We start from the raw sequence: 54,860 nt of genomic DNA on the forward strand, positions 1-54,860 counted from the left end.
CGGTGGCGAAAACCGCGGGCAAGGTGCGTTCCCAGGGGGTGGAGGTGGATCTGGCCGGGTCAATTACCGATAACCTCAGCATGATTGCCAGCTACGGCTATACCGACGCCAAAGTGCTGGAAGATCCGGATTACGCCGGGAAACCGCTGCCGAACGTACCGAAGCACACCGGTTCGCTGTTCCTGACCTATGACATTCATAACGTCTACAACAGCAACACCCTGACGGTCGGCGGCGGCGGCCATGCGGTCAGCAAGCGCTCCGGCACCAACGGCGCGGATTATTATCTGCCGGGCTATGCGGTGGCAGACGTGTTCGCCGCCTATAAGATGAAGCTGCAGTATCCGGTGACGCTGCAGGTGAACGTGAAGAACCTGTTTGATAAGACCTATTACACCTCTTCCATCGGCACCAATAACCTCGGTAACCAGATTGGCGATCCGCGTGAGGTGCAGTTCACGGTGAAGATGGATTTTTAACCCTTACCCTGGCAACGGATGTCGATTGCCGGGCGGCGCTGCGCTTGCACCGGCCTACAACAGCATGGCCTGCGGTCCTTCCCCTTCCTGTGGAGTTCGTAGGCCCGGTAAGGCGCAGCCGCCACCGGGCATTGCGTTCAGCTTACCAGTCCTCCTCCTGGCCGAGGATGCGCAATATATCCTGACGATGCTGCAGCAGCTGCGGGTTATCGCGATGGCGGGGAAAGGCCAGCGGCAAGGCGAACTCGGCGATAATCCGCCCCGGACGCGGCGACATCACCAGCACCCGCTCGCACAGCAGCAGCGCCTCTTCGATATCGTGGGTCACCAGCAGGCTGGTATAACCCTGCTGCTGCCAGAGGGCGATCAGCTCCCGCTGCATACTGATGCGGGTCAGCGAGTCCAGCTTGCCCAGCGGTTCGTCGAGCAGCAGCAGGCGCGGCTCGTTCAACAACGCGCGCGCCAGCGCGGCGCGCTGCGCCATCCCCCCTGACAGCTGCCGCGGCCACGCCTCGCTGAAGGCCTGCAGCCCGATGCGGTCAATCAGCGCGTCGGCCTTTGCTTCCAGCCCCCTTTTGCCCTGCGCCTGCGGGCCCAGCAGTACGTTCTGCCGCACCGTCAGCCACGGATAGAGCGTCGGATCCTGAAACACCAGTATGCGCTCCGGCCCCGGAGCGCCGAGCGGCGCGCCGTCGAACTGCATCTGTCCGCTCTGCGGCGCTTCCAGCCCGGCCAGCAGCCGCAGCAGGGTGGATTTACCGCAGCCGGAAGGACCCAGCAGCGCCACGCTTTCCCCCGGCCGCAGCTGCAGGCTGATATTCTCCAGCACCGGCACCGCCTGTTTGCCGAGCGTAAACGCGTGATGAAGATGGCTTATCGATACCGCCGCGCCGCGCGCTATCGTCTGCGAACCTGACGTCGCGGTTACCATTGCATCCCTCCCCGCTGCCAGCTCAGCAGCTTATCGCGCAGCATAAATAATCCGCTAATCAGGCCGGAGCACAGCAAGGCCATCACCAGCAGCGCGGCGTACATATTGGGATAGGCCGCCCAGCCCTGGGCCCACTGGAGGTAAAAGCCGATCCCCGACTTCACCCCGACCATTTCAGCCACAATCAGCACCGAAAACGACGCGCCAAGCCCCATAAACAGGCCGACAAAGACGTTCGGCAGCGCGGCGGGGATCGCCACCCGCAGGATCAGGAAACGCTGGCTGGCGCCGAGGGTCCGCGCCACGTCGTACCATGCCTTGTCAATGCCAATGACCCCGGACCAGGTCAGCACCGTAACCGGGAACCAGGTGCTCAGCGCAATCAAAAACACACTGGCGCCGAAGCTTGACGGAAAAATAAACAGGCACAGCGGCAGCAGCGCGGTAGACGGCACCGGCCCCAGCAGGCGTAACACCGGATGGACCCAGTAGCCAATCCGTTGCGACCAGCCAATGGCCAGACCGGTGATGAACCCGCTGCTGGTGCCGAGCAGCACGCCGAGCCCCAGCAGCCCCAGAGAGTGCAACAGGCTGTCGAGCAGACGCGGCCAGTCATCATGCAGCACCTCGATCAGCGCCTGCGGCGGCGCGAAAAACGGCACCGGCAGCACGCCGCTCTTGGCGGTCAGCCCTTCCCAGGCAGCGAACAGCACCGGCAGCAGCGCCAGCCACTTGCCGGCATGCCGCACGCGCGCGCCGCGCGCTCGCCAGTAGCGATAGCTCAGCGCCAGCAGCAGCAAGCCGCCGCCGAAGGTGAACTGCGCCAGCGCCCAGCCCTCGCTAAACGGCCAGCGCCGCCCGGCATCGGGCCAGGTCAGAGTAAACAGACCGCCCAGCAGCCACAGCGCGGCGGCCAGCAGCCCTTCTCCCCACAGCGGCGCGCGGACGGTGGGGCGCGCCAGAACCTGCTCAGGCGAAGACGTTGGCATAGATACTCTCCGCAAACTGATGGGGATCGGTGCCCGGTTTGATCACCTGCACCCGCTGCAGGTCGACCGCGTACTGCGTCAGCTCTTTCACGAACGCCTCACCCACCGCGTGGTGGCCGTGCCCCTGCCCGTGCAGAATGCCGCTCACCTCCGCTTCATTGGTATTGAGCGCATGGGCAAGGAAGGATTGCGCCACGCTTTCCGGGTGTTCTGCGGCATAGCTGTGCGCTTCAAGGATCGCCTGAGTGAGCGCCGCGGCGGCCGGTTTATGGTCCCGCGCCAGGCTCCCGCTCACCCCCAGCACGCAGCAGCTGAGGTTGGCATAATCTCCGGTCATATTGCTGGCGACAAGCTGATACTTGCCGGTCTCCAGCAGCCGATAGCTGAACGGCTCGCTGCCGCTGATGGCGGCGATTTCGCGTTTGTCCAGCGCCACGCTGAGCAGATCCGCCGGGTAGACTTTCCACTGCACGTCGCTGATCGGGTCGATACCGTGGCGCTTAAGCAGAATGGCGAAGAAGTTTTTATCCGGCCCGGCCATGTCGGTGACGCCGATGGTTTGTCCCTTCAGGCTCTCGAGGCCGCCGAACGGCGAGTCTTTGGCCGTCAGCAGGTTAAGACAGCCGCCGTGGGTCCCGGCGGTGAGCTTGACGTCAAAGCCCTGCTCCAGCGCCTTCAGCCAGCGCAGCGCCATCCCCACCCCGGCGTCGGCCTTGCCGGTGGCGATCGCCTCCAGCAGCACATCGGTGGAGTTACCGAAGTTAACAAACTCAACGTCGAGGTTATATTTACTGAAAATCTTCTGCTGCTCGGCGACGGCGACCGGCGCGAGGCATACCGCACTTTTATTGATCGCCAGCTTGATCTTGTAGGGCTCTGGCAGGCGCAGCGCCGGATGGGCATCGCCGCTGGCCATCTCCGCCATATCGTGAGCCCACAGCGGCAGAGAGACCCCGGCCAGCGCCAGGCCGCCGCTAAGCTGTAAAAAACGGCGGCGGGAAAAAGCGGATCGGGTCATGGCGTCACCTCCGCGTGGACCGGCGCGGCGGGCACGCTAAAGCTGGGGTCAAAGGTCGGCTTCACGTCCAGCCGGGTGCGGATCAGGCCGTTGGCGAGATAAAAGTCCGCCGTCGCCTGCTGTTGGGTCACGGTTTCCTCTGCCAGCGGTTGCCACTGCGACTGGCGGTTGGCAAACTGCGCGCGGGCGATCTCGGCCGGGAAGCGGATGATCTCCCCCAGCGTTTTGCCGTAGCTGTCGAGATTGGCGTAGGCCCAGCGCTCGGCGCCGGCCAGGCGCTGGAGATAATCCTGCAGCGCGGCGCGCTTTTGCGGATCGTTAAGCGCGGAATCCGTTGCCGCAAGGAAGGTATTCCCCGGCAGCAGCCCTTTGCCGCTCACCAGGATCTGCCCCTCGTTGGTCTTCACCATCTGGGTGGTGTAGGGTTCCCAGGTCGCCCAGGCGTCCACCGAACCGTTAAGCAGCGCCACTTTGGCGTCCACCGGGCCGAGGAACACCCACTGCACCTCCTTCGGCGAGATGCCCGCCTGCTCGAGCGCTTTCAGCGCCACGAAATGACCAATCGACCCTTTGCCGGTGGCAATGCGCTTGCCTTTTAACCCGGCGGCGGTTTTTATCGCGCTGCCGGGGGAAACCAGCACCGCGGTCCCCGCCGGATTGCTTTTGTCCACGGCAATCGCTTTCACCGGCGCGCCGTTAGCCAGGGCGAAGAGCAGCGGCGCATCGCCGATGATCCCCGCGTCCACTGCGCCCGCGTTAAGGGCTTCCGCCAGCGGCGCGGCGGCCGGGAATTCAGCCCACTTAATGTCATAGGGGAGGTTTTGCAGGGCGTTGGCCGCCTCCAGCTGCGAACGCATGCCGCCTTTTTGATCGGCGATGCGCAGGGTAAGCCGCTCCTGCGCCGTCGCGTAACCGCCCAGCGCCAGCAGCATCAGCGCTGCCGCCACCCGGCCTGAGAATGATAGACGCATCGTGATTATCCTTGTGATTGAAAGACGAAGTGGCCGGCTGCCAGCCAGGCGCTGTCGCTCTGCGGGGTATGCACCCGGCCGCAGAGCACATTACGGTAGTGGCGTTCCAGCGGGTTCTGTCGGCTGAGGCCATGATTACCGGTCAACTCGAGCGCGATATTCACCGCCTGAATGGCGTTGTCGGTAATGGTGACTTTCGCCAGATTGGCCTCGATGGCGGAAAAGCGCAGCGCGGCGGCCTGCTCCAGCAGGCTGCGGTTCACCAGCAGCAGCCCGGCGATCTGCCCGACCTTCTCCTGCACCCGCGGCAGGCGGGAAAGCGGATGGCCGAGGCCCGCGGGCACTCGCCCCGTCAGCCACCTCACCAGCCAGTCGTGAGCGGCGCGGGCGATGCTGTCATAGATCGCCGCCAGCAGCGCCGTCTGCCGGTTGGCGAACAGGCGCAACGGTTCCGCCTGGGCAGAGGGTGGTGCATCGACAGGCCAGACATCCACCGCGTGCTCTGCCGCCACCCGCACGTGGCGAAAAATCACCTCATGGCTGCCGGTGGCCCGCATCCCGGCGTGATCCCAGCTTTTCACCACGCTAATCCCGGCGCTGTCGCCAGGCACCAGCCAGGTGCCCACCCGCGGCGGGTTATCATCGCTTCTCGCCCATACCGCCAGCCAGCGCAGCCCTTCAATGCCGGTGGTATAGATTTTATGACCGTTGATGTCCCAGCCGTCCGCGCAGCGGCTCGCCACGGTGTCCGGCAGGCCGCCCCGCGCCGGGGAACCCAGCTCCGGCTCAACGCGCAGGCTGTTGATCAGGCCACCGCGTTCGACGGCGTCGTGAAAAACCTGCTGGCGCAGCGGCGCGTGCCAGGCGTCGTTTTCCGCCAGCCGCAAATGGTGCAGATACTGCATGCAGACGATCAGCGCCGTCGCCGGCTCACCCCAGGCGATGGCGGCGATGGCCTGCTGCAGCTGGGCCAGGCTGGCGCCCGCGCCGCCGTAAGCACGCGGCACGGCGAGGCTTAACCAGCCCCCCGCGCGCAGGTGGTCGATATTGCGCCAGGGAAAGTCGCCGCTGGCGTCGAGGCTGGCCGCCTGCTCCGCCATCTGTTGGCGTACCGCCGTCAGCTGCTGCGCCCAGTCGTCGCGCTCAGGATGGATCACGATGCGCGCTCCGCCACCGCACGCCGCGCGGCTTTTTCCCGAGCGATCGGCAACAGCGCCCGGCCGTAGTCTGCCGCATCGTTCAGCGGGTCGAATCCGCGGATCAGGAAGTTGCGCACCCCGAGGTCGTAGTAATCGAGCAGCGCATCGGCCACCTGCTCCGGGGTGCCCACCAGGGCGGTAGAGTTATGCTCGCCGCCCACCAGCTGGGCGATGCCGGTCCACAGGCGTTTGTCCACCACTCTGCCCTGCGCGGCGGTGGCCCGCAGCCGCTGGGCGCCGATGCTGTCCGGTTTGGCCTTGAAACCGCCCCCGCGCTGCGCCGCCTGCTCGGTGGCGACATGCAGGATATGCTCGGCTTTCTCCCAGGCCTCGGCTTCGCCGTCGGCGATAATCGGCCGGAACGAGACGCTGAAACCGATGTCACGCTGGTGTTTCGCCGCTTCGGCGCGCACGCGCTGGATGGTCTCGCCGGTTTGCGCCAGCGACTCGCCCCACAGGGCGAAGACGTCGGCGTGTTTGCCGGCGACGGCGATGGCCGCTGCCGACGAACCGCCGAAGTAGATGGGAAGATGCGGCTTTTGCAGCGGACGAATAGCTGACCAGGCCTGTTCGGCCTGATAAAACTCGTTGTGAATATCGACAGGCTGCTCGCTGGTCCACACCTGGCGCACCACGTCGAGGAAGGCGTCGGTGCGGGCATAGCGCTGGTCGTGGTCGAGGTAATCGCCGTCCCGGCGCTGCTCGGCGTCATTGCCGCCGCTGATGATATGCACCGCCAGCCGGCCCCCCAGCAGATGCTCAAGGGTGGCGAATTTGCGCGCGGCGAGGGTCGGCGATACAAAACCGGGGCGATGGCCCAGCAGGTACTGAATTTTCTGCGTCGACAGTCCGGCCAGGGCGGTTACCAGAAAGCCGTCGGGTTGATCGGACCAGTGACCCACCAGCAGGCGATCGAACCCGGCGGCTTCATGGGTTTGCGCGAAGCGAACAATATAGTCGCGGTCAAAGATCGGCCCCACCGGGGCAATCGTTTCGGAAGAGAGGCGGTGGCCAATCATGCCAAGAAACTGAATGCTCATGAACAACTCCTTGCGTCAGGGTAATGGAGTGGCCGCGACGGCGGCGCTGGTCATTACCCTATACAGAGTGTGTTAATGAACAAAATGCATTTTTATCATATCTTAATATGCAAGGCTTGCATTAATAGAAAATGAGTAGTGTTTTCAGTCGGATACTGTCAGCTGCTGCACCACTTTGCTGGCGAAAAAGATCAGCGGCGACTGCAGGTTGGCCAGATACTGAGCGTGGATCAGCCACAGCGACACCGCAGGCTGAAAATCGCTGAGGTTGACGACCTCGATCTCGTCCCGCCACGGGCTGGCCGCCAGCGCCGCCCGCGGCACCAGACCCAGCCCCAGTCCCTGCGCCACCAGCGCCATCTGCAGCTGGGCGCCCGCGCTCTCGACGTTAAGCTTCAGGCGCAGGCCCTGGCTTTGCAGCTCGCGGATGAGCCCGGCGCGCAGGCCACAGCCATCGGGGTTAAGGATCCAGCCCTGTTCGACGCACTCCCGCAGCGACGACGCCCGCAGATTCAGCCGCCGGGCGGCAATCGGCACCACCTCCAGGGGGCACAGCAGACGCCCGCTGTAGCCCTCGGCGAGGGTCTGCTGGGCGGGGCCCATCGCCAGCATCCCGTCAAGTTCGCCGTTTTCCAGCCGGCGCTGCAGCTCTCCGCTCCAGCCGCAGGTGACCTGCGGGGACAGTGCGGAAAACTGCTGGCTCAGCGCCGCCAGCGCCGCCGGCAGCGCGATCTCGCTGATACTCTGCGGTACGCCGAGACGCAGCGCGCCGCGCGGCTCGCCTTGCGGATCCAACAGGCTGTAGAGCTTTTTCGTCTCGCGCTTAATGCTCAGGCACTGCTCGTACACCCGCTGACCGGCGGCGGTCAGGGTCAGCGGGCGGGTCTGACGCGCTAACAGCGTGACGTTCAGCTCCTGCTCCAGACGCTGCAGGCGCCGGGTGATCGCCGACTGGGTGATCCCCAGATAATCCGCCGCCTGATTGAGGGAAGAAAACTGCACTGTGGCCAGCAGAGCGTCAATATCGTCGATGCGCATAGGATCCTTATGTGAAATTTGCATATTAATATATGCGTAAATTGCATTTAAATAATATTAACGCCTCTGTTAGCGTTTTGACCAGTCCCTCTGACAGGAAGCGCACATGACTGCACCACGACTGGAAAAATTACGCCATTTTATTCATGAGGTTGACCGTCTGCACCGGGAACACCACTCGACCGCGCCGCTGCTTGACGCCGTGGCGCAGCGGCTGGCGGCGCTGGTGCGTCACGACGACTGGCTGCCGGAAGAGTACACCCTGCCGCACCCACACCATTACCAGCAGTATCTGCTGCATGCCGACTCCGGCGAGCGCTTCTCGATCGTCAGCTTCGTCTGGGGGCCGGGACAGGCGACGCCGATCCATGACCACCGGGTGTGGGGGGCCATTGGGATGCTGCGCGGCGCGGAGGAAAATCAACGCTACCAGCTGGATGCCGATGGCATACCGCGCGCGCTGGGCGCCGCCACGCTTCTGCAGGCTGGTCAGGTGGAGAAAGTCTCCGCTGACGATGGCGACATTCATCGCGTCAGCAATGCGCTGGCGGATCGCGTCTCCATCAGCATACATGTTTACGGCGGCAACATCGGCGCGGTGAAGCGCGCAGTGTATACCCCGGAAGGCCAGCAAAAACCGTTTATATCCGGCTACTCCAACCGCCATTTACCCAATATCTGGGATTCCTCCCGCGAACACCAAGGATAACCATTATGTCCACTTACGCTTATCGCCAGGCCGCCGGGATCCGTCAGGCGCTGCTCGACCGTCGTGAACTGGCGCTGATCGACGTCCGTGAAGAGGCCGATTTCGCCACCGCTCATCCACTGTTTGCCGTCAATCTGCCGCTCAGCAAACTGGAGCTGGAGGTCCGCCGGCGGATACCGCGCTTCACCACCCCGATCACCGTCTACGACAACGGCGAAGGGCTGGCGGAGATCGCCGTCGAACGGCTGCGGACCTGGGGCTATCAGGATGTGGCCCTGCTGGCCGAGGGTCTCGCCGGCTGGCGCCGCAGCGGCGGCGAGCTGTTTCAGGACGTCAACTCTGCCAGTAAAGCTTTTGGCGAGCTGGTGGAAAGCGTGCGTCACACGCCGTCGCTCAGCGCCCAGGAGGTTCAGGCGCTCATCGACAGACGACAGGAGGTGGTGATCGTCGACGCCCGGCGCTTCGATGAGTACCAGACCATGAGCATCCCCGGCAGCATCAGCGTGCCCGGCGGCGAGCTGGTCCTGCGGGTGGAGAGCCTGACGCCCTCCCCGCAGACGCCGATCATCGTCAACTGCGCCGGACGCACCCGCAGCATCATCGGCACCCAGTCGCTGATCAACGCCGGGGTGCCGAACCCGGTCCATGCCCTGCGCAATGGCACTATCGGCTGGACGTTGGCTGGCCAGACGCTGGCGCACCAGCAGCAGCGGCAATACGACCCCTCCGCCCGCGCCTCTGGCGTCCGGGCCGCCGAGGCGGCGCATCTCGCCGAACGGGCCGGGGTGGCAGTCATCGATGAAGCGACGCTACAACGCTGGCGGCAGCAGAGCGACCGCACCACCTTCCTGTTTGATGTCCGCAGCCCCGAGGAGTACGCGGCGGGCCACTATCCTGGCAGCCTGAGCGCGCCAGGCGGCCAGCTGGTGCAGGAGACCGATCACTTCGCCAGCGTGCGGGGAGCGCGGATAGTGTTACTGGATGACGATGGCGTCCGGGCGGCGATGACCGGCTCGTGGCTGGCGCAGATGGGCTGGGAGACGGCGCGGCTGAGCGCGCTGTCGGCCAGCCAGCTGAGCGAGCGCGGGGTGCCGGCCGCCGAAGTGCCCCCCGCCCCGCCGGCGGAGGAGATAAGCCCGGCGCAGCTGGCGCAACAGCTGGAGGAGCCCGGGACGGTGGTGCTCGATTTCACTACCAGCGCCAACTTTGTCGCCCGCCATATCCCCGGCGCGTGGTGGCTGACGCGCTCGCAGCTGCGCCAGGCCCTGGAAGCCCTCCCTCCCGCGCAACGTTACGTGGTGACCTGCGGCAGCAGCCTGCTGGCCCGCTACGCGGTGCCCGAGGTGGCGGCCTTAACCGGTAAGCCGGTACAGGTATTGCGCGGCGGGACGCTGGCGTGGATCGCCGCCGGTCTGCCGCTGGCCCATGGCGACGACGGCCTCGCCGTCGAGCGCCGGGACCGCTATCGCCGTCCCTATGAAGGGACCGATAATTCCGCAGAGGCCATGCAGGCCTATCTGGAGTGGGAGTACGGCCTGGTGGATCAGCTGGCCCGCGACGGCACCCACGGTTTTCGGGTGATCTAACGCCAGCGCGCCTCAGGCCTGACGCATGATCCACGAGTACTGAAAGCTCTTCGGCGCCGGAAAATGGGTCCGGCGCCGGTAGGAGCCCAGCGATTGCGGCGTGCAATAGGTGCAGCTCCCCAGCCATTCAACGCTCGCCGGCGCCACCCCCGCCTCTGTGAAGATCGCTTCAGCGAAAGCGCGCAGATCAAACCACAGATTATCGCTGCCGCGTGCGGCGGCTTTAAGCGGATCGCTGACCGGGGCCGAACGGGAATGGAACAGCCGCTGGCGGTGCCGGGCCACCCGGTCACCGCCGGGCTGGTCCAGCAGTTGCTGATAAAATCCGGCGGAGACTTCGTAACAGCAAGGGTGAATATGCGGCCCCACGGCGATGACCAGATCGGTCAGCGCCACCCCCTGTTGGCGAAAAGTCGCCAGACTGTTGTCGACAATGCCGCTGGCCAGCCCCTGCCAGCCGGCATGGACGCTGCAGACGAAGCGACCGTCGCGCGAGGCGATCAGTATCGGCAGGCAGTCGGCGGTCACCACCCCCACCTTTTGCCCGGCCACGGCGGTAAACACCGCGTCGGCGTGCGGCCGCGTCGGCAGCGGCTGCTGATAGTGATGCACCTCATTGCCATGGACCAGCTTCACCGGGGCCAATTCGGCATAGGGAAAAGCGGCGGTTTCGTGGACATCGAGAAACGCGTGGCGGATGCCAGGGATAGCGTCGAGCAAGCGGGAGCGGTAAGCCATAGAGACGATAAACGACAGGGAATGATGTCTTACCTTAGGCCAGGACACGCGGAGAGGCAAGGCGGCGGCCCGGCATTTTTCCGCCAGACCGCCGGACAGCATCAGACCATGGCCGCGCGCTGCTGGCGATGCATCAGCCAGAACACCGCCACGCCGGCCAGCACGATGCCTGGCGCTGAGGCTGCCATCACCCCGACGGTGCCGGTGCCGAGGGCCAGCATCTTGCCGGCCAGCAAAGGGCCGCTCATCGCCCCGAGGCGGCCCACCGCCACGGCGGTGCCGACCCCGGTAGCGCGGATCGCCGCGGGATAGAAGAGCGGCGCCAGCGCGTAGAGCACGCTCTGGCCGCCGGTGGCGAACAGCCCGGCCACAAACCCCGCCAGCAGCATCCCGCTCAGCGTCGACGCACTGCCCAGCGCCAGCAGCGATGCCACAATGCCGCTGTATATCAGAAGCGACATGCGCAGCGGAGTAAGCTTATCCATCAGCGCGCCCAGCAGCAAAGTACCGCAGGCGGCGCCGATCTGCAGAGAGAACATCACCCCCGCCGCCTGGCTGGCGCTGAACCCCTGGCCCACCAGCAGCATCGGCAGCCAGTTGATGAGCATATAGACCACCAGCAGGGTGAAGAAATAGCCCAGCCACAGCAGCAGCGTGGCGGCAGCATGTCCCGGGGCAAACAGGGTGCGCAGCGGCACGCTGGTCTCCACGCGCTGAAACGCCTGCGACTCCGGCAGCCAGCGCATCAACAGCGGGATCAGCAGCAGCGGGACCACGCCGCCAATCCAGAAGATGGTCTGCCAGGCCGCGGCGAGGCCAGAGAACCCCAGCGCCGCCGCCAGCGCGGCGCCAATGGGCACGCCGCAGTACATCAGGCTCACCGCCCGGCCGCGAAAGCGTGGGCCAGCGGCTTCCGAGGTTAAGGCAATCAGGTTCGGCAATGCCGCCCCCAGCCCGACGCCGGTGAGCAGGCGCGCCAGCAGCAGCGTCGGGAAGCTCCAGGCCACCGCGGTGGCCAGCGAGAACAGGCCAAACAACAGCACCGAGCTCAGCAGGATGCGTTTGCGCCCGTGGCGGTCCGCCAGCATGCCGCCCACCAGCGCGCCGGGCAGCAAGCCGAGGATCCCGGCGCTGAAGATCCAGCCCATCTGCATTTTATCCAGCGCAAAGGCCTGCGCCATGCCGACGGCGGCGATCCCCGCCGCCTGCAGATCCAGCCCCTCCATCAGGGCCACCATAAAACAGAGCCCGATGGTGACCATCAGGCGCGAGGAGTTTGCGGTCGTTATCTTGGTCATAGGGTACCTTGGCGATAGCCGGACAAGCGGATCAGGTGATGGGCGGCTGATGCGTGGTCAGCCGCGCGTTGTTATTTTTGGCGGTTAAGCAGATCCAGCGCGACGTCGACGATCATATCCTCCTGGCCGCCGACCATCCGCCGTTTGCCCAGCTCGACGAGAATATCCACCGCGCTGAGGCCATAGCGCGCCGCCGCCGCTTCGCTGTGGCGCAGGAAGCTGGAGTAGACCCCGGCGTAGCCCAGCGCCAGCGTTTCGCGGTCGACGCGCACCGGGCGGTCCTGTAGCGGCCGCACCAGCTCGTCGGCGGCGTTCATCAGCGCATAGAGATCGGTGCCATGTTGCCAGCCGAGCTTGTCGGCGGCGGCAATAAACACCTCCAGCGGCGCATTGCCCGCCCCCGCCCCCATCCCGCCCAGGCTGGCGTCTATGCGATCGCAGCCCTCTTCCACCGCGGCGATAGAGTTGGCCACCCCGAGGCTCAGGTTATGGTGGGCATGCATCCCGGTGGCGGTCTCCGGCTTCAGCACCGCCTTCAGCGCGCGGAAGCGGTCGCGAATGTCGTTCATGTTCATCGCCCCGCCGGAATCCACCACGTAGATGCAGGTCGCCCCATAGGATTCCATCTTCAGCGCCTGCTGCGCCAGCGCCTGCGGGGAGATCATATGGCTCATCATCAGAAAACCGACGGTGTCCATCCCCAGCTCGCGGGCAAAGGCAATATGCTGCGCCGCGACGTCCGCTTCGCTGCAGTGGGTGGCGACCCGCACCACCCGCGCCCCGGCCTGATACGCGGCTTTCAGGTCGTGCAGCGTGCCGATGCCCGGCAGCAGCAAGGTGGCGATTTTCGCCTGGCTGACCACCGCCGCCGCCGCTTCAATCCAGGCGATATCACTGTGGGCGCCAAAGCCGTAGTTGAAGCTGGATCCCTGCAGCCCATCGCCGTGGGCCACTTCGATGGAGTCCACCCCCGCCTTATCCAGCGCGCCGGCGATCTGCTGCACCTGCGCCAGGGAATACTGGTGACGAATAGCGTGCATACCATCGCGCAGCGTCACATCCGAAATGTAGAGTTTTTTACCGTTCATGCTGTCGCTCCCGCCGCGCTGTTCATTGCCCCGGCCATTTGCTCCGCCGTCGCCAGCGCCGCTGAGGTCATAATATCGAGGTTGCCGGCGTACGCCGGCAGATAGTGCGCCGCCCCTTCCACTTCGAGGTAAACCGCGGTTTTCAGGCCGGAAAAACGGCCCACGCCGGGGAGGTTGACCGGATTATCCTCGGGGATAACCTCAAACTGCACCTGCTGCTTCAGCCGGTAGCCTGGCACGTAAGCCTGCACCGCCGCCGCCATCTCGGCGATCGAGGCGGCAATCGCCTCCTGGGACGCCATCTCGCTCAGCACATACACGGTATCGCGCATCATTAGCGGCGGCTCCGCCGGGTTGAGCACGATAATCGCCTTGCCCTTGTCCGCGCCGCCCACTTTTTCAATCGCCTGCGAGGTGGTTTCGGTGAATTCGTCGATATTCGCCCGCGTGCCCGGCCCGGCGGATTGACTGGCGATGGAGGCCACGATCTCTGCATAATGCACTTTCGCCACCCGCGAAACCGCGGCGACCATCGGGATGGTCGCCTGGCCGCCGCAGGTCACCATATTGACGTTGCCCTGGTGGAGGTTGGCCGCGAGGTTGACCACCGGCACGCAGTATGGGCCAATCGCCGCCGGCGTCAGGTCGATGACGCGGATCCCCGGCTTCGCTTCGCGCAGCGCGGCATCGTTTTTAACGTGCGCCCCGGCGCTGGTGGCGTCGAAGACGAAGTCGATATCGGCAAACTCCGCCATCTGCATCAGGCCGCCCACCCCTTCGTGGGTGGTCGCTACCCCCATGCGCCGGGCGCGGGCCAGACCATCCGACTGCGGGTCGATGCCGACCATCACCGCCATTTCAAGATGCTGGCCGTGGCGCAGAATTTTAATCATTAAATCGGTGCCGATATTTCCGGAGCCGATAATGGCGACTTTACGTTTACGCATCACGATGTCCTTCTCCGGCGGCGACGAAGCGTGCCGCGACTGAGCCAATACCTTCAATATGGGCGACAAAGCTGTCCCCCTCGTTAATCGCCACCATCGGGCCTAGCGCCCCGGTGAGCACGATATCCCCCGCCCGCAGCGGTTCGCCGAGGCTGGCCATCTTGCGCGCCAGCCAGACCGCGGCGTTCAGCGGATGCCCCAGGCACTCGCTGCCCCGGCCGCTGGAGACCAGCTCCTGGTTGCGGGTCATCCGCATGGCGCACTGCTTCAGATCCAGCCCCGCCGGGCGCTGCGCCGGGCCGCCGATGACGTACAGGCCGCAGGAGGCGTTATCGGCGACGGTGTCGACAAAGCCGATTGACCAGTCGCGAATCCGGCTGCCCACCACCTCCAGCGCCGGCAGCACCCATTCGATGGCGTTATACAGTTCATCAAAAGTGGTATCGGCATGGGGCAGATCATGTTTCAGCACCAGGGCGATCTCGGCCTCCACCTTCGGCTGCAGCACGCGGCCAAACGGCACGTCGGCGTTGTCGCCGTAGCACATGTCGGCAAACAGGGTGCCGAAATCCGGCTGGTTGACCCCCAGCTGCTGCTGCACTTTGGGATGGGTCAGGCCCACCTTGCGGCCCACTACCCGCCGGCCATGGGCCACGTGGTGCTGAACGTTCAGGCGCTGGATGGCGTAGGCGGCGTCGGCGTTGTCGACGCCGAGGATATCGCGCAGCGGGGCGATCGCCTGGCCGGTCCGTTCGGCGTCGCGCAGCTGCTGCGCCAGCGCGTCAAGAGAAAAAGTCATCATCACTCCTTAGGCCCGTGCGAGGAAATTGAGCACCAGCTGATTAAAACTGTCGGCATGTTCCCACTGCGCCCAGTGGCCGCAGTCGCGGTAAATATGCAGCTCAGAGCCGGCGATCCCGGCGAGCAGGCGCAGCCCGGCGTCCATCGGCACGAAGCGGTCGTTGCGTCCCCAGACGATCAGAGTTGGCGCAGCGATCTCGCCCAGCCGCGGACCAAAGTCAGGGAACTGCTTCGGGTTGGCTTCGAGGCTCTTGACGAAGTTGTCCAGATGGTCGCGGCGCGACAGCATATTGTTCAGCCGCGCCTCGAACAGCGCGTCAGTGAGGTCGCGGGTGTCAAAGACGAAAATGCTCATCATCTTCTTCAGGTTTTCAATGGTCGGCTCGCGGTACAGGGCGTTCAGCAGCTTGATGCCCTCCGTCGGCATCGGCGTGAACAGGCTCATGCCGCCGGTCCCCCCGCCCATCAGCACCAGCTTAGCCACCCGCTCCGGCCAGCTCAGGGTGAAGGCCACTGCGCTGTGGCCGCCCATCGAGTTGCCCAGCAGATGGACTTTATCGATCCCCAGCTGATCGACCACGCTTTTCAAAATGCGGGCGTTGAGATCCGAACGCGAGCCGCTGTTGACGATCGAATCGCTCTTCCCCCACCCCGGACAGTCGAGGAGCAGCACGCGATAGCCCGCCTCGACCAGCGGGTCAATATTGCGGCTGAAGTTGGCCCAGCCGGTAGCCCCCGGCCCGGAGCCGTGGAGCATCACCACGGTCTCTTTCCCGTCGCCGCAGTCATTGATATGGATACGCAGCGTGCGGCCCCCTTCGTCGACGTTGAGGAATCGGCTGGTGGCGGCTTCGGTTTGCGGTTGATAGCTCATGTTAGTCTCCCGGTTAATCAAATCTCGGTGGTGGCGCTCAGCGAGCCGAATCCGGCGATCCACTCGGGGATCGGCCGGTAATAGCGGCCTTCGCTACGCCAGCGGCCAAAAGCGGATAGCGCGGCAAAGGCGGCCACCCAGGTCTTAATTTCGTGCGTCGATTTGCCGGCCATCGCCGACAGCTCGTCGTTGCCGATCGCGTCCAGTTCGCTCAGCCGCCCCTGCTCCAGCAGGCTCATAAAGCGGTTGTCCCACACCGGATTAAGGGGATGGAGCGAGCGCGGGTCCTCGGTAAACCGGCGGGCGGCGCTGATCACCCGCTGCTGGCGCAGCTCGCGTTCGTCCGGCGGCAGCTGTTTGCCGCTGCCGAGCAGGCGGTGGCGCAGATGGGCGTCGGCCTTCGCCAGCTCCGGCACAGGCGGCTGGTGCGACAGCCCGCCAGAGCCGAGGATCAGCACCCGCTTATTGAGGGTGTTGAGGAAGCGGCCCATCGCCTCGCCAAGCTGCCGGGTGCGTTGAAAGCCCGGTAGCGGCGCGGCGACGCCGTTAATAAACACCGGCAGCACCGGCAGGCGATCCAGCCCACCCAGCAAAAACTCCAGCGGCTGGGCGAAGCCATGGTCCACCTGCATGTTGTACGACACTGCCAGGTCGATACCGCTGTTGAGCACGGCGTGAGCGCAGGCTTCCGCCAGCTCGGTGGGCACCGGCAGAACGCCGGCGGCGCTGGCGAAGTCGCCGATGGCGGTGGCGCCGACGCCGAGGCAGAACGGCGGCATCACGTCATAGAAAAAACCGTTGTAGTGATCGGGGGCGAAGAGCACCACCAGTTCGGGATCGAATTCAGCGATCCGCCGCCGGGCGTCGGCAATCACCCCGTTGACCTCATCAAGGACCGCCTGCTCCGGGTCAACGAATCCCACCAGCGGGGTGTGCGACAGACAGTGCAGATAGGCATGCATATCAGGCCACCTTCTCTTCAGCGTGGGCGGTATCCCCGGCTGCGAGGGTCATTTTTTCCGCCAGGGCGGTCAGCTGCGCGCCGAGGGTTTGCGGGATAGCGAGGGCGGCGACAAAGCGGTCCGGCCTGACCACGGCGATGGCGGTGTGATGTTGCGCAAACCAGCTCTTCAGTCGGTTTTGTTTATCCCCTACCCGCAGCGTGCCCGGAGCGTTATCCTGCTCGCGGTGGATCTGCACCTCCGGCACCACCTGAATAAAGCGCACCCCTATCGCGCGCCAGCGGGCGATCTGCCCGGCGTCGAGCCCCCACTGCGGGTTGCAGCCCCAGCCGATAATGGCGAAATTCGCCCCGATAACCTCGTCGAGCAGGAGGCTCTCGCCATTCTCCAGCGTCACCTGCGGTTGAATAAACATTTTGCCCACCGGCGAGGATTTACCTGCGCCGTCGGTCAGCAGCGCCCCCTCGCGATACTGCGGCATCGGCTTAAAGCGCATTTCGAGGAAGTAACGTTTCACCGGCGGCAGGTAGTTCAGCAGCCACGAGAGGCCATCGCGCACGGCCCCCTGCCAGCGCTTCGGCGGCGCCAGCACGTGGCCGGCGGTCACCGACAGGTCAATCATCGCCTTCGCGTGGTCGCGACGCTCCTGCTGGTAGCTGTCAAGCAACGCCTCTCCCGCTTTGCCGTTGACCACCAGCGCCAGCTTCCACGCCAGGTTGAAGGCGTCGCGCATGCCGCTGTTGTATCCCTGGCCCTGCCAGACCGGCATGATGTGCGCGGCGTCGCCGGCCAGCAGCACCCGGTCAATGCGAAAGCGCTCGGCAAGGCGCGCGTTATGGGTGTAGACCCGCTGGCGGATCAGTTCGACGCGATCCGGGTCCGGTAGCACTTTGCTCAGCAGGCGGCGCATATTGTGCGGCTCGCTGAGCTGGGCTTCGGTTTCCCCGGGCATCACCATAAATTCAAAGCGGCGCACGCCGTGTGGCAGCGCAGCGGAAACAAAGGGCCGCACCGGGTCGCAGCACAGATAGATGTGCGGGGTGGCCAGCGGGTCGTTGGCAATATCGATGACAATCCACTGATTCGGCGCGGTCTTGCCTTCAAAGGGGACGTTCAGCGTACGGCGAATAAAGCTGGCGCCGCCGTCGCAGGCCACCAGCCAGTCCGCGCGCACCGTCTCCCGCTCGCCGTCCGGCCCTTTGATATTTAACGTGACACTGTCACTGTTCTGACTAAAGGCTTCCACCTCGCGGGAGAAGAGGCAACGGACCTGTGGGAAACGCTGCAGGCCGTGATACATCACCGCATCCACCTGCGGCTGGATAAAGGCGTTGCGCCGCGACCAGCCAAACTCATCGGTCATCGGCTGGATGTCGGCAAAGCAGCGGCCCTTCGGGGTCAGAAAGCGCATGGCGTGCCACGGCGTGGTGTGCGGCAGCACGTCATCCACCAGCCCCACCGCCTGCATCGCCCGCAGCGATTCATCGTCAATACCGATGGCCCGCGGGTAATCGATCAGTTTGTCGAGTTTTTCCACCAGCAGCACGCTGATGCCCATCTGGCCAAGGTAGTTGGCCATCATCAGGCCTACCGGACCGGCGCCGGCGATGGCGACCTGGGCGGTATGCTGCACGGCGGGTTGAATATCGGGTGTAGATGTTGTCATTCTCAGCGACCTCACGACTCGGAAACGGCCAGACCGGCAGGCCATTTGTTAATCATGTGTAAACGTATTTTTATAATGGGCTGAGTATAGGGCGGGGGTTTTCGGCTACAATCAAAACATCATCGAATGTGCACCAGGTGCACGCCACTGTTTATAAAGCATTTTCAGGAAGGTTTTATGCATAACGATGGGTCCACAGCGTACAAAACGGTGCGCGGATTAAGCCGGGGTTTATTGTTATTAAAATTGTTAAATAAATTCGACGGCGGCGCGACGCCGGGCCTGCTGGCGGAGTTTAGCGGCCTGCATCGCACCACCGTGCGCCGGCTGCTGGAGACGCTACAGGAGGAGGGTTTTGTCCGCCGCAGCCGCTCCGATGACAGCTTTCGTCTGACCATTAACGTCCGCCAGCTGAGCGACGGATTTCGTGACGAACATTGGATTTCTGCCCTCGCCACGCCGCTGCTCGGCGAGCTGCTGCGCGAAGTACAGTGGCCGACGGACATCACCACCCTCGACGTCGACGCCATGGTGGTGCGCGAAACCACCCACCGTTTCAGTCGGCTGTCGTTTCACCGGGCGATGGTCGGACGGCGACTGCCGCTGCTGCTCACCGCCTCCGGTCTGACGTGGCTGGCCTTTGCTCCCGACGCGGAGCGCGACGCCATTCTCAGCATGCTGGCCGCCCGTCCGGAGGCGGAGTATCAGCTGGCCCGCGAACCGGAACGGCTGGCGGCAATCCTCGCCCGCACCCGCCAGAACGGCTATGGAGAAAACTACCGCGGCTGGCGGCAGGAGGAGAAAATCGCCTCTATCGCCGTGCCGGTCTGCAGCCAGCAGCGGGTCATCGGCTGCCTCAACCTGGTCTATATCGCCAGCGCCATGACCATTGAGCAGGCGGCGCAAAAGCATCTCTCTACGCTGCAGAGGGTGGCGGGCCAGATAGAGGCGCGCATGGAGGATCAAGAAGTGTGGTACGAAATGCCTTGATCGTAGTGAGGGTAAACGCGATCAATCATTGCGCCCGGCGTCGTTATATAATTTAATACACAACGAATTTTTCACGCCATTCGGGCCAGATCATGCCAAAACACCCCTTACTGCTGGGCCTGACGCTGCTCAGCGCCAGCCTGTTCACCGGTCAGGCCTTCGCCGACCGCACTGTCACCGACCAGCTGGGTCGCCAGGTCACCCTCCCCAACCACGTCACCCGCGTCGTGGTTCTGCAGCATCAGACGCTCAACCTGCTTGTGCAACTGCATGCCGCTGAGGATATCGTCGGCGTCTTAAGCAGCTGGAAGAAACAGCTCGGGCCGCAGTTCGCCCGCTTTATGCCCGAGATCGGGCAACTGGCGACCCCGGGCGATCTCACTCAGGTCAATATTGAAAGCCTGCTGGCGCTGCGTCCGCAGGTGGTTTTCGTCGCCAACTATGCGCCGCCGGCGATGATCGCGCGGATCCAACAGGCCGGGATCCCGGTGGTGGCCATTTCGCTGCGCCAGGATGCCGCCGGGGAAAAAAGTAAAATGAACCCCACCATGGCTGACGAGGAGCAGTCCTATAACGCCGGACTGGTAGAGGGGATCCGCCTTATCGGCGAGGTCGTCGAACGCCAGCCCGAGGCCGAGGCGCTGATTCACTACACCTTTGAGGCGCGTAAGCAAGCCAATGCGCCGGTGGCCGATATTCCCCAGAACCAGCGGGTGCGGGTGTATATGGCCAACCCCGATCTGAATACCTACGGCGCCGGCAAATACACCGGTCTGATGATGGCGCACGCCGGGGCGCTGAACGTGGCGGCCGCCAGCGTAACAGGCGCCCGTCAGGTGTCGCTGGAGCAGGTGCTGGCGTGGAACCCGCAGGTGATCTTCGTCCAGGACCGTTATCCGCAGGTGGTCAAACAGATAGAGAACGACCCGCAGTGGCAGGCGATCGATGCGGTGAAACATCACCGCGTGTGGCTGATGCCGGAGTACGCCAAAGCCTGGGGTTACCCGATGCCGGAGGCCCTGGCGCTGGGCGAGCTGTGGATGGCGAAAAAACTCTACCCTTCGCGTTACCAGAACATCGATGTGGACAGTAAAGCCAGGGATTACTATCAACGCTTTTACCGCGTAGCGTGGACGCCAGATGCCCGCTAACCACCGTCCCTGGCTGTTGCAGGGCAGCCTGGCGCTGGCGACGCTGGCGATCGCAGTCGCCTCTCTCTGTTTCGGCCAGTTCCCGTTAAGCCTGAGCGCCGTTGGCCACACCCTGATCCATCTCCCACCAGGCGAAGGGGTGATCGGACAGATCGTCTGGTCGGTTCGCCTGCCGCGCGTGGTCATAGCTTTGCTGGCCGGGGGCGCGCTGGGGCTGTGCGGCGCTACCTTACAGGGCGTGTTCCAGAACCCGCTGGTCGACCCGCACATCATCGGAGTGACCTCTGGCTCCGCCTTCGGCGGCACGCTGGCGATCCTGTTGGGCGTCGGCGGCCTGCTGATGATGGCCTCGACCTTTTTCTTTGGCCTCGTCGCGCTGGGGCTGATTTACGCCCTCGCCGCCCTGCAGGGGCGGGACAGCACGCTGGGGCTGATTCTGTCCGGGATCATCCTCAGCGGCTTCTTCGCCGCGCTGGTCAGCCTGATGCAGTACCTCGCCGACAGCGAAGAGACGTTACCGAACATTGTCTTCTGGCTGCTCGGCAGCTTCGCAACCGCCAGCTGGCATAAGGTACTGCTCATGATCCTGCCCATGGCGGTGGCCGCCGGGGTGTTGTGGAAGCTGCGCTGGCGAATCAATCTGTTGGCGCTGGAGGAGCGCGATGCCCGCAGTCTTGGCGTTCCGGTGGCCGCGCTGCGTCGCGCCGTGCTGGTCTGCTGCGCGGTGCTGGTGGCAGCGCAAGTGGCGGTCAGCGGCAGCATCGCCTGGATGGGACTGGTGGTCCCGCACCTCGCCCGTCTGCTGGTGGGCGCCGACCATCGTCGCCTGCTGCCCGCCGCCTTCTGGCTCGGCGCCGCCCTGATGCTGGTGGTGGACGATATGGCGCGCACGCTGACGCAGGCGGAGATCCCGATCGGGATCATCACAGCCCTGCTCGGCGCGCCGCTGTTTACCTTGTTGCTGGTGCAATCCCGACGCCGGAATACGCTCCAATGAACCGCTCATTGTCGCTGGAAGCGCTACGTTACGGCCACCGTCAGCCGCTCTTCACCCCGCTCACGCTGGCCTGCCGTCCCGGCGAGATCTGGGCGGTGCTGGGCGCCAATGGCCGGGGAAAAAGTACTCTGCTGGATACCCTGACCGGCGTGCTGCCGCCGCTGAGCGGCCGGGCGCAGTGCGAGGGCGGCGTCGCCCTGGTTCCGCAGTCGTTTCGTCCCGCTTTCCGCTGGCGAGTGAGCGATGTGGTGCTGATGGGCCGCGCCCGGCACGTGGATCTCTTTGCCCAGCCGGACGAGGAGGATGCCCGGAGGGTTGAGCAGGCGCTGGCGCAGCTGGGGATTGCCGCCCTGGCCGGGGATGACTTCGACGCGCTCTCCGGCGGCCAGCAGCAGCTGGTGCTGATTGCCCGCGCGCTGGTCAGCGCCAGTCAGAATATCCTGCTGGATGAGCCCTGCTCGGCGCTGGATCTCGGTAACCAGCAGGTGGTGCTCCAGCTGATCGACGACCTCGCTCACCGCCAGACGCGCACCGTCCTGTTCACCACTCATGATCCGAATCATGCGCTACAGGTGGCCAGCCATACGCTGCTGCTTCTGCCGGAGGGCCAGTGGCTGGCGGGCGAGACTGCCGAAGTGCTGAGCGAAACGCACCTCCGGCAAGCATACGGCCTGCCAGTACGTCTGATCTACCATCCCGCGTCCGCGTCCCCTCTGCTGGCGCCGGGGTTTACTCTGCGTCGCTGAACGGCATAAAACCCGCCTGCCGGAGATACCCCTGGCCAACGTCGCCGAGGATAAAGCGATACAGGGCCAGCGCGGCGGGATCGGCACTGAGGCGCGCCAACTGGTAATCGCAGCGAATATTCCACGCTGCCGGGATGGTCAGGGTACGCAGATCGTCGCAGGAGGCCAGCGCGGGGGCATAGTGCGCGTAGCCGATAAACAGATCCGCCAGATTCTGGCGAATGAGCCACGCGCCGGCTATCTCTCCCGGCGGCACGCTCAGTGAGTCTCTGCCGCCGACCAGCGGCTGCGCCCGCCCGGCCATCGCGTTGCCCAACCCAGGACAGCGCGCCTCGATTCGGGCAAACAGTTGCCAGGTGTAATCTCCTGACGGATCGCATCCCGGCGTGGAGGTCGCCAGCCGCAGGCGGGGCGTGCTGAGCAGCGCCAGCCAGTCCAGGCCATCGTTGTCTCGCGACCGCATGGCGGTCAGCATCAGCTGATTGCCGGCAAATCCCTGGCATTCCTGCGCCAGACCCGCCTGGAGCAGCGCCTGCGGGTGCGCCGCGTTGGCGGAAGCAAAAACCGCGCACGGGGTCCCGGCCTCGATCCGCTCGCGCAGCAGGCCGGCAGGGCCAAACTGCGCATCGACCGCCAGGCCAGTCTGCTGCTGAAAGTACGCCACCAGCGGCAGAAAAGCGCTTTTCAGGCTTCCCGCCGCCAGCAGCGTGAGAGGAGTGGACATTATAGATCGTCGCTATAAACCGGATAATATAGCGCTATATTACCCGGTTTGCCGCCACGTCAGTAGCGAATTTCCGCCAGCGCCCGGAGCTGTTCAGGGGTGGCTACCGGCAGGTCGAAAAAGCGCAGATAGGCGGGGATCATTTCAAACAGCATGTCGGTCCCGCGCTGGATGGGGCACTGTCGCGCCTGGGCGGCCCTCAGCAGCGGGGTATACTCCTGGGTCATCACCACCTCCCCCACCCAGGTGCCAGGCGCCAGACGGTCCACGTCCAGCGGCAGCGGATCGCTGACCTTCATCCCCAGCGGCGTGGCGTTAACCACCAGCTCGTGTCCGGCCGGATCGCGCTGCATCAGGGTGATATCGAGCTGCGGATAGTGCTGATGCAGCCGTCCGGCGAGAGCGTGCGCCACCTCCGGTCGGGTATCGTACAGGGTCAGAGCGCTAACCCCTGCCGCCGCGAGAGAGGCGGCGATAGCCGACCCCACTCCGCCGTTGCCGACCACCAGCGCCCGCGTCCCCTCAGGATGAAATCCTTTGCGGCGCAGGCCCAGCACAAAGCCGTCGCCATCGAACATGTCCCCGGAGAGGCTGCCGTCCGCCTCGCGACGGATGGCGTTACAGGCGCCGGCGATAGCCGCCGTCGGGCTCAGGCGCTGCACCAGCTCGCAGGTGGCGATTTTATGCGGCATCGTCACCAGCGCGCCGATGATATTGGTCATCGTAAACAGCGGCGGAATAAACGCGGCATAGTCCTCCGGTTTGACCCCCATCGGCACCACCTTCACGTCCACCTGCTGGTCGACAAACCACGGGTTGTAGATCATCGGCGCCTTAAAACTGGCGGTCGGATAGCCAAGATGCGCTATCAGCCGCGTATTCCCACTAATCACCATGCCTTGCTCCTTTGTTTACTGCGATAACTCGATACGTTTGACGTCGCCGAGGATAAACAGATAGGCCACCACACCCAGCAGCGCGGCGCCGCCGATGTAGATCAACGCGTAGAAGAAATTGCCGAACCCGGCGACGATAAAGCCGATCACCAGCGGGGTGAGGATCCCCGCGAGGTTGGCGCAAAAGTTGAACAGGCCACCGGTAAGTCCGCCCAGCCCCTTCGGGGCGATGTCGGAGATCAGCGTCCAGCCGAGGCCCACCATCCCCTGGCCAAAAAAGGCAAACGACATCACCAGGATCACCGCCAGGTCACTCTGCAGCCAGTTGGCGGAGATGATACAGCTGGCCATCAGCAGGCCAGCGACGATCGGCAGCTTACGCCCCAGGTTGGCCGACCCGGTGGCTTTGAGCAGCTTGTCGGAGATCCAGCCGCCAAACATCACCCCACCGGCGGCGGCGACAAACGGCAGGATGGAAAAGAAACCAACCTTCAGCCACGGCATATGGCGTTCGGTGGCCAGCCAGGTCGGGAACCAGGTGAGAAAGAACACCAGCACGGTATTGCCGGCAAACTGACCGATGCTGGCGCCGATGATCTGGCGTTTGCTCAGCAGCTGGCGGACCAGCGGCCAGCTGAACGCCACCTGCTGGTCCGTCGGGGCGCTCAGGCCGCCGCCGTTTTCGATATGCTCACGCTCCTTCTGGCTGAGACGAGGATCTTCATGCGGTTCGCGGTAGCAGCGCCACCACACCAGGGCAAACAGAATGCCAACCGCGCCGACGCTGACGAACAGCACCCGCCAGCCGAAGCCATCCATGATCCAGAACAGCAGCGGGGCAAAGCAGGCCAGCCCAAGATACTCCCCCACGGTGTACACCGCCGTGGCCTTCGCGCGCTCCTGCTGCGGGAACCAGGCGCTGACCACCCGGCTATTGACCGGAAAGCACGGCGCTTCGCTGACGCCAAGCCCGAAACGGCACAGCAGCAGCGTTTTCAGCCCCACCGCCATGCCGTGGAACAGGGTAAAGAGCGACCACAGGGTCAGCGACAGAAAATAGGTGACTTTGTTGCCAAAGCGGTCAAGAAACAGCCCGCCGGGGATTTGCGCCAGGGCGTAGGTCCAGGCGAAAGCGGAGAAAAGTATCCCCATGATCGCTGGATCGATCCCCAGCTCAGCGGTGAGCTTTGGGGCGGCGATCCCCAGCACGGTGCGGTCGAGGTAGTTGATCATGGTGCCGATGGCCAGCAGCGCAAGAATGCCGATGCGCCGCCGGGAGCGGCGCGCGGTGACGGCCGGCTGGGCGGCAGCCGTCGGGTTAGGGCTATATGAGCTCATAGTCAGTTCCTGTCTCGGGTACAGAGGGTGTTGTTATTGTGTTTCAGGCATAATGAACCATTTGATTCAGGCTAACAATACTGCATCGCCGCCAGGCGGACGGCCGCATTCGCCGCGCCATAGAGCGCGTAGCCTGCCCGTCGTTCGGTTAATTCAAAGAAGAAGCGCCCGGCGGTGAAGGGCCGGGTATACAGGTGCAGGAACGCCCCGCCCTGCGGATCGCGGTCGTAGAGAAGCTGCCGCCGCTGGAGCTGCCCGACGTCCAACTCGCCGCCAAAACGCGCCAGCAGATCGTCATAGTAATTGGCCGGGATCGGCAGCGCATGGCCGGCAACCGCGGCGAGCTGGTCGCAGGTGGCCGGCAGATCGCGGCAGGCAAAGGCGGCATGCTGCAGCCCCGCCCCCTGGTAGCAGGCGACCGATCGGGCGATCTGCGTCGCCCGGCTCTGGGAGATATTCAGCGCCAGGCGGATATCGCCCTGCGGGCTGCGCACCGCCAGACTGCGCACCAGTCCATAGGGGTCCGGCAGCGTCTGCTCATGTTCAAGGGTAAAGCCAAACACCGTGCGGAAGAACATCACCCAGTTGTCGCGGCTGTCTGCCTCCATGCCCAGCGCCAGATGGTCGATACCGAGGTAATCTTCGCGCACCGTCAAACCGTCGCGCAGGAGAAAATCGCGCTCGTAGATCGCCTCTCCGGCGTCGATCAGATAGACCAGGCTGCCGTCAGGGGCGCAGATCGCCGGGATAGGCGTCTCGTTCGGCCCGGCGTCGCCCTGCCAGGTGGCATACCCCAGCGCGCGGGCGCGAGCGACAATCGGCGCACTGCTGTCGACCCGCAGCGCCATCGCACAGAGCGATACCCCATGGCGTTGATAAAAGTGATCGGCCCAGCTGTGGGGCTGATGGTTAATCACGATCCGCGCCCCGCCGTTGCGCCACAGCGTGACCTGTTTGGAGCGGTGGCTTCCCTCGTGCTGAAAACCCAAAGCCTGCAGATGCTGCCCCAGGCGCTGCGCCTCGGCGACGCTGGCGGCGAATTCAATAAACTCCAGCCCGTGATAGTTCGGCAACGGCGGCGGTGAAAACAGATCGGCATCGCACGCCGGGAGCCGGCGTCGAGTCTGCTCCTCCAGCCACAGCAGCGAACGATAACCATCTTTGGCCGTCGCGCCGTTTGGCGAGGCGCGAAAACCGTCATTAAAGATCTCCAGCGACCAGGGACCGCGATAGCCGCAGCGGGTGATCTGCTCGGCAAACGCCTCCAGCGGCAGCTCCCCCTGCCCGGGGAAGCAGCGGAAATGGCGACTCCACTCCAGGAGATCCATTTTCATATACGGCGCATCGGCGAGCTGAACGAAGGTGATTTTCTCCACCGGCACCGATGGCAGCGCGTCGAGGGTGTCGCCCCGGGCCAGGATATGGAAGCTGTCGAGCACCAGGCCCAGCGCCGGGCTGTCCACCTGCTGCACCCGCTCCCAGGCCTGATGCCAGCGGTTCACATGGGTTCCCCAGGCCAGCGCCTCATAGCCGATTACGATCCCCTCCTCTTCCGCCAACGTGGCCAGCGCCCGCAGGTCCGCCACCTGCAGTTCGCTATCCGCCGAGCAGTCCGGCTGCACATTGCTGCACAACAGCAGCGTGTCGCAGCCCAGCTCGCGCATCAGCGCAAATTTGCGTCTGGCGCGGGTCATATTGGCCGCAAACTGCGCCCGGCTGGCGCCTTCAAAATCGCGAAAGGGTTGAAAAAGCGTGATTTTTAACCCTAAATCGGCGGCCAGCTGGCGGATTTCCGCCGGCGTCCCCGTATAATAGAGCAGATCGTTCTCGAAAATTTCCACACCCTGATAGCCCGCCGCCGCAATAGCGTGCAGCTTCTCTGGCAGGGTGCCGGAAATCGAAACGGTGGCGATAGAGCGCAGCATAAGGTCCTCGGGTCAATAGCTGACGTGAGTCTTGAATATGTATCATTTGGTTCATTTGCGCCATACCAGGTTGCTAAATTGTGATCATTATGTGTATTTTTTGTCACCCAAGAAAAAGGAGTTGCCATGACCGTCGTTGCTCATGATGAAGCACAATCTCTGAAGGAGCGGATCTTCAGCGCCGCTATCGCCGTCTTTGCCGAACACGGGCTGTCAGGCGCCCGCATGGAGCAGATCGCCACCGAGGCGCAGACCACCAAGCGCATGGTGGTCTACTACTTCAAAAGCAAAGAGCAGCTCTATCAGGAGGTGCTGCAGCATGTGTATGCGCGGATCCGCGAAACCGAGCAGCAGTTGGGGCTGGAGAATGTGCCGCCGGTAGAGGCGCTGGTGCGGCTGGTGCGCTGGAGCGTGCGCTATCACGCCACCCATGCGGACTATATGCGGGTGATTTGCATGGAGAACATGCAGCGCGGCAAGTGGCTGAAGGCCTCAGGGGATCTGAAGCCGCTGAATCGAACCGCCCTGTCGATTCTGGAAGACATTTTGCAACGCGGCCAACAGCAGGGCGTCTTTCAGGCGGGGCTGGAAGCGCGCGATGTCCACCGGTTGATCAGCAGCTTCAGCTTTTATCAGGTGTCGAATTTCTACACCTTCAGCAGTCTGTACCTTGACGATCCGCTGCCCGCCATTGACGATGAAGCGATGGTGGCCCACCACTGCGACATTGCCGTCCGGGCGGTGGTCCGCTTTGTGATTTCCTGACCCGCCGGCGAAAGGCGTCAGTGTCCGGAGAGGGCGTGAATGACCTTCGCCATCGCCTCCTCGGTGAGCGGTGAACGCTGGATTTTGCTGTTCGCCAGCGAGGTGCGCAACACGCCGGCGATGACAATGTGTTTCGGCTCCTGACCAAGGTCACGCATCTCCAGCACCACTTTGCCCACCACGCGGCACATTTCCTGGTACAGCTCGTCGTCTTTCGCTTTATTTCCCATTGAGTCTGGCTCGCATTTTCTCATTATCAATCAAATCATTATTGATAGATTTTTCCGGCAACGCAAATCATCCCACCGTTAACGGCTCAATGGGGTATTTTAGCGCCTCATGATGTCAGTAAAATCCCTTTCTTACGCCCCTTTTCATGCCGCCTGATGAAATATTGTGTTGCGTAGTTATATGCATAACGTGCCGGTTTTGTTACGCGTTTTGTCCATAATTTGAAACGAGGTTTTTATTTTCCTTTTTGATTTCGGCAGCGTATAATGCGCTTCGATTCTTTCTTGAATGGTTTCAGCGCATTGGACTGCATGATAAAACGCATAACACCTTGCCACATTTCATGGGCTGAACCGCCAGCACACATTCTTCTGCACGCTTCAGGGTTGTCACCTATCCTTAGGGCGTGGCTTAGCAACTTTCGTAATACAGGTTTGGCTCCCCGGCAGTGCGCCCGCGGAGCGAGAATTCCATATCCTTCACAACTTAAAGACTAAAACTGTCATGAAAAAGACCAAAATTGTTTGCACCATCGGTCCGAAAACCGAATCTGAAGAGATGCTGACCAAAATGCTGGAAGCCGGCATGAACGTGATGCGTCTGAACTTCTCTCACGGTGACTATGCGGAACACGGTCAGCGCATCCAGAACCTGCGCAATGTGATGAGCAAAACCGGTAAGAAAGCCGCTATTCTGCTGGACACCAAAGGACCGGAAATTCGTACCATCAAGCTGGAAGGCGGCAACGACGTCTCCCTGAAAGCGGGCCAGACTTTCACCTTCACCACCGATAAATCCGTTATCGGCAACAGCGAAATCGTAGCGGTAACCTATGAAGGCTTCACCTCTGACCTGAGCGTCGGCAACACCGTTCTGGTGGACGATGGCCTGATCGGCATGGAAGTGACCGCTATCGAAGGCAACAAAGTTATCTGTAAAGTGCTGAACAACGGCGACCTTGGCGAGAACAAAGGCGTGAACCTGCCGGGCGTCTCCATCGCCCTGCCGGCGCTGGCGGAAAAAGACAAACAGGATCTGATCTTCGGTTGCGAACAGGGCGTGGACTTCGTCGCGGCCTCCTTCATCCGTAAGCGTTCCGACGTCGTCGAGATCCGTGAGCACCTGAAAGCCCACGGAGGCGAAAACATCCAGATCATCTCCAAAATCGAAAACCAGGAAGGCCTGAACAACTTCGACGAAATCCTCGAAGCCTCTGACGGCATCATGGTTGCTCGTGGCGACATGGGCGTTGAGATCCCGGTTGAAGAAGTTATCTTCGCGCAGAAAATGATCATCGAAAAATGTATCCGCGCGCGCAAAGTGGTTATCACCGCCACCCAGATGCTGGACTCCATGATCAAGAACCCGCGTCCGACCCGCGCTGAAGCCGGCGATGTGGCCAACGCCATCCTCGACGGCACCGATGCGGTGATGCTGTCCGGCGAATCCGCGAAAGGTAAATACCCGCTGGAAGCGGTCACCATCATGGCGACTATCTGCGAACGTACCGACCGCGTCATGACCAGCCGTCTGGATTTCAACAACGACAACCGTAAACTTCGCATCACCGAAGCGGTGTGCCGCGGCGCGGTAGAAACCGCTGAGAAACTGGAAGCGCCGCTGATCGTCGTCGCCACCCAGGGCGGTAAATCCGCACGCGCTGTGCGCAAATATTTCCCGGATGCCACCATCCTGGCGCTGACCACCAACGAAACCACCGCTCGCCAGCTGGTGCTGAGCAAAGGCGTTGTGCCGCAGCTGGTGACAGAGATTGCCTCTACTGATGACTTCTATCACCTGGGCAAAGATCTGGCGCTGAAGAGCGGCCTCGCGCGCAAAGGCGACGTGGTGGTGATGGTCTCTGGCGCATTAGTCCCGAGCGGCACCACTAATACCGCTTCCGTGCACGTGCTGTAATAATTTACAGGTTAATTGGTTTTTTTTAATAAAGCGCCTCTCGGGGCGCTTTTTTTTTATTCATCGGCTAGCTCTTCCTATTAAAAATGCAAATCGGAATTTACTATTTAATAAGAGATTATCTAAGATGAATCCGATGGAAGCGCGCTGTTTTCACTCGCCTTTTTCAGCGATTTTGACCAATTCGATGCTTCTTTGAGCGAACGATCAAAAATAAGTGCGTTCAGGTAAAAAAAATATTCTCATCCCAAAAAAGTTTGTGTAATACTTGTAACGCTACATGGAGATTAACTCAATCTAGAGGGTATTAATAATGAATCGTACTAAACTGGTACTGGGCGCGGTAATCCTGGGTTCTACTCTGCTGGCTGGTTGCTCCAGCAATGCTAAAATCGATCAGCTGTCTTCTGACGTTCAGACTCTGAACGCTAAAGTTGACCAGCTGAGCAACGACGTGAACGCAATGCGTTCCGACGTTCAGGCTGCTAAAGACGACGCAGCTCGCGCTAACCAGCGTCTGGACAACCAGGCTCACTCTTACCGTAAGTAAGAGTTCTGGTAATAAAAATGGCGCACTCAGTGCGCCATTTTTTTTGCCCTCGCGCTGAGGGCTACTGGGTGAGCAGGCCGTTATCAGACGAACTGTTCTGCGCCGACAGCGACGTCGCCGCGCTCCCCGCCCCCGTCGATACCACCACCGGATAGCCCGCCCTTCTCGACATCGCTTTTTTCAACTGCTGGTCATCCACCGCTTTATCCTCTGCGAAGGCGTGAAACGCCGCTGGCAGCGTGTAAGCGATGGTCCGGGTGTTTTCCCCTTCCGTCTGCGACAGCGGCCTGTGGACCTCTACGTAGCGTTTACCATCCGGTTCGACGGCAAACTTCACCGGCTGATTGATGATCCGCACTGGCGTCCCGGTTTTCACCTGACTGAACAGCGCCTTGATGTCATCAGCGTTCATCCGCATACAGCCCGAGCTGACGCGCAGCCCAACGCTGTCCGGGGCGTTAGTCCCGTGGATGAGATATTCGCCGTTACCGTAGGCCAGACGCAGCGCATAGCGACCCAGCGGGTTATTCGGCCCGGCCGGCACCACCGCCGGCAGCGTCACCCCTTTCTCCAGCGAGCGCGCACGGATGCCGGCGGTGGGTGTCCAGGTCGGGTTAGGGATCTTCTGCCCGACGCGGGTGGTCATCTCCGGGGTTTCCAGTCCTAACTGGCCGATGCCCAGGGGATAAACCTGGACCTGATTCTCTCCCGGCGGGAAGTAGTACAGCCGCAGCTCCGCGAGGTTGACGACAATCCCCTCCCGCGGCGCGTCAGGCAGCAGCATCTGCGAAGGGATCAGCACCTGGGTCCCGGGCTTCGGCTGCACCGGCGCAATGGTATCGTTGGCTTCGAGGATCAGCATCGCCGCGGTATCGAAATGGCGGGCAATCGCCTGCAGGTTGCGATCGCTCTCCTGAACCGTCCAGTACTGGTTCTGGCCAATCAGCCGGCTGTTAGCCGGAGGCAGCGGGTAGTCGACGGCCCAGGCGGCCGGGGAAGCGCCAAGGGCGCTGAGAAGGGCTAAGGTGATCATCGTTTTGCGTTTCATACTGAGATTCCTTCTTTCGCTGATAAAACGCCAGGAGACTGAACGGCGGCAGGGTCAGCGCCCTGCCGGACGTAACAGAATGAAATCTACCTGTTTATTCTAGCTAATATTTGCGGCTTTCGCGCGTATCGCGCGGATCATGGCTTCGAGGCCCTGCGAGCGGGAGGGGGTAAGATGCTGGGTGAGAGCCATTTTTTCAAACCACGGGCGGACGTCGAACTCGACGATGTCCTGGGCGGTCATCCGGTCATAAAGAATAAACACCACCGCAATCAGCCCTTTGACAATCGCCGCATCGCTGTCGCCGCGCAGGGTGACAACGCCGGAAGGATCCTGCGCCATCACGATCCATACCTGGCTTTGACAGCCCTGAATAATATTCTGCGGGCTGTGCTCCGCGTCGCTCAGCGGCGCCAGCCGCTGGCCCAGCTCAATGATATAGAGATACTTCTCTTCCCAGTTGGCGCAACGGCTAAAATTGCGCAACAGTTTATCTTTGTCCGGTAATGCCGTCATCGTCACGTCCTTTACCCTAATAGTTTGTGGATCCGCTGGAGGCCGGCCACCAGGCGGTCCACCTCTTCCGTGGTATTGTACATGGCCAGCGACGCCCGACACATGGCCGGTACCTGATAGCGGGCCATCAACGGCATGGCGCAGTGGTGCCCGGTCCGCACGGCGATCCCGTAGTTATCGAGGAAGCTGCCGACGTCATAGGCGTGATGCTGGCCGAGGTTAAAGGCAATCACCCCTTTGCGCTGCGCCGGACCGTAGAGGATCAGGTCCGGCACCGCGCGCAGGGCCTCCAGCGCGTAGCGCATCAGCGTCTGTTCGTATTCGGCGATCTGCGTCAGTCCCAGTTGGCTGACGTAGCTCAGCGCGGCGCCGAGGCCAATGATCCCGCCGGTATTCGGCGTGCCGGCCTCAAAGCGCCACGGCGCCTGGTTCCAGGTGGTGCCCTCCGTCAGGCTGACGGTGGCGATCATCGACCCGCCCCCTTCCCAAGGCGCCATGGTCTGCAGCAGCTCGGCCCGGGCGTAGAGCACGCCGATCCCGGTCGGACCATACAATTTGTGGGCGGAGAAGACATAAAAATCACAACCCAGCGCCTGAACGTCCACCGGGTGGTGCATCACCGCCTGAGCGCCGTCCACCAGTACTTTCGCGCCATGCTGATGCGCAAGGGCAATCAGCGCCGACAGCGGGTTTTCGGTGCCCAGCACGTTGGAGACTTCGGTGATCGCCAGCAAGCGGGTACGCTGGTCAAACAGCCCGGGAACCACGTCCAGCTGCAGGGTGCCGTCCGGGTTGAGGGGAATCACCCGCAGCTCAGCCCCCACCCTGGCGCAGAGCATCTGCCACGGTACGATGTTGGCGTGGTGCTCCATCTCGCTGATGATGATGTTATCCCCAGCGCCGACGTTGGCATTTCCCCAGCTGTTGGCCACCAGGTTGATGCCCTCGGTGGTGCCGCGCACGAATACCAGCTCCTCCGCCGATCCGGCGTTAAGGAAAGTGGCCGCCTGCTGGCGCACCGCTTCCATCCGCGCGGTGGCTTCCGCGCTGAGGGTATGGATCCCACGATGCACCGCCGCGTAGCCGTGACGATAGAATTCCGCTTCGGCGCCGATCACCGCCTCCGGTTTTTGGGCGCTGGCGGCGCTGTCAAGATAGACCAGCGGCTGGCCGTTGACCTCCCGGCTCAGTACCGGAAAATCGGCGCGAACCCGTTCTACTGAAAATGTCATGCTGTGCCTCCCGGCAAACGCTCTCCAATTCGCGCCAGCACCTGCTCTCTGAGCGCGTCGCTGCGGATAGCTTCGGTAAGCTCGGCGGCGAAGGCGTAGAGGATCATCTGCTGCGCCGCCTGCTGTTCAATCCCGCGCGAGCGCAGATAGAACAGCTGTTCTTCGTCTATGCGCCCGACCGTCGCCCCGTGGCTGCATTTCACGTCATCGGCGTAAATCTCCAGCTGCGGTTTGGTGTCGACTTCCGCCAGCCGCCCGAGCAGCAGATTGTTGTTGGTCATCTGGCCGTCGGTTTTCAGCGCGTGCGGCGCGACGTTGATCAGCCCGTTAAACACCGCCCGGCCCTTATCGCTGACGATGGTTTTGTGCAGCTGGCGGCTGGTGCAGTACCCCACCTGGTGATCCAGCCAGGTGCGGCTGTCGCAGACCTCATTTTTTACCGGCATCGCCAGCGAATTAAGGCGCAGGTCGCTATTTTCGCCGCCCAGACGCGTGCTGGTGTGGTGACGCAGCACCTGGTCGCCGAGCAGGAAACTGCTGCTGAAGGCCGAGGCGTCGCGGCCCAGCTGCAGGTCGTTATGGGCGAAGTGGTAGCTATGCGCGTTCTCGAACGCCAGCTTGATGTGCTGCAGGCGTGCGTTGTCCGCCACCGTCATGGTCAGCCGCCCGCCGGTGAAGTGCGGTTGCTCATCGAAACTGAGGTAATGCTCGACAATCGTCGCCTCCGCCCCGCTCTCCAGCGTCAGATGGTGACGATAGTGGGCGGTATTCAGCGCATCGCCGGCCAGGCCGCGGGTGATATGCATCAGCAGCAGCGGCTTATCCAGGCGACGGTTGCGCGGCACGCGAAGGCGGGTCACCGACTGCGCCAGGCTTTCGGTCAGATGGAGAAACACTTCCGGCTGCAGGGCATCCGGCAGATGCTGGCGCTGGTTATCAACGCTAACCTCCACGCCGCTGGCGGCGAGATCGTCGCTCAGCTCAGGATGATAGCGGCCGTCGATAAACACCAGACGCCAGGCGTCCAGCGGCAGCGCCAGCGCGTCACGCTGTTCAGCGCTGAGCGACGCCCCCTCCTCGGCGACGAAGCGGCCGTTAAGTAGCGCGTCCAGCGGGGTGTATTTCCAGTCCTCCTGCTTGCGCGTCGGCAGCCCCAGGCGCAACAGCTGCTGCAGATGCTGGCTGGCCTCCGGCGTACGCTGGTCGGCCTGCGCTTCAAACAGATGGTGCCACTGCTGCAGCGCGTTACTGCTGTTCGGTAAGCCAGCCATAGCCCTGCTCCTCCAGCTGTTTGACGAGGGTGAAATCCCCCGACTTCACAATCCGCCCCTGATAGAGCACATGGACATAGTCCGGCTTGATATAGTCAAGGATGCGCTGATAGTGGGTGACGATGATGAAGGCGCGTTTGCCGTCGCGCAGCGCGTTCACGCCCTGGGAGACGATTTTCAGAGCATCGATGTCCAGCCCGGAATCCGATTCATCGAGAATGCACAGCTCCGGCTCAAGCACCGCCATCTGCAGAATGTCGTTGCGCTTTTTCTCGCCACCGGAGAAACCCACGTTCACCGAACGGGTCAGCAGATCTTCCGGCATCTGCAGCAGCTTAATTTTCTCTTCCATCAGGTCCTGGAAATCGAAGCGATCCAGCGGCTCCTGGCCGCGATAGCTCCGTACGGCATTCAGCGCAGTCTGCAGGAAGAACTGGTTGCTGACGCCGGGGATCTCCACCGGATACTGGAAGGCCATAAAGATGCCTTCCCCGGCGCGATCTTCCGGGGCGAGCTCCAGCAGGTTTTTGCCCTTAAATTCGACGCTGCCGCCGGTGACCTCGTAATCTTCGCGCCCGGCCAGAGTGGCCGAAAGCGTACTTTTCCCCGAGCCGTTTGGCCCCATAATGGCGTGGACCTCCCCCGGACGCACCTCAAGGTTCAGCCCGCGCAGGATCGCTTTATCTTCGACGGCGACATGTAAATCTTGAATACTTAACATCTTTTTTCCTTAATTATCAGCCGACGCTATGCTCAAGGCTAATGGCCAGCAATTTTTGCGCCTCTACGGCGAACTCCAGCGGCAGTTCGGAGAAGACGTCTTTACAGAAGCCGTTGACGATCATCGAGATGGCATCGTCTTCGCTGATCCCGCGCTGCAGGCAGTAGAACAGCTGGTCCTCACCGATCCGCGAGGTGGTCGCTTCGTGTTCCAGCTGAGCGCTGTTGTTGCGACATTCGACATAGGGGAAGGTATGCGCCCCACAGTCCGGGCCGATCAGCATTGAATCGCACTGGGTATAGTTGCGGGCATTCGTGGCGGTCGGCATGATTTTGACCAGCCCGCGATAGCTATTCTGGCTGTGTCCGGCGGAGATCCCTTTCGAGATGATGGTCGAGCGGGTGTTCTTGCCGATATGGATCATTTTCGTGCCGGTGTCCGCCTGCTGATGGCCGCTGGTCAGCGCCACCGAAAAGAATTCGCCGATCGAGTTATCGCCGCGCAGGATGCAGCTGGGGTATTTCCAGGTGATGGCCGAGCCGGTTTCCGACTGGGTCCATGACATTTTGCTGTTCTCCCCTTCGCACAGGGCGCGCTTGGTGACAAAGTTGAGGATCCCTCCGGTGTTGTTGTCCCCCGGGAACCAGTTCTGCACCGTGGAGTATTTCACTTCCGCGTCTTTATGGATGATGACCTCCACCACCGCGGCGTGCAGTTGATAGCTGTCGCGCACTGGCGCCGAGCAGCCCTCGATGTAGCTGACGTAGCTGCCTTCATCGGCCACCAGAATGGTACGTTCAAACTGGCCGGTCTTTTCGGCGTTGATGCGGAAATAGGTCGATAGCTCCATCGGACAGCGGACGCCCTTCGGCACATAGATAAAGGTGCCATCCGAAGCCACCGCGGCGTTCAGCGCGGCAAAGAAGTTGTCATTGCCCGGCACCACGGTACCCAGATACTTTTTCACCAGTTCCGGATGATCGTGGATCGCCTCGCCGAAAGAGCAGAAGATGATCCCCTGCTCCGCCAGCTTTTCACGGTAGGTGGTCGCCACCGACACCGAGTCGAATATCGCGTCCACCGCCACCTCGCGCCCTTCGCGCACCGGTACGCCCAGCTGGTTAAAGGCTTCTTCCACCTCGCTGGTCAGAAAGGTGTTGGCCCCGGTCTGCTGCACCGCGCCGGGCTCGGAGGCGCAGGTCTCATCGCAGTTGCCGCAGGAGGGGGCGGAATAGTAGCTGTAATCCTGATAATTCAGCTTATCGTAATGCGCCTTCAGCCAGTGCGGCTCTTCCATCTCCAGCCACGCCCGGTAGGCATTGAGCCGGAACTCCAGCATCCACTGCGGCTCATTGCGGCGGGCGGAGATGGCGCGAACCACTTCTTCATTAATGCCTTTGGCCAGCTCATCGGTCTGCAGGCGAGTGAAAAAGCCCTCTTTATAATTGAGCGGGCCGCCGGTCCAGGTTTTGACATCGTCTGTTGCTTCAGTATTACGCGACATAGTTACTCCGCCTGCACCCCAAAACTTTCGCCGCAGCCGCATTCGTGCTGCGCTTTCGGGTTATGAAATTTAAAGATTTCATTTAATCCTTCCCGGACGTAATCCAGCTCCGTACCGTCAATGAACGGCATCGCCTGCAGCGGCGCGTACAGCTTCGCCCCTTCAGATTCAAAGAGCAGATCGTCGGGCGCCGGCTCGGCAATCATTTCGAGCACATAGCCAAAACCGGCGCAGCCGCTGGTTTTAATACCCAGCCGCAGCCCCTTTTTATCCGGTTGCTTGCGCATCAGATCGCGAATATGCGCGGCAGCGGCCGGCGTCATGGTCAGTCCCTGCCAGCTGAAATCGGCGGGATTAAAGGTTCCTGCTTGTACTTCCATCGATAGACCTCCAGGTTGGCGCCATCAAGGCATACCGCCATGTTAGTGATAATGATTATCACTTCAACCCTTCTCCAGCAGGGGTATTGCCCCAATTAGCGCTTTTTATAAGCATAGACCCTTGCCCGGGGATTATCAGGGTGCGCAAGTTGAACCTAATCATATGATTTATAATATTTTATTCTGATATCGTTCTATCACCGCACGCAATGGCAAAGATGTATCGAAAATACCGATTTATGCGATAGCAGCAGACCACCTTCCTGATTAACCTTGTCGTAGAAACCAAAAAAGTGACGGCGTCACTGAGCAGCCATGCGCGCTGAACAGGCGCTGGCCTGCGGAATGAGAAAGCGTAAGCAGAAAGCGTCAAGGCGCAACGCTTTCGGCAGGGGCGGTCGCGGCCTGGCGGGGGACGTGGCCGCGATCGGGGGGAGATAAACCGCGATAAAGCGGGTAGCCAGGAAGGCTAACGGTTGGCTAAGTTCCTTTTCTCACCAGGCGGGCGGCCTGGACAAAAACTTCATCCTCCACCCCATCCCCCTTCTGTCTGCCCAGCCGCACCAGCTCATCCACGATACTCCCCTGATTAATCTGCTTTTGGGTCGCCACTAAGCTAATGACCGCCGCGCCGATAGCCATGCCAATCAATGCCGTTTGTTCATCTTTATCTTTCATGGTGTCGCTCCGTCTGTCCTCCTCAGAAAGGCTAGCAAAAGATAGCATCTGCTCAATTTCAAAATCATCTTCTTTACACCTCCCGGAAAACGCAGGCGCCGAGCTGACCACGCTTCCTTGCTATGGCGATAGCGCAAAACGCTGTCGCACCACATCGGGTCTTTTATTTGGCCCGAATTCACGCTTCGCGGAAATAAATAAAAATAACGCGCGTGCCCAAGGCAAAAAAAAGAAATAACCATTTAAGCGACAAATCCAGTTTATTCCGTTAGGGAATGGCTTGGATGCTAATATTTCATTTCCCCACCGCCTTTTAGAAGCCTATAGTTTTTTTGCCTGCAGAACATCCACTTAGGTTAAAAGACATAAGGATATAATCATGATTGTTTCAGCCCCCAGCGATTATCGCGAAGCCGCTCGTCGCCGTCTGCCACGTTTCCTTTTTGACTATATTGACGGTGGCGCGGTGGCGGAAAATACCATGAACGCTAATGCCGCCGAGCTCGCCTCGGTAGCCCTTCGCCAGCGCGTGCTGTGCGGAGCGGGTGAGCCGACGCTGGCCACCACCATCCTTGATGCCCCATGGGCGATGCCCGTGGCGCTGGGGCCGGTCGGGGCCACCGGAATGTACGCCCGCCGCGGCGAAGTCCAGGCGGCCCGCGCCGCCTCCCGCGCCGGGATCCCTTACACTCTGTCCACCGTGTCGGTCTGCTCCATTGAGGAGGTGGCGAGCCACGCCAGCGGCGCGCTCTGGTCCCAGCTGTACGTACTGAAAGATCGCGGCTATATGCGTAATGCCCTGGAACGCGCCTGGGCTGCCGGCATGAAAACCCTGGTATTCACTGTCGATATGCCGATCCCCGGCTCACGGTATCGCGATAACCGTTCAGGGATGTCCGGGCCGCACGCCACCTTGCGACAGTATCTTCAGGCCTGCACCCACCCGCGCTGGGCAATGAACGTCGGCCTGGCGGGCAGACCCCTGTCGTTCGGTAACATCGAAGCCTATACCGGCCACAAAATGACCATGGATGACTATATGGGGTTCATCAGCAACAACTTCGACCCGTCCATCGCCTGGCACGATCTGGAGTGGATCCGCGACAGCTGGCCAGGAAAGCTGATCATCAAAGGGATCCTCGATGCCGACGATGCGCGCAATGCCGTGCGGCTGGGCGCCGATGGCATTGTGGTCTCCAATCACGGCGGCAGACAGCTCGATGGCGCCATCCCCACCGCCCGGGCGCTGCCGCGGGTGGCGGATGCGGTCGGCGACGATCTGACGGTCCTTGCCGACTCCGGAGTGCGCTCCGGCGTGGACGTTATTCGCCTGCTGGCCCTCGGCGCGAAGGGAGTCCTGCTTGGTCGGGCCTATATTTATGCCCTCGCCGCCGCAGGCGAAGCGGGGGTGGCACACCTGCTGCGCTTATTTGCCGAGGATATGAAGGTCACCATGACCCTCACCGGCGCCACCTCGCCCTCCGCCATCAGCCTCGATTGCCTCGACCGGCTGGAAAAAGATCAACAGCGCAGCCGTGCGGTCCCGGTATCCTTATCTGCCTGACGCAGCCCGGGGCCGGGCCTGACCGCGTGCCCTGGCCCGGTCCGGCAAGGGGGAATTACCCCTGAGGGTCCAGCGCCGGACGTTGCGCTGCGTCAGCCGGTCGCTCGGGGCGGATGCGGAACCAGATCGCATACATGGCCGGCAGGAAGATAAGGGTCATGATGGTTCCCCCCAGCGTCCCGCCAATCAGCGTATAGGCGAGCGTCCCCCAGAAAACCGAATGCGTCAGCGGAATGAACGCCAGGATCGCCGCCAGCGCGGTCAGCAGAACCGGACGGGCTCGCTGCACCGTCGCCTCCACCACCGCGTGGAACGGATCGAGCCCCGCCTGCTGGTTATGGTGGATTTGACCAATCAGGATCAGCGTATTTCGCATCAGGATCCCTGACAGGGCGATCAGGCCCACAAGGGCATTGATGCCAAACGGCTGATTGAACAGCAGCAGCGTCGGCACCACGCCAATCAGCCCCAGCGGCGCGGTCAGGAAAACCATGACCATCGCCGACAGGGAACGTACCTGCAGGATAATGATCAGCAGCGTGAGGGCGATCATGATCGGAAATAACGGCACCATTGCCCGGGTGGCTTTGCCTGACTCCTCGATCGACCCCGCCGTCTCGATGCGATACCCAGGCGGCAGGGAGTCGATAATTGGCTGCAGCGGCTTCATCAGCGCGCTGGAGACATCCGGCGGCTGCAGGTTATCCGCGACATCTCCCCGGACGGTAATGGTCGGCGTGCGGTCGCGACGACGGAGCAGGGGTTCTTCCATCCTGACGTCGACTTCACCGATCTGCGACAAAGGAACCCGCTGCCCGCCGCTGCCTACGAGAGTGAAGTCGGCGATTTTCGCCGGGTCCAGACGGATATCGCCCGCCGCGCGGCCGATGACCTGCACCGCGCGAATATCCTCCCGGACGGTGGTAATGGGGATCCCTGACAGCAGGAACTGCAGCTGCTGGGCGACGGCCTGGGAGCTGAGCCCACTCGCCTGCAGCCGGTCCTGATTGAGGCTGAAATGCATCACCGGTACCCGCGATCCCCAGTCGCTATTGACGGTGCGCATCAGCGGACTGGCCTGCAGCACCGCTTTCACCCGATCGGCGATGTCGCGCAGGGTGTGCGGATCGGGCCCCATCACCCGCCAGGCGACTGGATAAGGCGAATAAGGGCCAAAGACCAACTGCGTGACGCGCACCCGCGCCTGCGGCGCAAGGCCATTGGCCACCGCCTCCCGCAGCCGCAGCTTAAGCGCCTCGCGCGAGGCCGGACCGTCGGTCAATACCACCAGCTTGGCAAATGAGGGATCGGGCAATTCCGGAGCCATCGCCAGGTAAAAGCGCGGCGCGCCCTGGCCGATATAGCTGGTGACAATCTTCGCCTCCGGCTGCTGCTGCAGCCAGCGCTCAATTTTCGCCGTCGCGGCGCTGGTCTGGATAATCGACGACCCGTAAGGCATCTGCACCTCAACCAGCACTTCCGGGCGGTCGGAGGTGGGGAAAAACTGCTTTTTCACCACGCTCATTCCCAGTAACGCCACCATAAACAGCACCACCACCCCGGCGGCCACGCGCCATTTGCCGGCGATAACCCGGGTCAGCAGCCGGCGGAAGCGCTGATAGCGCGGGGTGTCATACAGCGCGGCGTGGCCTGCCGCCGCGGACTTCCTCTCCGGTAACAGGTGTACGCCCAGCCAGGGGGTAAAAATCACCGCCACGATCCAGGAGGCAATCAGCGCGATACCGACGATCCAGAACACGTTGCTGGCATACTCCCCGGCGGTGGATTGCGCAAACCCGTTAGGCATAAAACCCACGGCCGTCACCAGGGTGCCGGCCAGCATGGGCGCCGCGGTGTGGCTCCAGGCATAGGCGGAGGCTTTGAGGCGGTCATACCCCTCCTCCATTTTGACCACCATCATTTCAATGGCGATAATGGCATCATCCACCAGCAGCCCCAGGGCGAGGATCAGCGAGCCGAGGGTGATGCGGTCAAAGTTTTTACCGGTGGCGGCCATCACCACGAACACCACGGCCAGGGTGAGCGGCACCGCCGCCGCGACCACCACCCCCACGCGCCAGCCCATGCTGACAAAGCACACCGCCATCACCACCAACAGAGCGACAAAAAATTTGATCATGAACTCATCGACCGCCGCGCTGATATTCACCGACTGATCGGTCACTTTGGCCAACGACATGCCGAGCGGCAGGCTCTGATTGATGCTGTCCGTTTCGGCGTCCAGCGCTTTCCCCAGCGCCAGACCATTCCAGCCCTCGCGCATCACCACCCCCAGCAGCAGCGCCGGTTCGCCCTGATTGCGGATCAGGAAGGTAGCAGGATCTTCATACCCCCGCTCAACCGTGGCGACATCGGCGAGTTTCAGCGTTCTGCCCCCGGCAATAATCGGCGTGTCGCGGATCTGCTGCAGGCGGTCGAACGCCCCGTCGAGGCGGATAAAGATCTGCCCGCCACGGGTCTCAATGGCCCCGGCGGCGGTCAGCACATTCTGATTGTTCAGCGCGGCAAAAATCGCCTCCGGCGAGAGCCCCAGGGTGGCGAGACGGTCATGAGAAAAGGAGAGATAAATGCGCTCCGCCTGTTCGCCGAGAATATTCACTTTTTTCACCCCAGGTACATGCAGCAGCTGCTGGCGCAGGGCTTCGGCGTCACGCACCAGCTGCCGCGGCGGCTCTCCCCGCGCTTTCAGGGCAAAGAGGGCAAAGGTGACATCGGCGAATTCGTCATTCATCATCGGGCCGGAGACGCCGGCAGGCAGGTTATTCGCCTCATCCCCGAGCTTTTTGCGCGCCTGATAAAACTGCTCCGGCACCTCGGAAGGCGGCGTCTGATCCTGCAGCGATAAGGTGATTAACGCCATCCCGGGACGGGTATAGGTCTCGGTGCGATCGTACCACTTCAGCTCCTGGAGCCGTTTTTCCAGCGGCTCGGCGACCTGATCCTGCATCTCCTGCGCGGTGGCACCCGGCCAGACGGTGATGACCGTCATTTGCTTGACCGTAAAGGGCGGGTCTTCCGCCCGCCCGAGCCCGAAGAAGGCCACCAGCCCGGCGACCGAGATAAGGATAATTAAAAACAGGGTTACCGACCTCTCGCGGACGGCCAGCGCGGAGAGATTAAAACGCCTGCCGCTCATGGCTGACTCCCGTCGGCATTATGCTCGCGTCGTTCCGCCAGCCGCACCATCTCGCCCTGGTGCAGCAGATGGGCCCCCAGGGCGACGATGGGCTCCCCGGGCTTCAGCGGGCCGGTCACCCGCGCCGTTTCATCATTCAGGCCGATCACCGTCACCGGTTGCCAGGAGACGGTGGCCGGGCGCGATGCAATGCGCCAGACGCCAGGGCCGTTGCCCGGATCGTAGACCGACGCCAGGGGCACCTCCAGCACCTCGCCTGGCCCCTGGTCGCTGCTGATACGCAGGGTCACGGTTGACCCCAGCGGCGCATTCGCCAGCGCGCCGTTCAGCACATAGCGCGCTTCAAAGGTGCGGGTGGCGGCGTCAGCCGCGTCCGAAAGCAGCCGCAGGGTCGCGGTGACCGGCTGAGATTCGCTGCCATAGCGTGTCGCCAGCGCCTCGCTGCCGACCGCTGGGCGCAGCGTCTCCGGAAGCTGCACCCGCGCTTCGCGCTGCCCTGCCCGCGCCAGGCGGATCACCACCTGCCCGGCGCTGACCACCTGTCCCGGCTCGGCGAGCGTTTCCACCACCACGCCGTCGGCATCCGCCAGCAGTCCGGCATAGTTGGTGGCGTTTTGCGCCACGTTTGCCTGCGCCTGGGCCGCGCTGAGGTCGGCTCTCGCCGCCTCTGCCGTCGCGTTGATCTGGTCGAACTCCGCCGCCGAGACGGCGCCGCTGGCCACCAGGCCGCGATAGCGGGCCAGATCGTTGGCCGCCTTTTTGGCTCGCGCCCGCGCGGCGTCGACCGCCCGCTGTTGGGACTTCGCCTGCAAGGTTAGATCAGCCGGATCCAGGCGCAGCAGCAGTTGACCGCGCCGGACGCTCTGCCCGGTCTCCACCAGCCGGGCAAGGATTTTTCCCGATACCCGGAAGCCGAGATCGCTTTGGGTACGAGCGACCACCACGCCGGTAAAGGCCCGCGAGCTGGCCTCCGCGCGCTCGACGGTCGCCACCCGCACCAGCGGCGGCCGGGTGCGGGGATCGTCATGATCGGCAGGTTCGCCGCAGCCCGCGAGGGCCAGCGGCAGGAGGCAGACGGCAAGATGGACGGCGTTGGGCCTGAGCATGGGTCACCTTAATGAAAAGACCGGTTGGTGACTGCATTCTCAGACTAGTGACCAATAAAGTCAATGGTCACAAATCAGGGGGAGAGACTTCTCAGGATCAGGGAGGCAAGCAGCACCGCCGCGGTGGGCGCGGTGTCGAGATTGTATTGCAGCTGCACCGGGTTGATGAAAGGACACATCACCATATAGACCGCCAGGGTCGCCTCATCCAGCGGGGTTTTGCGCTCGAACTCACCCGCCTGGCGGCCTTCGACCAGGATTTGACCAATCAGCTGCTGCAGATGACCGGCATACTGCTCCGTTGAGGGCCATTTATCGCGCGCCGCGACGGCGGCGATATCGTACAGTTTGCGATCCTCGAAAAACAGTTCACTGCCGGCCTCGGTCAGCGCCCGGAACAGGCGGCGCAGCTTCTCGCTGGCGGAGGGTGCATCGGCGATGGCCTCGCTGACGGCCACCATGATCTTCTCCAGCCGGCTGGCGCAGATTGCCTCGCCAATCGCCTGCTTGGAGTCAAAAAACTTGTAGATATAGGCTTTGGAAAAGCCTATTGCTTTGGCGAGATCGGTGACCGTGGTCTTTTCATAGCCATAGCGACTGAAGTGCGCCATGGCCGCGTCAAGAATCTGGTCCCGAACGCTGTGGTCAACGGGGCCACGGCTTGCTGGGGTGGGGGTAATTTTCGTCATCCGTTTAGCTTAATGCGATCGCTATCGTTTGACAACGAGTGACGTTATCATGATTTGGTCACAATAACACCCCACCCTGCTCACCTCTCTCGCCGCGTTATGCCTCACGCGCCTCATGGTTAATCGCGCCGGCGGGCAGACAGCCCAGGCCTTGCAGCGTCAGATGTACGGCACGATCGAGCGGGGTATGCGGCTCCGCGCCTAAAAAAGCCACCAGCTTATCGTTGCGCAGGCGTACCGGTAGACGCCAGAGATAGTGCATCTCGACCATTTCGCGCAGGGTGGCGTTGAAGGGCGCCGCCAGCTTCACCAGCCACCAGGGAAAGGACTTCACTACCGCCCTGCCGCCATAGCGGGCGACCACCCGCTGGATCGCCTGGCTCATTTCGCTGCCGTCCGGGTCCCAGTGGCCCTGCATATGAAAGCGGGCAAACGGCTCAAGCTCATGCCTGCGGGCCAGCAGCGCGGCGATGGTGGCGGCAACGTCGGGCAGCCAGGCCCACTGATGCCCCACGCCGATCGCCCCTGGTAGGCTGATAGTCCGGGGAAGCTGACCTGGCTTGACCAGCCCCTGGGAAAACCAGTTATTTCCGGCGCGCGGACCAAAATAATCGCCCGCCCGGACAATCAACGCCCTGCCGCCGCGCTGTACGTAATCCTCCAGCGCCTGCTCCATTTCCACCCGAATGGCGCCTTTGCGGGTCACCGGCCGTTGCGCGGCCGCTTCAGCAATCAGCGGAAAGGCATCCGATCCATAGTTGTAAACCGTGCCGGGCAGGACAACTAACGCCCGCTGCTGGGCGGCGGCCTGCAGGGTGTTGCGCAGCATAGGTAGTACCTGCTGCCGCCAGTGCCGGTAGCCCGGCGGATTGACCGCATGGACGATCACGTCGCAACCGGCAGCCGCCGCCGCCACCTGCCCGGCATCCAGCGCGTCCCCGGCAATCCACTGCATGCCCTCTTCGGGCGCACGAAGCTGGGCGCCGCGCTTCAGCGCCCGAACCTGCCAGTTGTCCGCCGCCAGCCGACGCGCCACTTCCCCGCCTATGCCCCCGCTTGCTCCCAAAATCAGGACTTTGCCGCTGCTGTTCATCGTCTTTCCCCGTTCGCTAATGGATGCTTGACAGCCTACCTGCGGCTCATATCAAATGAAATTGCATACCATCATCGAGCGGCTATACATTTTTGTATGAATACCTCTATTCCCTGGGAGTGGTACCGAACCTTTCTCGCCGTCCTGCAGGAAGGCTCTTTATCGGGCGCATCGCGCACCCTGAACATCACTCAGCCGACGGCGGGTCGCCATATCGCCGGCCTGGAGGCCGCCCTCGGCCAGGCCTTATTTACCCGCTCGCAAACCGGCCTGCTGGCGACCGACGCGGCGCTGGCGCTGCAGGCGCACGCCGAGACAATGGCCAACACCGCCCGGGCGCTGGAACGCACGGCGGCTAACTTTAGTCGCGACAGCACCGATCTGCGTGGCGTGGTGCGGGTGGCCGCCAGCGAGGTGGTCGGCGCCGAGGTGCTGCCGCCGCTGATTGCCCGGCTCAGGCAAGCGTGCCCGAGTATCGTCATCGAACTGATGCTCTCCAATCGATTTCAGGATCTGCTTCACCGGGAGGCGGATATCGCGGTGCGGATGGTCGCTCCGCAGCAGGAGCAGCTTATCGCGCGGCGTCTCGGCAGGATCGAGCTTGGGCTGCATGCTACCGATGCCTATCTGACCCGCCAGGGTCGGCCCGCTACGCCTGAGGAGCTTGACGGCCACGCGCTGATTGGTTTCGACAGCGCCACGCCCCTCGTTCGCCGGGCTCTTGCGCGCTATCCCCGTTTTCAGCGCGAGGCCTTCGCGATGCGCACCGATAGCGACCTCGCCCAGCTGAACCTGATCCGCGCCGGGGCAGGGATCGGCATCTGCCAGGCGCCCCTCGCCGACGGCATTATTCCCCTGCAGCGAGTGCTGGCGGCAGACTTTTCTCTGTATCTCGATACCTGGCTGGTGATGCATGAGGACCTGCGCCATAGCCCCGCCTGTAAGCGGGTATTTAATTTCCTCGCCGAGGGGTTGCAGACGTATATTCGCGGCCCTCTGGCGCGCTGACCCACCCGCCTTGCGGGTAATCCCTTCCCTGCTGAAATAGTCACTCATTGACACTGTAAATACGGCATTGTATAAAACCCCGCCCCAATAATGAGTTTCATTTGCATTCCTCCCATTTGCTGGTCATTTACTCGCCTGTTTACAAGGATAGCGTTTAATGAAGAAGGTCCTCTGCGCGTTAGGCTTGATGTTCACCGCCGTCAGTTCCGGGCTGGCAACAACCTACCCCCTGACGATTGAAAACTGTGGCTATCAGGAGACCTTTACCCGGCCGCCGGAGCGCGTGGTCGCGCTGGGGCAAAATACGGTCGAAATCCTGCTGCTGCTTGGGCTGCAAAAGCAGGTGGTGGCCAGCGCCTTCTGGCCGACTACGGTATTACCCCAGCTGGCTGAGCAAAACGCGAAGATTAAAACCCTGACGGTGGAAATCCCGAGCCTGGAATCCGTGCTGGCGCAAAATCCCGATTTCGTTCCCGCCCAGTTGCCGCTGCTGCTGGGGCCGGAAAGCAAAGTCGCCAGGCGTGAAGATCTTGCCACCGTTGGCGTGAACAGCTACGTGTCGCCGGGGATGTGCGCCACCAAAAAGGCTACCGGCGATATGTACGGCAGCCGGCAGAAGCTGTGGGACATGACCTGGCTGTATCAGGAAATTAGCGATTTCGCCCGCATTTTCAACGTCGAAGATCGTGGCCAGGCGCTGATCGCCGATTTCAAAAAACGTGAAGCCGACCTGCGTCAGGAGTTCGGTAAAAGCAAAAAAGATCTCTCCTTCGTCTTCTGGTTCTCCAGCGCCTCGCCATCGGCCGATGCCTATGTCGGCGGTAAAAACAGCGCCTCCGGCTTTATCGCCAACGTGCTGGGCGGTCATAATGCGATAACCTCCGAGACCGAGTGGCCCACGGTGAGCTGGGAGAGCATCATTGCCGCCAACCCGGATGTGATCGTGGTCTCGAGCCTGGATCGTAACCGCTGGGCGCTGGATAAGGCCGAGGAGAAGATTAAATTCCTCAAAAGCGATCCCGCCGTCAGCCAGCTGGAGGCGGTGAAAAAAGGCCATATCGTGGTGATGGACGGCCAGGCGATGAATCCGACCATCCGCACCCTTTACGGCGCGGAGCAGGTGGGCGAACAGCTGAGAAAAATGGGGCTTAACTGATGAGCGCCGCCGTGCTTCAGACGCGCCGCAGCATGCTGCTCACCGGTTGGTGTGTCGTCGCCGTGTTCGTGCTGGCGCTGGTGATTGCGGTGGGCGTCAGCGTCGGCGAACTGCCCATCCCGCTGCAGAACGTCTTTTACGCTATCAGCAATAAAACCGGCTTAACCGCGGTGCCTCTCAATCGTATCTCCGAGAGCGTTATCTGGGATTTCCGCCTCAGCCGGGCACTGGTCGCCGCCTGCTGCGGCGCCGGCCTCGCTATCTGCGGCGCCGTGCTGCAAAGCCTGCTGAAGAACGCCCTCGCGGAACCTTACGTCCTCGGCGTCTCCGCCGGGGCCTCCACCGGCGCGGTATCGATTGTGGTGCTGGGCCTTGGCGCCGGGGCGATCTCCCTCTCCGCCGGGGCGTTTGCCGGAGCCTTCGCCGCCTTCGCCTTTGTTGCCTTTCTGACCAACGGCGCGCGCGGCGGCAATGAGCGCACCATCCTGGCGGGCGTCGCCGCCTCGCAGTTATTTAACGCCCTCACGGCCTACACCATCAGCACCTCCGCCAGCGCGCAGCAGGCGCGCGATGTGATGTTCTGGCTGCTGGGCAGCTTCAGCGGCGTCCGCTGGCCCGAATTCCAGCTGGTTCTGGTGGTGGTCCTCGCGGGCCTGGCGGTCTGCCTGTGGTATGCCCGGGCGCTGGACGCGTTCACCTTCGGCGACGATGCCGCCGCTTCGCTGGGCATTGCCGTGCCGCGCGTGCGCCTGATCCTCTTCACCACCGCGGCGGTGATTACTGCCACCATCGTCAGCATGGCCGGCTCGATCGGCTTTGTCGGCCTGGTGGTGCCGCACGTGATGCGCTTCTTCTTTGGCCCGCTGCACCGGACGTTGCTGATCGCCAGCGCGCTGGCGGGGGCGATCCTGATGGTGCTGGCGGACATTGCCTCGCGCCTGCTGATTGCCCCGCAGAGTCTGCCGGTCGGAGTGGTGACCGCCCTGGTTGGGGTGCCTTTCTTTGCCGTGATTATCTACCGCTCAAGGAATAAGTGATGAGTATTTGCGCTGAAAATATCACCTGGAAGGCAGGCAAAAAGGTCATCGTCAATAATGTCTCGCTGCGGGTGTCGCGCGGCGAAACGGTGGGTCTGCTGGGCCCCAACGGCTGCGGCAAATCCTCGCTGCTGCGGGTTCTGGCGGGCCTGCGCCGCCCGGATGCGGGTCGCGTCACCCTCGACGGCCACGACATCGCCCGGATGGCGAAAAAGCAGCTCGCCCGCCGGGTGGCGTTCGTCGAGCAACACGGCATGACCGAGGCCAATATGCGGGTGCGCGACGTCGTGCGGCTGGGACGTATTCCGCACCACTCGCCGTTCTCCAACTGGAGCGCTCAGGATGACGAGGCGGTCACCGCCGCGCTGCAGCGGGTGGCGATGCTGGAGAAAAGCGACCAGGGGTGGCTGAGCCTCTCCGGCGGCGAGCGGCAGCGGGTGCATATCGCCCGCGCGCTGGCGCAGAACCCGAGTGAGATCCTGCTGGATGAACCTACCAACCATCTGGATATTCACCATCAGATGCAGCTGATGCAGTTGATCAGCGAACTGCCGGTGACCAGCATTGTGGCCATTCACGATCTTAACCATGCCGCGATGTTCTGCGATTCGCTGATCGTGATGCAGCAGGGGCAGATCCTCGCCAACGGGACGCCGGAGGAGATTTTGTCCGAAGCGCTGCTGTGGGACGTTTTCCGGGTGAAAACCAAAATCGAGATCTCCCCGTACCACGGTAAAAAGCACATTCATTTCATCGTTTAGGTTGGGCGAGTATGCCTCTCTTCCCCCTGCGCCCTGCCGCGACCCTCTGGCCTCCCGTTTTACTGGGAAGCCAGTTCGTTTTTAATATTGGCTTTTATGCGGTCGTCCCTTTCCTTGCCCTCTTCCTGCGCGACGAGATGCTGCTTTCCGGCGGGCTTATCGGCCTGATCCTCGGGCTGCGCACCTTCTCTCAGCAGGGCATGTTTATCATCGGCGGGACGCTGGCCGACCGCTACGGCGCTAAGGCGATCATCCTCGCCGGCTGCGTGGTCCGCGTTGCCGGCTATCTGCTGCTGGCGTGCGGCACAACGCTGGAGCCGATTATCCTCGGCGCCTGCCTGACCGGCGTCGGCGGGGCGCTGTTTTCCCCGTCGATCGAGGCCCTGCTGGCGCGAACCGGGACCCACAGCCAGGCCAACGGAAAACGCAGCCGCGCCGAGTGGTTTGCGCTGTTTGCGGTGTGCGGTGAGCTGGGGGCGGTTATCGGCCCGGTGGCCGGAGGGTTACTGAGCGGGATCGGCTTTCGGCATATCGCCCTCGCCGGTGCGGGGATATTTCTTCTGGCGCTGCTGGTGCTCTTTTTCTGTCTGCCCGCCGACGGGCAGAGGCCCCAAACGCGCAGCCGGGTTCCGTGGTGGACCCCTTTGCGCCAGCCGCGCTTTGTCGCGTTTATTATTGCTTACAGTTCATGGCTGTTGAGCTACAACCAGCTGTATCTCGCCCTGCCGGTGGAGATCCAACGCGCAGGCGGCCGTGAGCAGGATCTGGCGCCGCTTTTTATGCTGGCCTCGCTGTTGATTATTACCCTACAGCTTCCTCTCGCCCGCTTCGCCCGTCGTATTGGCGCCGTGCGCATTCTGCCGGTGGGCTTTCTGCTGCTGTCGGCTTCCTTCGTCAGCGTGGCGTTATTCGCCGCCTCGCCGCCCGCCGCCGGCTGGCTGCGATTATTGCCGTCGGCCTGCTTTGTCACACTGCTCACCCTCGGCCAGATGCTGCTGGTGCCCTCAGCCAAGGATCTGATCCCGCTGTTTGCCGAGGAGTCGACGCTGGGCGCCCACTACGGGGCGCTCGCCACTGCGGGTGGGTGCGCGGTGTTAGCCGGGAATTTGCTGCTCGGCCATTTGCTTGACCAGGCGCTCACCCCCTCGCCGCAGGCGGTCTATCCCTGGCTTCTGCTGGCGCTGTTTCCGTTGTGCAGTGCCGTGGCCCTGCGGGCGATCTGCCGCCCGCTGGCGGCAACCTGACGCTGAGCGGGTAACGGCCCGCTCAGGAGGTTAACCGGGAGAAGCGCACGAAAGCCAGTCCGCCTTATTTTACCGCCAGCTCGCGGCGAACGATCTCGGCACCGGCGCTTAAGGCGTGCAGTTTGCCGGTCGCGACCTGGCGCGGCAGCGGCGCCATACCGCAGTTGGTGGAGGGGTAGAGCTTGTCGGCATCGACGAACGCCAGCGCCTTGCGCAGGGTAGCAGCCACCTCTTCCGGAGTTTCAATCGCATGGCTGGCGACATCGATCGCCCCGACCATCACCTTTTTACCGCGGATCAACTCCAGCAGATCCATCGGTACCCGCGAGTTGTGGCACTCGAGAGAGATAATATCGAGGGACGATTTCTGCAGCTGCGGGAAGGCCTCCTCATACTGACGCCACTCTGAGCCCAGCGTTTTTTTCCAGTCGGTATTGGCCTTGATGCCGTAGCCGTAGCAGATATGCACCGCCGTCTCGCACTTCAGCCCTTCGGTGGCTCGTTCCAGCGCGGCGATCCCCCAGTCGTTCACCTCATCGAAGAAGACGTTGAAGGCCGGCTCATCGAACTGAATAATATCGACCCCGGCAGCCTCTAACTCTTTCGCTTCTTGATTGAGGATTTTGGCGAACTCCCAGGCCAGCTTTTCCCGACTTTTATAGTGGTTGTCATACAGTGTGTCGATCATGGTCATTGGGCCCGGCAGCGCCCATTTAATCGGCTGACTGGTGAGCTGACGCAGATAGCGCGCGTCCTCAACGAAGACCGGTTTCTGGCGCTCTACGGCGCCCACCACGGTTGGAACACTGGCCTCATAGCGGTTACGAATTTTCACGATCTCGCGTTTGGCAAAATCAACGCCGCTGAGGTGTTCAATAAAGGTGGTGACAAAGTGCTGCCGCGTTTGCTCGCCGTCGCTGACAATATCGATCCCGGCCCGCAGCTGGTCATCGAGGGACAAACGCAGGGCGTCGCGCTTGCCGGCCAGTAATTCTTCGCTGGACAGTTTCCAGGGCGACCACAGGGTCTCTGGCTGCGCCAGCCAGGAAGGTTTCGGTAAACTGCCAGCGGTGGAGGTCGGAAGCCATGTTTTCATAATAAGTAGCCTTTTATATTGGTTTAGCAACGCGCGAAGTTAGCAGACCATTGCTCAAGCAACGTCTTGTGCGGGTCGATAAAATGTTGTTGTGTAAATTTACCCTGCTCTATCGCCAACAGGCTGCGCTCTTCCCGGTCATACACAATTTTGGTGACGGAATGATCCAGGTGATTGAGATTGGGCTGATAGTATTGCCCCGCCGCGGAATTCGCGTTGTAAATCTCCGGACGATATATTTTTTGAAACGTCTCCATCGTGCTGATGGTCGCGATCAGCTCCAGGCTGGTGTAATCGCTGAGCAGATCGCCGGAAAAATAGAAGGCCAACGGCGCGACGCTGTGTTTCGGCATAAAATAGCGCACCTGCAGCCCCATTTTGCTGAAATAGCGCTCGGTCAGCGAGACGCCTTCCTGGGCATATTCAATACCGAGAACCGGATGTTCGTTACCGGTGCGACGATAAACATCTTTGCTGGATACGCTCAGACAAATCACCGGCGCCTTGCTGAAACTGGTCTTATAGGCGCTGGATTGCACGAAATCCTTAAAGATATTGCCGTGCAGCTCGCCAAAGTTTTCGGGCACGCTGAAGCGGCTCTGGTCTTTATTATGCTCCAGCAGCAGCACGCTAAAATCATAATCCCGTACCCAGGAAGAGAAGTTATTGCCGACGATACCGGCATGGCGCTCACCGGTTTTTTTATCGACAATATGCGTTTGCAGGATCTCTATCACCGGAAAACTGGCGGCATCAGCAATATTCATCTCGACAGAAATAATATCCAGTTCCACCGCATAGCGATCGTTGTAGGGATTATCCCAGTGCGCCAGGGTATTAAACCGGTTATTCATCATGATTAACGTATTGCGCAGATTGTCCTGACGGCTCTCCCCTCTCGCCAAATTGGCAAAATTGGTGGTAATACGCGTATTTTCCGCAGGGTTATAATTTTCATCAAACCGGCTGCGCTTAATCGTATAGGTAAATTCGTTATTCATGGCGATTGTCCATCCTGGTGTCGGGCATAAAGCGGAATAAGCGGAGTACTCTCCACTGGCGACGCAGAGTCAGACCTGGCGCGCTTCAACCGGTAAATGTTGTTGATTCGTTAATGGGTCTATTTTTGCCAGAGTCGGTGATGGAGGGAAAGCGACTTAAATTCATTGCAACATGAGCTATCCTCATGTTGCTCCGCTAAGGGCAAGGTGCGGTTCGCGGTATCATCATGAAGCCATGGTCAGGCGCGGCAGTTCAGGCAACGCCAGGCTAATAATCGTTTGTCCAGGGAATGCATGCAGGGTACAATCTTTAACCACTATAATACGTGCTGTGACCTGGCCGCCGTACCCGTTTGCTGGAGCTTTTGTCGTAAAGAATGATTGTTGATATCAGTATTATGTCGATGTGCATGGCCGTGCTGCTGATTATGAGCGTACTGCTGAATTAAGAGGCTCCCGAACACAATGACACCCGCTCTCATCTGACCTTCACATTCGCGAGGAATAAAGGAGATTCAGAGGATTCGCGCCGCACGGCATTGTCCCGCCTGCCGCCGCCCTCTACTCTTTATGCACTTGCTTATCGAGGATAACCAGATGAAAAAAGCTCTCTTTGCGCTGTTCGCTATTGCTGCCGTGGCCGCCGCCAGCGCTTTTGCGGCTGATAAAACCGACGCTCCGACGCCCGCTGTCGACAACGGCGGCCGTCCTCCGCTGGAGATGGGTCATGGTCCCCTGCCGCCGTTCCCGCCACCGTTTCCGCCGCGCAAGCCGGTGCTGTTTTCAGCAACGGTCGCGACCGATACGCCGGCGGAAACCATTAACAAACTAACCGCCCTGATCCCGACCGGTCAGGCGAAGCACTACGAAGTTCACGTGGAGGTGGTGCCGGTTGCGGAGGATGCCGACGGGCAGTAGCCCTGGCGTGGGTACGCTGCCTGAGTCCTGCGATAATAAAAAAGCTGCCGCGATAAGCGGCAGCTTTTGTTAACTTGAATAAAACAGAATGCAGAGAATTAGCTGCGCACTTTACGGTAGATAAACAGCACAACCAGCGCACCGATTACCGCCACCACGAAGCTGCCGAAATTAAACCCGTCGACTTTGCCAAAACCAAAGAAGGTACTGATCCAGCCGCCGACCACGGCGCCGATGATCCCCAGAATAATGGTTACAATAAACCCGCCGCCGTCTTTCCCCGGCATAATCCACTTGGCTAAAATACCGGCAATAAGTCCAAAAATGATCCAGGAAAGAATACCCATGGTTAACCGTCCTCTTGTTACCTTTATGCATTTCGTATTGAAAAGAGTAGCATATATAACGAGATTGGATCGGTAATAATCTATTTATTAGATAATTTCTTGCCGCTGCGCGGTAGTGTTCTCACGCCATCTCTCGCGCTGCCAGGCCCTTTGCCGCTTATTACCTTGAAAAAAGGGAGGCTATTCGCCTCCCCCTTACGGTTTATATTACCGCGGTGGTTAGCCGCGATGAACAGCACAATCGCGACTGTTCGTCGAAGATTTCAATTTGCCAGACCTGATGGCGAGTCCCGACGTGCAGCGCTTTGCACACGCCCCGCACCCGGCCCCCACGCGCTGAACGGATGTGGTTGGCGTTAACCTCCAGCCCCACCACCTTCTGTTCGCCTTCGCTGCACAGATAACCCGCCACCGACCCCAGCGTCTCCGCCAGCACCACCGACGCCCCGCCGTGCAGCAGACCAAACGGCTGCTGGGTGCGGCCATCCACCGGCATGGTGGCCTCCAGCGTATCGTCGGTAAACGTCTCAAAGCGAATATCCAACAGCCCTACCATGTTTCCCTCACCGAGCCGGTTGAGCTGCTCCAGCGTGGTCTGACGTTTCCAAATCATCCGATTATCTCCAGTAACGCCTGCAGCGGGTGGCGAACGCCGCTGCCTTCAATGCGCTTCACCTGGCTGCGGCAGGAGTAGCCCGTCACCAGACAGCGGTTACGCGGCAGCCGCTGCATCGCCTGCTGCCAGGAGAGCGCGTAAATGGCCAGCGAG

The 54,860-nt window shown here is 62.0% G+C and carries 55 protein-coding genes and 2 pseudogenes (2 of these 57 only partly in view); 19 read left to right on the plus strand and 38 right to left on the minus strand.

Annotation, left to right across the window (positions count from 1 at the left end; genetic code table 11):
* A protein-coding gene (locus ACLEXF_RS06035; protein ID WP_407259993.1) for a TonB-dependent siderophore receptor crosses the window boundary here: on the plus strand, positions 1-479 show its end. 1,594 nt of this gene lie to the left of the window's left edge; the window shows 479 of its 2,073 coding nt (coding positions 1,595-2,073); its start codon lies off the left edge, out of view; its stop codon occupies positions 477-479.
* A gap of 142 nt (positions 480-621) precedes the next feature.
* On the opposite strand, the gene ACLEXF_RS06040 is transcribed toward ACLEXF_RS06035, so the two are convergent.
* From ACLEXF_RS06040 to ACLEXF_RS06070, 7 genes and pseudogenes are all read right to left on the minus strand, one after another.
* Positions 622-1,410, minus strand: coding sequence for an ABC transporter ATP-binding protein (locus ACLEXF_RS06040; protein WP_017901271.1), 789 nt, complete (start codon positions 1,408-1,410; stop codon positions 622-624).
* The gene (locus tag ACLEXF_RS06045) at positions 1,404-2,399 is read right to left on the minus strand and encodes an ABC transporter permease (RefSeq protein WP_053810247.1); all 996 of its coding nucleotides are present in this window, start codon (positions 2,397-2,399) and stop codon (positions 1,404-1,406) included. The genes ACLEXF_RS06040 and ACLEXF_RS06045 overlap by 7 nt, the downstream gene beginning before the upstream one ends.
* Positions 2,380-3,417, minus strand: coding sequence for an ABC transporter substrate-binding protein (locus tag ACLEXF_RS06050; RefSeq protein WP_049003477.1), 1,038 nt, complete (start codon positions 3,415-3,417; stop codon positions 2,380-2,382). The genes ACLEXF_RS06045 and ACLEXF_RS06050 overlap by 20 nt, the downstream gene beginning before the upstream one ends.
* Positions 3,414-4,388, minus strand: coding sequence for an ABC transporter substrate-binding protein (locus tag ACLEXF_RS06055; RefSeq protein ID WP_048324568.1), 975 nt, complete (start codon positions 4,386-4,388; stop codon positions 3,414-3,416). The genes ACLEXF_RS06050 and ACLEXF_RS06055 overlap by 4 nt, the downstream gene beginning before the upstream one ends.
* Positions 4,389-4,393: 5 nt before the next feature.
* Positions 4,394-5,545, minus strand: a complete 1,152-nt coding sequence (locus ACLEXF_RS06060) for an acyl-CoA dehydrogenase family protein (protein WP_062914317.1) — start codon at positions 5,543-5,545, stop codon at positions 4,394-4,396.
* Positions 5,532-6,627: pseudogene (locus ACLEXF_RS06065) on the minus strand (LLM class flavin-dependent oxidoreductase). The gene ACLEXF_RS06060 and the pseudogene ACLEXF_RS06065 overlap by 14 nt, the downstream one beginning before the upstream one ends.
* A gap of 144 nt (positions 6,628-6,771) precedes the next feature.
* Positions 6,772-7,665, minus strand: coding sequence for a LysR family transcriptional regulator (locus ACLEXF_RS06070; protein WP_017901276.1), 894 nt, complete (start codon positions 7,663-7,665; stop codon positions 6,772-6,774).
* 106 nt (positions 7,666-7,771) lie between these two features.
* On the opposite strand from ACLEXF_RS06070, the gene ACLEXF_RS06075 reads away from it, so the two are divergent.
* Together ACLEXF_RS06075 and ACLEXF_RS06080 are read left to right on the plus strand one after the other, a co-directional pair.
* Entirely contained in the window at positions 7,772-8,374 is a 603-nt protein-coding gene (locus ACLEXF_RS06075; protein ID WP_004203047.1) for a cysteine dioxygenase, read from the plus strand.
* Positions 8,375-8,379: 5 nt separating this feature from the next.
* Positions 8,380-9,960 (plus strand): rhodanese homology domain-containing protein, encoded by a 1,581-nt coding sequence (locus ACLEXF_RS06080; RefSeq protein ID WP_064149798.1) that lies wholly within the window; start codon positions 8,380-8,382, stop codon positions 9,958-9,960.
* Between the two features lie 12 nt (positions 9,961-9,972).
* Here ACLEXF_RS06080 and ACLEXF_RS06085 read toward each other — a convergent pair whose 3' ends face one another.
* The 8 genes from ACLEXF_RS06085 to ACLEXF_RS06120 form a co-directional block, all read right to left on the minus strand.
* Positions 9,973-10,698, minus strand: coding sequence for a polyphenol oxidase family protein (locus ACLEXF_RS06085; RefSeq protein WP_048326368.1), 726 nt, complete (start codon positions 10,696-10,698; stop codon positions 9,973-9,975).
* Positions 10,699-10,799: 101 nt separating this feature from the next.
* The gene (gene mhpT, locus ACLEXF_RS06090) at positions 10,800-11,996 is read right to left on the minus strand and encodes a 3-(3-hydroxy-phenyl)propionate transporter MhpT (protein ID WP_064149796.1); all 1,197 of its coding nucleotides are present in this window, start codon (positions 11,994-11,996) and stop codon (positions 10,800-10,802) included.
* Between the two features lie 71 nt (positions 11,997-12,067).
* Positions 12,068-13,084 carry a 4-hydroxy-2-oxovalerate aldolase gene (mhpE, locus tag ACLEXF_RS06095; RefSeq protein WP_274891420.1) on the minus strand — a complete coding sequence of 339 codons (1,017 nt, stop codon included), beginning with the start codon at positions 13,082-13,084 and terminating at the stop codon, positions 12,068-12,070.
* On the minus strand, positions 13,081-14,031 hold the full coding sequence (mhpF, locus tag ACLEXF_RS06100; RefSeq protein ID WP_017901281.1) for an acetaldehyde dehydrogenase: 951 nt from the start codon (positions 14,029-14,031) through the stop codon (positions 13,081-13,083). Before mhpF ends, mhpE begins: the two co-directional genes overlap by 4 nt.
* Complete coding sequence (gene mhpD, locus ACLEXF_RS06105) at positions 14,024-14,830, minus strand: 2-keto-4-pentenoate hydratase (protein ID WP_049092550.1); 807 nt, start codon at positions 14,828-14,830, stop codon at positions 14,024-14,026. The genes mhpF and mhpD overlap by 8 nt, the downstream gene beginning before the upstream one ends.
* Positions 14,831-14,839: 9 nt before the next feature.
* Positions 14,840-15,706: a 2-hydroxy-6-oxonona-2,4-dienedioate hydrolase gene (gene mhpC / locus ACLEXF_RS06110; protein WP_053810240.1), complete on the minus strand. Its 867-nt coding sequence runs from the start codon at positions 15,704-15,706 to the stop codon at positions 14,840-14,842.
* Positions 15,707-15,723: 17 nt separating this feature from the next.
* A complete protein-coding gene (mhpB, locus tag ACLEXF_RS06115) occupies positions 15,724-16,668 on the minus strand; it encodes a 2,3-dihydroxyphenylpropionate/2,3-dihydroxicinnamic acid 1,2-dioxygenase (protein WP_117263214.1) in 945 nt (314 codons plus the stop codon).
* 1 nt (position 16,669) lies between these two features.
* Positions 16,670-18,334 (minus strand): bifunctional 3-(3-hydroxy-phenyl)propionate/3-hydroxycinnamic acid hydroxylase, encoded by a 1,665-nt coding sequence (locus ACLEXF_RS06120; protein ID WP_423265746.1) that lies wholly within the window; start codon positions 18,332-18,334, stop codon positions 16,670-16,672.
* 177 nt (positions 18,335-18,511) lie between these two features.
* On the opposite strand from ACLEXF_RS06120, the gene ACLEXF_RS06125 reads away from it, so the two are divergent.
* The 4 genes from ACLEXF_RS06125 to ACLEXF_RS06140 all read left to right on the plus strand — a co-directional run bounded on the left by ACLEXF_RS06125 (position 18,512) and on the right by ACLEXF_RS06140 (position 22,218).
* Positions 18,512-19,324, plus strand: a complete 813-nt coding sequence (locus tag ACLEXF_RS06125) for a DNA-binding transcriptional regulator (protein WP_126494279.1) — start codon at positions 18,512-18,514, stop codon at positions 19,322-19,324.
* A 92-nt stretch (positions 19,325-19,416) separates the two neighbouring features.
* Positions 19,417-20,475 carry an ABC transporter substrate-binding protein gene (locus ACLEXF_RS06130; protein WP_065904607.1) on the plus strand — a complete coding sequence of 353 codons (1,059 nt, stop codon included), beginning with the start codon at positions 19,417-19,419 and terminating at the stop codon, positions 20,473-20,475.
* Entirely contained in the window at positions 20,465-21,472 is a 1,008-nt protein-coding gene (locus ACLEXF_RS06135; RefSeq protein WP_004203061.1) for a FecCD family ABC transporter permease, read from the plus strand. Before ACLEXF_RS06130 ends, ACLEXF_RS06135 begins: the two co-directional genes overlap by 11 nt.
* Positions 21,469-22,218 (plus strand): ABC transporter ATP-binding protein, encoded by a 750-nt coding sequence (locus ACLEXF_RS06140; RefSeq protein WP_126494278.1) that lies wholly within the window; start codon positions 21,469-21,471, stop codon positions 22,216-22,218. The genes ACLEXF_RS06135 and ACLEXF_RS06140 overlap by 4 nt, the downstream gene beginning before the upstream one ends.
* On the opposite strand, the gene ACLEXF_RS06145 is transcribed toward ACLEXF_RS06140, so the two are convergent.
* From ACLEXF_RS06145 to ACLEXF_RS06160, 4 genes are all read right to left on the minus strand, one after another.
* A complete protein-coding gene (locus ACLEXF_RS06145) occupies positions 22,202-22,945 on the minus strand; it encodes a substrate-binding domain-containing protein (RefSeq protein WP_126494277.1) in 744 nt (247 codons plus the stop codon). The genes ACLEXF_RS06140 and ACLEXF_RS06145 overlap by 17 nt on opposite strands.
* A gap of 56 nt (positions 22,946-23,001) precedes the next feature.
* Positions 23,002-23,838: a shikimate dehydrogenase family protein gene (locus ACLEXF_RS06150; protein ID WP_032456243.1), complete on the minus strand. Its 837-nt coding sequence runs from the start codon at positions 23,836-23,838 to the stop codon at positions 23,002-23,004.
* Positions 23,839-23,853: 15 nt separating this feature from the next.
* Complete coding sequence (locus ACLEXF_RS06155) at positions 23,854-25,176, minus strand: MFS transporter (RefSeq protein ID WP_126494276.1); 1,323 nt, start codon at positions 25,174-25,176, stop codon at positions 23,854-23,856.
* A 71-nt stretch (positions 25,177-25,247) separates the two neighbouring features.
* The gene (locus ACLEXF_RS06160; RefSeq protein ID WP_017900844.1) at positions 25,248-27,101 is read right to left on the minus strand and encodes a bifunctional sugar phosphate isomerase/epimerase/4-hydroxyphenylpyruvate dioxygenase family protein; all 1,854 of its coding nucleotides are present in this window, start codon (positions 27,099-27,101) and stop codon (positions 25,248-25,250) included.
* Between the two features lie 126 nt (positions 27,102-27,227).
* On the opposite strand from ACLEXF_RS06160, the gene ACLEXF_RS06165 reads away from it, so the two are divergent.
* Positions 27,228-27,866 carry a TetR/AcrR family transcriptional regulator gene (locus tag ACLEXF_RS06165; RefSeq protein ID WP_048324593.1) on the plus strand — a complete coding sequence of 213 codons (639 nt, stop codon included), beginning with the start codon at positions 27,228-27,230 and terminating at the stop codon, positions 27,864-27,866.
* 17 nt (positions 27,867-27,883) lie between these two features.
* Here ACLEXF_RS06165 and fumD read toward each other — a convergent pair whose 3' ends face one another.
* Complete coding sequence (gene fumD, locus ACLEXF_RS06170; protein ID WP_004203074.1) at positions 27,884-28,096, minus strand: fumarate hydratase FumD; 213 nt, start codon at positions 28,094-28,096, stop codon at positions 27,884-27,886.
* Between the two features lie 236 nt (positions 28,097-28,332).
* Positions 28,333-28,464 (minus strand): hypothetical protein, encoded by a 132-nt coding sequence (locus ACLEXF_RS06175; RefSeq protein WP_004217210.1) that lies wholly within the window; start codon positions 28,462-28,464, stop codon positions 28,333-28,335.
* Between ACLEXF_RS06175 and ACLEXF_RS06180 the strand changes: the two genes are divergently transcribed.
* The 3 genes from ACLEXF_RS06180 (at position 28,409) to ACLEXF_RS06190 (ending at position 30,564) form a co-directional block, all read left to right on the plus strand.
* Entirely contained in the window at positions 28,409-28,594 is a 186-nt protein-coding gene (locus tag ACLEXF_RS06180) for a hypothetical protein (RefSeq protein ID WP_418133804.1), read from the plus strand. The genes ACLEXF_RS06175 and ACLEXF_RS06180 overlap by 56 nt on opposite strands.
* Positions 28,595-28,601: 7 nt before the next feature.
* Entirely contained in the window at positions 28,602-30,014 is a 1,413-nt protein-coding gene (pykF, locus tag ACLEXF_RS06185; RefSeq protein ID WP_004203076.1) for a pyruvate kinase PykF, read from the plus strand.
* A 313-nt stretch (positions 30,015-30,327) separates the two neighbouring features.
* Positions 30,328-30,564, plus strand: a complete 237-nt coding sequence (locus ACLEXF_RS06190) for a major outer membrane lipoprotein (RefSeq protein WP_002908860.1) — start codon at positions 30,328-30,330, stop codon at positions 30,562-30,564.
* Positions 30,565-30,625: 61 nt separating this feature from the next.
* Here the strand turns inward: ACLEXF_RS06190 and ldtE are convergent, their stop codons facing one another.
* The 8 genes from ldtE to ACLEXF_RS06230 form a co-directional block, all read right to left on the minus strand.
* Positions 30,626-31,612, minus strand: coding sequence for a L,D-transpeptidase LdtE (gene ldtE / locus ACLEXF_RS06195; RefSeq protein WP_004203079.1), 987 nt, complete (start codon positions 31,610-31,612; stop codon positions 30,626-30,628).
* 99 nt (positions 31,613-31,711) lie between these two features.
* Positions 31,712-32,128, minus strand: coding sequence for a cysteine desulfuration protein SufE (gene sufE / locus ACLEXF_RS06200; protein WP_004203081.1), 417 nt, complete (start codon positions 32,126-32,128; stop codon positions 31,712-31,714).
* Between the two features lie 11 nt (positions 32,129-32,139).
* Complete coding sequence (sufS, locus tag ACLEXF_RS06205) at positions 32,140-33,360, minus strand: cysteine desulfurase SufS (protein ID WP_032456245.1); 1,221 nt, start codon at positions 33,358-33,360, stop codon at positions 32,140-32,142.
* A complete protein-coding gene (gene sufD, locus ACLEXF_RS06210) occupies positions 33,357-34,631 on the minus strand; it encodes a Fe-S cluster assembly protein SufD (RefSeq protein WP_080841565.1) in 1,275 nt (424 codons plus the stop codon). The genes sufS and sufD overlap by 4 nt, the downstream gene beginning before the upstream one ends.
* The gene (gene sufC / locus ACLEXF_RS06215; protein ID WP_004203085.1) at positions 34,606-35,352 is read right to left on the minus strand and encodes a Fe-S cluster assembly ATPase SufC; all 747 of its coding nucleotides are present in this window, start codon (positions 35,350-35,352) and stop codon (positions 34,606-34,608) included. The genes sufD and sufC overlap by 26 nt, the downstream gene beginning before the upstream one ends.
* Before the next feature lie 16 nt (positions 35,353-35,368).
* Positions 35,369-36,856, minus strand: a complete 1,488-nt coding sequence (gene sufB / locus ACLEXF_RS06220) for a Fe-S cluster assembly protein SufB (protein WP_002908877.1) — start codon at positions 36,854-36,856, stop codon at positions 35,369-35,371.
* Positions 36,857-36,858: 2 nt separating this feature from the next.
* Positions 36,859-37,236, minus strand: coding sequence for a Fe-S cluster assembly scaffold SufA (sufA, locus tag ACLEXF_RS06225; protein ID WP_004203089.1), 378 nt, complete (start codon positions 37,234-37,236; stop codon positions 36,859-36,861).
* A 480-nt stretch (positions 37,237-37,716) separates the two neighbouring features.
* On the minus strand, positions 37,717-37,914 hold the full coding sequence (locus tag ACLEXF_RS06230; RefSeq protein WP_004203090.1) for a hypothetical protein: 198 nt from the start codon (positions 37,912-37,914) through the stop codon (positions 37,717-37,719).
* Here ACLEXF_RS06230 and ACLEXF_RS06235 point away from each other — a divergent pair.
* Both ACLEXF_RS06235 and lldD read left to right on the plus strand, forming a co-directional pair.
* A pseudogene (locus tag ACLEXF_RS06235) lies at positions 37,913-38,005 on the plus strand (hypothetical protein); the annotation flags it as partial. The gene ACLEXF_RS06230 and the pseudogene ACLEXF_RS06235 sit on opposite strands and share 2 nt — an antisense overlap.
* 288 nt (positions 38,006-38,293) lie before the next feature.
* Positions 38,294-39,478: an FMN-dependent L-lactate dehydrogenase LldD gene (gene lldD / locus ACLEXF_RS06240; protein WP_017900850.1), complete on the plus strand. Its 1,185-nt coding sequence runs from the start codon at positions 38,294-38,296 to the stop codon at positions 39,476-39,478.
* Positions 39,479-39,533: 55 nt separating this feature from the next.
* Here the strand turns inward: lldD and ACLEXF_RS06245 are convergent, their stop codons facing one another.
* From ACLEXF_RS06245 to ACLEXF_RS06260, 4 genes are all read right to left on the minus strand, one after another.
* The gene (locus ACLEXF_RS06245) at positions 39,534-42,635 is read right to left on the minus strand and encodes an efflux RND transporter permease subunit (RefSeq protein ID WP_407259756.1); all 3,102 of its coding nucleotides are present in this window, start codon (positions 42,633-42,635) and stop codon (positions 39,534-39,536) included.
* Positions 42,632-43,741 carry an efflux RND transporter periplasmic adaptor subunit gene (locus ACLEXF_RS06250; RefSeq protein ID WP_407259755.1) on the minus strand — a complete coding sequence of 370 codons (1,110 nt, stop codon included), beginning with the start codon at positions 43,739-43,741 and terminating at the stop codon, positions 42,632-42,634. Before ACLEXF_RS06250 ends, ACLEXF_RS06245 begins: the two co-directional genes overlap by 4 nt.
* A gap of 74 nt (positions 43,742-43,815) precedes the next feature.
* Positions 43,816-44,430 carry a TetR/AcrR family transcriptional regulator gene (locus ACLEXF_RS06255; protein WP_017900853.1) on the minus strand — a complete coding sequence of 205 codons (615 nt, stop codon included), beginning with the start codon at positions 44,428-44,430 and terminating at the stop codon, positions 43,816-43,818.
* A gap of 97 nt (positions 44,431-44,527) precedes the next feature.
* A complete protein-coding gene (locus ACLEXF_RS06260) occupies positions 44,528-45,523 on the minus strand; it encodes an NAD-dependent epimerase/dehydratase family protein (RefSeq protein WP_065904596.1) in 996 nt (331 codons plus the stop codon).
* Positions 45,524-45,619: 96 nt separating this feature from the next.
* Between ACLEXF_RS06260 and ACLEXF_RS06265 the strand changes: the two genes are divergently transcribed.
* The 5 genes from ACLEXF_RS06265 (at position 45,620) to ACLEXF_RS06285 (ending at position 50,729) form a co-directional block, all read left to right on the plus strand.
* Positions 45,620-46,531, plus strand: a complete 912-nt coding sequence (locus tag ACLEXF_RS06265) for a LysR family transcriptional regulator (protein ID WP_032456255.1) — start codon at positions 45,620-45,622, stop codon at positions 46,529-46,531.
* 157 nt (positions 46,532-46,688) lie between these two features.
* Entirely contained in the window at positions 46,689-47,687 is a 999-nt protein-coding gene (locus tag ACLEXF_RS06270) for an ABC transporter substrate-binding protein (protein WP_004203100.1), read from the plus strand.
* Positions 47,687-48,724: a FecCD family ABC transporter permease gene (locus ACLEXF_RS06275; protein ID WP_057215889.1), complete on the plus strand. Its 1,038-nt coding sequence runs from the start codon at positions 47,687-47,689 to the stop codon at positions 48,722-48,724. Before ACLEXF_RS06270 ends, ACLEXF_RS06275 begins: the two co-directional genes overlap by 1 nt.
* Positions 48,724-49,485: an ABC transporter ATP-binding protein gene (locus ACLEXF_RS06280; protein ID WP_004203103.1), complete on the plus strand. Its 762-nt coding sequence runs from the start codon at positions 48,724-48,726 to the stop codon at positions 49,483-49,485. The genes ACLEXF_RS06275 and ACLEXF_RS06280 overlap by 1 nt, the downstream gene beginning before the upstream one ends.
* Positions 49,486-49,496: 11 nt before the next feature.
* Complete coding sequence (locus ACLEXF_RS06285) at positions 49,497-50,729, plus strand: MFS transporter (RefSeq protein ID WP_060656019.1); 1,233 nt, start codon at positions 49,497-49,499, stop codon at positions 50,727-50,729.
* Between the two features lie 64 nt (positions 50,730-50,793).
* On the opposite strand, the gene ACLEXF_RS06290 is transcribed toward ACLEXF_RS06285, so the two are convergent.
* Together ACLEXF_RS06290 and ACLEXF_RS06295 are read right to left on the minus strand one after the other, a co-directional pair.
* Complete coding sequence (locus tag ACLEXF_RS06290) at positions 50,794-51,825, minus strand: methionine synthase (protein ID WP_004203106.1); 1,032 nt, start codon at positions 51,823-51,825, stop codon at positions 50,794-50,796.
* 23 nt (positions 51,826-51,848) lie between these two features.
* On the minus strand, positions 51,849-52,826 hold the full coding sequence (locus ACLEXF_RS06295) for a DUF1852 domain-containing protein (protein WP_004203107.1): 978 nt from the start codon (positions 52,824-52,826) through the stop codon (positions 51,849-51,851).
* A 597-nt stretch (positions 52,827-53,423) separates the two neighbouring features.
* On the opposite strand from ACLEXF_RS06295, the gene ACLEXF_RS06300 reads away from it, so the two are divergent.
* A complete protein-coding gene (locus ACLEXF_RS06300; protein ID WP_004203108.1) occupies positions 53,424-53,744 on the plus strand; it encodes a hypothetical protein in 321 nt (106 codons plus the stop codon).
* A gap of 98 nt (positions 53,745-53,842) precedes the next feature.
* On the opposite strand, the gene ACLEXF_RS06305 is transcribed toward ACLEXF_RS06300, so the two are convergent.
* The 3 genes from ACLEXF_RS06305 to ydiJ all read right to left on the minus strand — a co-directional run.
* Entirely contained in the window at positions 53,843-54,091 is a 249-nt protein-coding gene (locus tag ACLEXF_RS06305) for a GlsB/YeaQ/YmgE family stress response membrane protein (RefSeq protein ID WP_004203110.1), read from the minus strand.
* 202 nt (positions 54,092-54,293) lie between these two features.
* Positions 54,294-54,704 (minus strand): 1,4-dihydroxy-2-naphthoyl-CoA hydrolase, encoded by a 411-nt coding sequence (gene menI / locus ACLEXF_RS06310; RefSeq protein WP_004203111.1) that lies wholly within the window; start codon positions 54,702-54,704, stop codon positions 54,294-54,296.
* Positions 54,701-54,860: the end of a D-2-hydroxyglutarate dehydrogenase YdiJ gene (gene ydiJ, locus ACLEXF_RS06315; RefSeq protein ID WP_032456259.1), read on the minus strand. It continues 2,897 nt past the right edge of the window; the window shows 160 of its 3,057 coding nt (coding positions 2,898-3,057); the start codon falls outside the window, past its right edge; the stop codon is at positions 54,701-54,703. Before ydiJ ends, menI begins: the two co-directional genes overlap by 4 nt.

This window comes from Klebsiella pneumoniae complex sp. WS1778 (assembly GCF_049472055.1).
GTDB classification, from domain to species: Bacteria; Pseudomonadota; Gammaproteobacteria; order Enterobacterales; family Enterobacteriaceae; genus Klebsiella; species Klebsiella quasipneumoniae.

What these genes read in the sequence shown, in the direction of transcription:
- ACLEXF_RS06040 (WP_017901271.1), bottom strand. Translation starts at nt 1,410, where the DNA reads ATGGTAACCGCGACGTCAGGTTCGCAGACGATAGCGCGCGGCGCGGCG.
- ACLEXF_RS06045 (WP_053810247.1), bottom strand. Translation starts at nt 2,399, where the DNA reads ATGCCAACGTCTTCGCCTGAGCAGGTTCTGGCGCGCCCCACCGTCCGC.
- ACLEXF_RS06050 (WP_049003477.1), bottom strand. Translation starts at nt 3,417, where the DNA reads ATGACCCGATCCGCTTTTTCCCGCCGCCGTTTTTTACAGCTTAGCGGC.
- ACLEXF_RS06055 (WP_048324568.1), bottom strand. Translation starts at nt 4,388, where the DNA reads ATGCGTCTATCATTCTCAGGCCGGGTGGCGGCAGCGCTGATGCTGCTG.
- ACLEXF_RS06070 (WP_017901276.1), bottom strand. Translation starts at nt 7,665, where the DNA reads ATGCGCATCGACGATATTGACGCTCTGCTGGCCACAGTGCAGTTTTCT.
- ACLEXF_RS06075 (WP_004203047.1), top strand. Translation starts at nt 7,772, where the DNA reads ATGACTGCACCACGACTGGAAAAATTACGCCATTTTATTCATGAGGTT.
- ACLEXF_RS06080 (WP_064149798.1), top strand. Translation starts at nt 8,380, where the DNA reads ATGTCCACTTACGCTTATCGCCAGGCCGCCGGGATCCGTCAGGCGCTG.
- ACLEXF_RS06085 (WP_048326368.1), bottom strand. Translation starts at nt 10,698, where the DNA reads ATGGCTTACCGCTCCCGCTTGCTCGACGCTATCCCTGGCATCCGCCAC.
- mhpT (WP_064149796.1), bottom strand. Translation starts at nt 11,996, where the DNA reads ATGACCAAGATAACGACCGCAAACTCCTCGCGCCTGATGGTCACCATC.
- mhpE (WP_274891420.1), bottom strand. Translation starts at nt 13,084, where the DNA reads ATGAACGGTAAAAAACTCTACATTTCGGATGTGACGCTGCGCGATGGT.
- mhpF (WP_017901281.1), bottom strand. Translation starts at nt 14,031, where the DNA reads ATGCGTAAACGTAAAGTCGCCATTATCGGCTCCGGAAATATCGGCACC.
- mhpD (WP_049092550.1), bottom strand. Translation starts at nt 14,830, where the DNA reads ATGACTTTTTCTCTTGACGCGCTGGCGCAGCAGCTGCGCGACGCCGAA.
- mhpC (WP_053810240.1), bottom strand. Translation starts at nt 15,706, where the DNA reads ATGAGCTATCAACCGCAAACCGAAGCCGCCACCAGCCGATTCCTCAAC.
- mhpB (WP_117263214.1), bottom strand. Translation starts at nt 16,668, where the DNA reads ATGCATGCCTATCTGCACTGTCTGTCGCACACCCCGCTGGTGGGATTC.
- ACLEXF_RS06120 (WP_423265746.1), bottom strand. Translation starts at nt 18,334, where the DNA reads ATGACAACATCTACACCCGATATTCAACCCGCCGTGCAGCATACCGCC.
- ACLEXF_RS06125 (WP_126494279.1), top strand. Translation starts at nt 18,512, where the DNA reads ATGCATAACGATGGGTCCACAGCGTACAAAACGGTGCGCGGATTAAGC.
- ACLEXF_RS06130 (WP_065904607.1), top strand. Translation starts at nt 19,417, where the DNA reads ATGCCAAAACACCCCTTACTGCTGGGCCTGACGCTGCTCAGCGCCAGC.
- ACLEXF_RS06135 (WP_004203061.1), top strand. Translation starts at nt 20,465, where the DNA reads ATGCCCGCTAACCACCGTCCCTGGCTGTTGCAGGGCAGCCTGGCGCTG.
- ACLEXF_RS06140 (WP_126494278.1), top strand. Translation starts at nt 21,469, where the DNA reads ATGAACCGCTCATTGTCGCTGGAAGCGCTACGTTACGGCCACCGTCAG.
- ACLEXF_RS06150 (WP_032456243.1), bottom strand. Translation starts at nt 23,838, where the DNA reads ATGGTGATTAGTGGGAATACGCGGCTGATAGCGCATCTTGGCTATCCG.
- ACLEXF_RS06155 (WP_126494276.1), bottom strand. Translation starts at nt 25,176, where the DNA reads ATGAGCTCATATAGCCCTAACCCGACGGCTGCCGCCCAGCCGGCCGTC.
- ACLEXF_RS06160 (WP_017900844.1), bottom strand. Translation starts at nt 27,101, where the DNA reads ATGCTGCGCTCTATCGCCACCGTTTCGATTTCCGGCACCCTGCCAGAG.
- ACLEXF_RS06165 (WP_048324593.1), top strand. Translation starts at nt 27,228, where the DNA reads ATGACCGTCGTTGCTCATGATGAAGCACAATCTCTGAAGGAGCGGATC.
- fumD (WP_004203074.1), bottom strand. Translation starts at nt 28,096, where the DNA reads ATGGGAAATAAAGCGAAAGACGACGAGCTGTACCAGGAAATGTGCCGC.
- ACLEXF_RS06180 (WP_418133804.1), top strand. Translation starts at nt 28,409, where the DNA reads ATGATAAAACGCATAACACCTTGCCACATTTCATGGGCTGAACCGCCA.
- ACLEXF_RS06175 (WP_004217210.1), bottom strand. Translation starts at nt 28,464, where the DNA reads ATGTGTGCTGGCGGTTCAGCCCATGAAATGTGGCAAGGTGTTATGCGT.
- pykF (WP_004203076.1), top strand. Translation starts at nt 28,602, where the DNA reads ATGAAAAAGACCAAAATTGTTTGCACCATCGGTCCGAAAACCGAATCT.
- ACLEXF_RS06190 (WP_002908860.1), top strand. Translation starts at nt 30,328, where the DNA reads ATGAATCGTACTAAACTGGTACTGGGCGCGGTAATCCTGGGTTCTACT.
- ldtE (WP_004203079.1), bottom strand. Translation starts at nt 31,612, where the DNA reads ATGAAACGCAAAACGATGATCACCTTAGCCCTTCTCAGCGCCCTTGGC.
- sufE (WP_004203081.1), bottom strand. Translation starts at nt 32,128, where the DNA reads ATGACGGCATTACCGGACAAAGATAAACTGTTGCGCAATTTTAGCCGT.
- sufS (WP_032456245.1), bottom strand. Translation starts at nt 33,360, where the DNA reads ATGACATTTTCAGTAGAACGGGTTCGCGCCGATTTTCCGGTACTGAGC.
- sufD (WP_080841565.1), bottom strand. Translation starts at nt 34,631, where the DNA reads ATGGCTGGCTTACCGAACAGCAGTAACGCGCTGCAGCAGTGGCACCAT.
- sufC (WP_004203085.1), bottom strand. Translation starts at nt 35,352, where the DNA reads ATGTTAAGTATTCAAGATTTACATGTCGCCGTCGAAGATAAAGCGATC.
- sufB (WP_002908877.1), bottom strand. Translation starts at nt 36,856, where the DNA reads ATGTCGCGTAATACTGAAGCAACAGACGATGTCAAAACCTGGACCGGC.
- sufA (WP_004203089.1), bottom strand. Translation starts at nt 37,236, where the DNA reads ATGGAAGTACAAGCAGGAACCTTTAATCCCGCCGATTTCAGCTGGCAG.
- ACLEXF_RS06230 (WP_004203090.1), bottom strand. Translation starts at nt 37,914, where the DNA reads ATGAAAGATAAAGATGAACAAACGGCATTGATTGGCATGGCTATCGGC.
- lldD (WP_017900850.1), top strand. Translation starts at nt 38,294, where the DNA reads ATGATTGTTTCAGCCCCCAGCGATTATCGCGAAGCCGCTCGTCGCCGT.
- ACLEXF_RS06245 (WP_407259756.1), bottom strand. Translation starts at nt 42,635, where the DNA reads ATGAGCGGCAGGCGTTTTAATCTCTCCGCGCTGGCCGTCCGCGAGAGG.
- ACLEXF_RS06250 (WP_407259755.1), bottom strand. Translation starts at nt 43,741, where the DNA reads ATGCTCAGGCCCAACGCCGTCCATCTTGCCGTCTGCCTCCTGCCGCTG.
- ACLEXF_RS06255 (WP_017900853.1), bottom strand. Translation starts at nt 44,430, where the DNA reads ATGACGAAAATTACCCCCACCCCAGCAAGCCGTGGCCCCGTTGACCAC.
- ACLEXF_RS06260 (WP_065904596.1), bottom strand. Translation starts at nt 45,523, where the DNA reads ATGAACAGCAGCGGCAAAGTCCTGATTTTGGGAGCAAGCGGGGGCATA.
- ACLEXF_RS06265 (WP_032456255.1), top strand. Translation starts at nt 45,620, where the DNA reads ATGAATACCTCTATTCCCTGGGAGTGGTACCGAACCTTTCTCGCCGTC.
- ACLEXF_RS06270 (WP_004203100.1), top strand. Translation starts at nt 46,689, where the DNA reads ATGAAGAAGGTCCTCTGCGCGTTAGGCTTGATGTTCACCGCCGTCAGT.
- ACLEXF_RS06275 (WP_057215889.1), top strand. Translation starts at nt 47,687, where the DNA reads ATGAGCGCCGCCGTGCTTCAGACGCGCCGCAGCATGCTGCTCACCGGT.
- ACLEXF_RS06280 (WP_004203103.1), top strand. Translation starts at nt 48,724, where the DNA reads ATGAGTATTTGCGCTGAAAATATCACCTGGAAGGCAGGCAAAAAGGTC.
- ACLEXF_RS06285 (WP_060656019.1), top strand. Translation starts at nt 49,497, where the DNA reads ATGCCTCTCTTCCCCCTGCGCCCTGCCGCGACCCTCTGGCCTCCCGTT.
- ACLEXF_RS06290 (WP_004203106.1), bottom strand. Translation starts at nt 51,825, where the DNA reads ATGAAAACATGGCTTCCGACCTCCACCGCTGGCAGTTTACCGAAACCT.
- ACLEXF_RS06295 (WP_004203107.1), bottom strand. Translation starts at nt 52,826, where the DNA reads ATGAATAACGAATTTACCTATACGATTAAGCGCAGCCGGTTTGATGAA.
- ACLEXF_RS06300 (WP_004203108.1), top strand. Translation starts at nt 53,424, where the DNA reads ATGAAAAAAGCTCTCTTTGCGCTGTTCGCTATTGCTGCCGTGGCCGCC.
- ACLEXF_RS06305 (WP_004203110.1), bottom strand. Translation starts at nt 54,091, where the DNA reads ATGGGTATTCTTTCCTGGATCATTTTTGGACTTATTGCCGGTATTTTA.
- menI (WP_004203111.1), bottom strand. Translation starts at nt 54,704, where the DNA reads ATGATTTGGAAACGTCAGACCACGCTGGAGCAGCTCAACCGGCTCGGT.